General features: G+C 68.1%; 55 protein-coding genes (1 of these 55 only partly in view). 33 read left to right on the top strand and 22 right to left on the bottom strand.

Going from position 1 to position 56,133, the window contains the following annotated elements; genetic code table 11:
* Positions 1–63: 63 nt before the first annotated feature.
* The 4 genes from TMO_RS04510 to TMO_RS04495 form a co-directional block, all read right to left on the bottom strand.
* Positions 64–627, bottom strand: coding sequence for a 5-formyltetrahydrofolate cyclo-ligase (locus tag TMO_RS04510; RefSeq protein WP_041604829.1), 564 nt, complete (start codon positions 625–627; stop codon positions 64–66).
* Positions 628–1,040: 413 nt separating this feature from the next.
* Positions 1,041–1,391, bottom strand: coding sequence for a cell division protein ZapA (locus tag TMO_RS29050; protein WP_014744411.1), 351 nt, complete (start codon positions 1,389–1,391; stop codon positions 1,041–1,043).
* A gap of 28 nt (positions 1,392–1,419) precedes the next feature.
* Positions 1,420–1,719: a hypothetical protein gene (locus TMO_RS04500; protein ID WP_145978061.1), complete on the bottom strand. Its 300-nt coding sequence runs from the start codon at positions 1,717–1,719 to the stop codon at positions 1,420–1,422.
* Between the two features lie 351 nt (positions 1,720–2,070).
* Complete coding sequence (locus TMO_RS04495) at positions 2,071–2,877, bottom strand: helix-turn-helix domain-containing protein (RefSeq protein WP_014744409.1); 807 nt, start codon at positions 2,875–2,877, stop codon at positions 2,071–2,073.
* Between the two features lie 169 nt (positions 2,878–3,046).
* Here TMO_RS04495 and TMO_RS04490 point away from each other — a divergent pair, with 169 nt between their 5' ends.
* Positions 3,047–3,793 carry an aspartate/glutamate racemase family protein gene (locus tag TMO_RS04490; protein WP_014744408.1) on the top strand — a complete coding sequence of 249 codons (747 nt, stop codon included), beginning with the start codon at positions 3,047–3,049 and terminating at the stop codon, positions 3,791–3,793.
* The gene (locus TMO_RS04485) at positions 3,793–4,638 is read left to right on the top strand and encodes an asparaginase (RefSeq protein ID WP_014744407.1); all 846 of its coding nucleotides are present in this window, start codon (positions 3,793–3,795) and stop codon (positions 4,636–4,638) included. Before TMO_RS04490 ends, TMO_RS04485 begins: the two co-directional genes overlap by 1 nt.
* Positions 4,639–4,714: 76 nt before the next feature.
* Here the strand turns inward: TMO_RS04485 and TMO_RS04480 are convergent, their stop codons facing one another.
* Both TMO_RS04480 and TMO_RS04475 read right to left on the bottom strand, forming a co-directional pair.
* On the bottom strand, positions 4,715–6,088 hold the full coding sequence (locus tag TMO_RS04480; protein ID WP_014744406.1) for an aspartate ammonia-lyase: 1,374 nt from the start codon (positions 6,086–6,088) through the stop codon (positions 4,715–4,717).
* 77 nt (positions 6,089–6,165) lie between these two features.
* Complete coding sequence (locus TMO_RS04475) at positions 6,166–7,596, bottom strand: alanine/glycine:cation symporter family protein (RefSeq protein WP_014744405.1); 1,431 nt, start codon at positions 7,594–7,596, stop codon at positions 6,166–6,168.
* Positions 7,597–8,003: 407 nt separating this feature from the next.
* Between TMO_RS04475 and tkt the strand changes: the two genes are divergently transcribed.
* The 12 genes from tkt (at position 8,004) to rpmE (ending at position 20,045) form a co-directional block, all read left to right on the top strand.
* Positions 8,004–10,007 carry a transketolase gene (gene tkt / locus TMO_RS04470; protein WP_014744404.1) on the top strand — a complete coding sequence of 668 codons (2,004 nt, stop codon included), beginning with the start codon at positions 8,004–8,006 and terminating at the stop codon, positions 10,005–10,007.
* 130 nt (positions 10,008–10,137) lie between these two features.
* On the top strand, positions 10,138–11,142 hold the full coding sequence (gene gap, locus TMO_RS04465; protein WP_014744402.1) for a type I glyceraldehyde-3-phosphate dehydrogenase: 1,005 nt from the start codon (positions 10,138–10,140) through the stop codon (positions 11,140–11,142).
* 109 nt (positions 11,143–11,251) lie between these two features.
* Positions 11,252–12,448, top strand: coding sequence for a phosphoglycerate kinase (locus TMO_RS04460; RefSeq protein ID WP_014744401.1), 1,197 nt, complete (start codon positions 11,252–11,254; stop codon positions 12,446–12,448).
* A 3-nt stretch (positions 12,449–12,451) separates the two neighbouring features.
* A complete protein-coding gene (locus tag TMO_RS04455; RefSeq protein WP_041604828.1) occupies positions 12,452–12,820 on the top strand; it encodes a hypothetical protein in 369 nt (122 codons plus the stop codon).
* Between the two features lie 205 nt (positions 12,821–13,025).
* Entirely contained in the window at positions 13,026–13,946 is a 921-nt protein-coding gene (locus tag TMO_RS04450) for a class I fructose-bisphosphate aldolase (protein WP_014744399.1), read from the top strand.
* Positions 13,943–14,611, top strand: a complete 669-nt coding sequence (gene thiE, locus TMO_RS04445; RefSeq protein ID WP_014744398.1) for a thiamine phosphate synthase — start codon at positions 13,943–13,945, stop codon at positions 14,609–14,611. Before TMO_RS04450 ends, thiE begins: the two co-directional genes overlap by 4 nt.
* Positions 14,612–14,825: 214 nt before the next feature.
* Positions 14,826–15,392 (top strand): elongation factor P, encoded by a 567-nt coding sequence (gene efp, locus TMO_RS04440; RefSeq protein ID WP_014744397.1) that lies wholly within the window; start codon positions 14,826–14,828, stop codon positions 15,390–15,392.
* 167 nt (positions 15,393–15,559) lie between these two features.
* Positions 15,560–16,402 carry an inositol monophosphatase family protein gene (locus TMO_RS04435; RefSeq protein WP_014744396.1) on the top strand — a complete coding sequence of 281 codons (843 nt, stop codon included), beginning with the start codon at positions 15,560–15,562 and terminating at the stop codon, positions 16,400–16,402.
* Positions 16,403–16,562: 160 nt separating this feature from the next.
* Positions 16,563–17,087, top strand: a complete 525-nt coding sequence (locus tag TMO_RS04430; RefSeq protein WP_041604827.1) for an OmpA family protein — start codon at positions 16,563–16,565, stop codon at positions 17,085–17,087.
* Between the two features lie 118 nt (positions 17,088–17,205).
* Positions 17,206–18,381, top strand: a complete 1,176-nt coding sequence (locus tag TMO_RS04425) for a hypothetical protein (protein WP_014744394.1) — start codon at positions 17,206–17,208, stop codon at positions 18,379–18,381.
* Positions 18,382–18,455: 74 nt separating this feature from the next.
* Positions 18,456–19,730 (top strand): peptidoglycan -binding protein, encoded by a 1,275-nt coding sequence (locus tag TMO_RS04420; RefSeq protein WP_014744393.1) that lies wholly within the window; start codon positions 18,456–18,458, stop codon positions 19,728–19,730.
* Between the two features lie 93 nt (positions 19,731–19,823).
* Complete coding sequence (gene rpmE, locus TMO_RS04415; RefSeq protein ID WP_014744392.1) at positions 19,824–20,045, top strand: 50S ribosomal protein L31; 222 nt, start codon at positions 19,824–19,826, stop codon at positions 20,043–20,045.
* Positions 20,046–20,227: 182 nt separating this feature from the next.
* On the opposite strand, the gene TMO_RS04410 is transcribed toward rpmE, so the two are convergent.
* Positions 20,228–21,361 carry an ISAs1 family transposase gene (locus TMO_RS04410; RefSeq protein ID WP_051045304.1) on the bottom strand — a complete coding sequence of 378 codons (1,134 nt, stop codon included), beginning with the start codon at positions 21,359–21,361 and terminating at the stop codon, positions 20,228–20,230.
* Positions 21,362–21,628: 267 nt separating this feature from the next.
* Between TMO_RS04410 and TMO_RS04405 the strand changes: the two genes are divergently transcribed.
* The gene (locus TMO_RS04405; RefSeq protein WP_014744390.1) at positions 21,629–22,069 is read left to right on the top strand and encodes an Hsp20 family protein; all 441 of its coding nucleotides are present in this window, start codon (positions 21,629–21,631) and stop codon (positions 22,067–22,069) included.
* A gap of 181 nt (positions 22,070–22,250) precedes the next feature.
* On the opposite strand, the gene TMO_RS04400 is transcribed toward TMO_RS04405, so the two are convergent.
* A complete protein-coding gene (locus tag TMO_RS04400) occupies positions 22,251–22,481 on the bottom strand; it encodes a type II toxin-antitoxin system ParD family antitoxin (protein ID WP_014744389.1) in 231 nt (76 codons plus the stop codon).
* Between the two features lie 480 nt (positions 22,482–22,961).
* Here TMO_RS04400 and proV point away from each other — a divergent pair, with 480 nt between their 5' ends.
* The 6 genes from proV to TMO_RS04370 all read left to right on the top strand — a co-directional run bounded on the left by proV (position 22,962) and on the right by TMO_RS04370 (position 28,581).
* Positions 22,962–24,248: a glycine betaine/L-proline ABC transporter ATP-binding protein ProV gene (proV, locus tag TMO_RS04395; RefSeq protein WP_014744388.1), complete on the top strand. Its 1,287-nt coding sequence runs from the start codon at positions 22,962–22,964 to the stop codon at positions 24,246–24,248.
* Positions 24,248–25,093, top strand: a complete 846-nt coding sequence (locus TMO_RS04390; RefSeq protein ID WP_014744387.1) for an ABC transporter permease — start codon at positions 24,248–24,250, stop codon at positions 25,091–25,093. The genes proV and TMO_RS04390 overlap by 1 nt, the downstream gene beginning before the upstream one ends.
* A 97-nt stretch (positions 25,094–25,190) precedes the next feature.
* A complete protein-coding gene (locus tag TMO_RS04385) occupies positions 25,191–26,075 on the top strand; it encodes a glycine betaine ABC transporter substrate-binding protein (protein ID WP_014744386.1) in 885 nt (294 codons plus the stop codon).
* Positions 26,076–26,186: 111 nt separating this feature from the next.
* Positions 26,187–26,678 (top strand): cache domain-containing protein, encoded by a 492-nt coding sequence (locus tag TMO_RS29045; protein WP_014744385.1) that lies wholly within the window; start codon positions 26,187–26,189, stop codon positions 26,676–26,678.
* Between the two features lie 58 nt (positions 26,679–26,736).
* Complete coding sequence (locus TMO_RS04375; RefSeq protein WP_014744384.1) at positions 26,737–27,138, top strand: hypothetical protein; 402 nt, start codon at positions 26,737–26,739, stop codon at positions 27,136–27,138.
* Between the two features lie 36 nt (positions 27,139–27,174).
* Positions 27,175–28,581 (top strand): PepSY-associated TM helix domain-containing protein, encoded by a 1,407-nt coding sequence (locus tag TMO_RS04370; RefSeq protein WP_014744383.1) that lies wholly within the window; start codon positions 27,175–27,177, stop codon positions 28,579–28,581.
* A gap of 51 nt (positions 28,582–28,632) precedes the next feature.
* Here TMO_RS04370 and TMO_RS04365 read toward each other — a convergent pair whose 3' ends face one another.
* Positions 28,633–29,688: an isopenicillin N synthase family dioxygenase gene (locus TMO_RS04365; protein WP_014744382.1), complete on the bottom strand. Its 1,056-nt coding sequence runs from the start codon at positions 29,686–29,688 to the stop codon at positions 28,633–28,635.
* A 284-nt stretch (positions 29,689–29,972) separates the two neighbouring features.
* On the opposite strand from TMO_RS04365, the gene TMO_RS04360 reads away from it, so the two are divergent.
* From TMO_RS04360 to rutR, 5 genes are read left to right on the top strand one after another with little or no spacing between them, the layout of a single operon-like run.
* Positions 29,973–30,953 (top strand): BMP family protein, encoded by a 981-nt coding sequence (locus TMO_RS04360; RefSeq protein WP_014744381.1) that lies wholly within the window; start codon positions 29,973–29,975, stop codon positions 30,951–30,953.
* Between the two features lie 59 nt (positions 30,954–31,012).
* A complete protein-coding gene (locus TMO_RS04355; RefSeq protein WP_014744380.1) occupies positions 31,013–32,569 on the top strand; it encodes an ABC transporter ATP-binding protein in 1,557 nt (518 codons plus the stop codon).
* A complete protein-coding gene (locus TMO_RS04350) occupies positions 32,566–33,654 on the top strand; it encodes an ABC transporter permease (protein WP_014744379.1) in 1,089 nt (362 codons plus the stop codon). The genes TMO_RS04355 and TMO_RS04350 overlap by 4 nt, the downstream gene beginning before the upstream one ends.
* On the top strand, positions 33,651–34,595 hold the full coding sequence (locus tag TMO_RS04345; protein WP_014744378.1) for an ABC transporter permease: 945 nt from the start codon (positions 33,651–33,653) through the stop codon (positions 34,593–34,595). The genes TMO_RS04350 and TMO_RS04345 overlap by 4 nt, the downstream gene beginning before the upstream one ends.
* 4 nt (positions 34,596–34,599) lie before the next feature.
* Positions 34,600–35,274 (top strand): HTH-type transcriptional regulator RutR, encoded by a 675-nt coding sequence (gene rutR / locus TMO_RS04340; protein ID WP_014744377.1) that lies wholly within the window; start codon positions 34,600–34,602, stop codon positions 35,272–35,274.
* On the opposite strand, the gene TMO_RS04335 is transcribed toward rutR, so the two are convergent.
* The 3 genes from TMO_RS04335 to TMO_RS04325 form a co-directional block, all read right to left on the bottom strand.
* A complete protein-coding gene (locus TMO_RS04335; RefSeq protein ID WP_014744376.1) occupies positions 35,269–35,712 on the bottom strand; it encodes a helix-turn-helix domain-containing protein in 444 nt (147 codons plus the stop codon). The two genes, rutR and TMO_RS04335, sit on opposite strands and share 6 nt — an antisense overlap.
* An 86-nt stretch (positions 35,713–35,798) precedes the next feature.
* A complete protein-coding gene (locus tag TMO_RS04330) occupies positions 35,799–36,620 on the bottom strand; it encodes an alpha/beta fold hydrolase (RefSeq protein ID WP_014744375.1) in 822 nt (273 codons plus the stop codon).
* 49 nt (positions 36,621–36,669) lie between these two features.
* Positions 36,670–37,449 (bottom strand): 3-hydroxybutyrate dehydrogenase, encoded by a 780-nt coding sequence (locus TMO_RS04325; protein ID WP_014744374.1) that lies wholly within the window; start codon positions 37,447–37,449, stop codon positions 36,670–36,672.
* Between the two features lie 559 nt (positions 37,450–38,008).
* On the opposite strand from TMO_RS04325, the gene TMO_RS04320 reads away from it, so the two are divergent.
* Positions 38,009–38,917, top strand: a complete 909-nt coding sequence (locus TMO_RS04320; protein WP_041605468.1) for a cyclase family protein — start codon at positions 38,009–38,011, stop codon at positions 38,915–38,917.
* A 238-nt stretch (positions 38,918–39,155) separates the two neighbouring features.
* Here the strand turns inward: TMO_RS04320 and TMO_RS04315 are convergent, their stop codons facing one another.
* Complete coding sequence (locus TMO_RS04315) at positions 39,156–40,007, bottom strand: MBL fold metallo-hydrolase (protein WP_041605467.1); 852 nt, start codon at positions 40,005–40,007, stop codon at positions 39,156–39,158.
* A 321-nt stretch (positions 40,008–40,328) separates the two neighbouring features.
* Between TMO_RS04315 and TMO_RS04310 the strand changes: the two genes are divergently transcribed.
* The 3 genes from TMO_RS04310 to TMO_RS04300 all read left to right on the top strand — a co-directional run bounded on the left by TMO_RS04310 (position 40,329) and on the right by TMO_RS04300 (position 43,091).
* A complete protein-coding gene (locus tag TMO_RS04310; protein ID WP_014744371.1) occupies positions 40,329–41,138 on the top strand; it encodes an MBL fold metallo-hydrolase in 810 nt (269 codons plus the stop codon).
* A 155-nt stretch (positions 41,139–41,293) separates the two neighbouring features.
* Positions 41,294–42,319, top strand: coding sequence for an NAD(P)H-quinone oxidoreductase (locus TMO_RS04305; protein WP_014744370.1), 1,026 nt, complete (start codon positions 41,294–41,296; stop codon positions 42,317–42,319).
* 178 nt (positions 42,320–42,497) lie between these two features.
* Positions 42,498–43,091: a DUF1013 domain-containing protein gene (locus TMO_RS04300; protein WP_014744369.1), complete on the top strand. Its 594-nt coding sequence runs from the start codon at positions 42,498–42,500 to the stop codon at positions 43,089–43,091.
* Between the two features lie 75 nt (positions 43,092–43,166).
* Here TMO_RS04300 and TMO_RS04295 read toward each other — a convergent pair whose 3' ends face one another.
* The 3 genes from TMO_RS04295 to TMO_RS04285 form a co-directional block, all read right to left on the bottom strand.
* A complete protein-coding gene (locus tag TMO_RS04295; RefSeq protein ID WP_014744368.1) occupies positions 43,167–44,585 on the bottom strand; it encodes a DUF7017 domain-containing protein in 1,419 nt (472 codons plus the stop codon).
* Positions 44,582–46,693, bottom strand: a complete 2,112-nt coding sequence (locus TMO_RS04290) for an ATP-dependent DNA helicase (protein WP_187297810.1) — start codon at positions 46,691–46,693, stop codon at positions 44,582–44,584. The genes TMO_RS04295 and TMO_RS04290 overlap by 4 nt, the downstream gene beginning before the upstream one ends.
* Positions 46,694–46,790: 97 nt before the next feature.
* Positions 46,791–48,056 carry an MFS transporter gene (locus TMO_RS04285; protein ID WP_014744366.1) on the bottom strand — a complete coding sequence of 422 codons (1,266 nt, stop codon included), beginning with the start codon at positions 48,054–48,056 and terminating at the stop codon, positions 46,791–46,793.
* 544 nt (positions 48,057–48,600) lie between these two features.
* On the opposite strand from TMO_RS04285, the gene TMO_RS04280 reads away from it, so the two are divergent.
* Complete coding sequence (locus TMO_RS04280; protein ID WP_014744364.1) at positions 48,601–50,517, top strand: acetate--CoA ligase; 1,917 nt, start codon at positions 48,601–48,603, stop codon at positions 50,515–50,517.
* 91 nt (positions 50,518–50,608) lie between these two features.
* Positions 50,609–52,246 carry an acyl-CoA synthetase gene (locus TMO_RS04275; protein ID WP_014744363.1) on the top strand — a complete coding sequence of 546 codons (1,638 nt, stop codon included), beginning with the start codon at positions 50,609–50,611 and terminating at the stop codon, positions 52,244–52,246.
* 184 nt (positions 52,247–52,430) lie between these two features.
* Here TMO_RS04275 and TMO_RS30250 read toward each other — a convergent pair whose 3' ends face one another.
* On the bottom strand, positions 52,431–52,598 hold the full coding sequence (locus TMO_RS30250) for a YdcH family protein (RefSeq protein WP_014744362.1): 168 nt from the start codon (positions 52,596–52,598) through the stop codon (positions 52,431–52,433).
* A gap of 145 nt (positions 52,599–52,743) precedes the next feature.
* Between TMO_RS30250 and TMO_RS04270 the strand changes: the two genes are divergently transcribed.
* Positions 52,744–53,358 carry a UbiX family flavin prenyltransferase gene (locus TMO_RS04270; RefSeq protein WP_272481410.1) on the top strand — a complete coding sequence of 205 codons (615 nt, stop codon included), beginning with the start codon at positions 52,744–52,746 and terminating at the stop codon, positions 53,356–53,358.
* Here TMO_RS04270 and TMO_RS31045 read toward each other — a convergent pair.
* The 5 genes in view from TMO_RS31045 to TMO_RS04245 are tightly spaced (at most 55 nt apart) and all read right to left on the bottom strand, a layout consistent with a single transcriptional unit that may run on beyond the window.
* A complete protein-coding gene (locus TMO_RS31045) occupies positions 53,340–53,858 on the bottom strand; it encodes an RES family NAD+ phosphorylase (RefSeq protein ID WP_086015133.1) in 519 nt (172 codons plus the stop codon). The two genes, TMO_RS04270 and TMO_RS31045, sit on opposite strands and share 19 nt — an antisense overlap.
* The gene (locus tag TMO_RS32000; protein ID WP_228382261.1) at positions 53,855–54,322 is read right to left on the bottom strand and encodes an MbcA/ParS/Xre antitoxin family protein; all 468 of its coding nucleotides are present in this window, start codon (positions 54,320–54,322) and stop codon (positions 53,855–53,857) included. Before TMO_RS32000 ends, TMO_RS31045 begins: the two co-directional genes overlap by 4 nt.
* A gap of 49 nt (positions 54,323–54,371) precedes the next feature.
* Positions 54,372–54,863, bottom strand: a complete 492-nt coding sequence (locus TMO_RS04255) for a winged helix-turn-helix transcriptional regulator (protein ID WP_014744359.1) — start codon at positions 54,861–54,863, stop codon at positions 54,372–54,374.
* A gap of 38 nt (positions 54,864–54,901) precedes the next feature.
* On the bottom strand, positions 54,902–55,879 hold the full coding sequence (locus TMO_RS04250) for an NAD(P)H-dependent flavin oxidoreductase (RefSeq protein WP_014744358.1): 978 nt from the start codon (positions 55,877–55,879) through the stop codon (positions 54,902–54,904).
* Between the two features lie 55 nt (positions 55,880–55,934).
* Positions 55,935–56,133, bottom strand: partial view of a sulfatase gene (locus tag TMO_RS04245; RefSeq protein WP_014744357.1) — the 3' portion only. Its footprint extends 1,532 nt past the window's final position; only the last 199 of its 1,731 coding nucleotides appear in the window; its start codon lies beyond the right edge, outside the window; its stop codon occupies positions 55,935–55,937.

Genomic DNA, 56,133 nt, shown 5'->3' with positions numbered 1-56,133 from the left:
CTCGCCGTGTCGCCACTGTTGGATATGAGGCGCAGCCGTGGCCGCGCCCAGCGATTTTTCGGCTCACCTGACCGGGACCAGCAGACCCCGTTCGGTCAGGATCAGGTCCAGCGGCCGGTCGAGCGGCCCGGCCGGCACCTCGTCCGTCAGCTGGACTGCAAAGCACACGCCGATCGTGAGCGGCATCTGCCCGGCCGCATCGGCCGCCGCCAGCGTGCGGTCGTAGAAGCCGCCCCCCTGCCCCAGCCGGCGCCCGGCCCGATCGACCGCGACCAACGGCATCAGCAGCAGGTCGGGCAGGCAACGCCCCGCTGCCTCCTCGGGCATCAGGATGCCGAAGGCACCCGCGACCAGCGGCGCGTCAGGCTGCCAGACCCGGAAATCGAGGGCCGTATCGGGCGCCGTCACCACCGGCAGACAGAGCCCGGCGCCGGTTGCGGCGCCAAGGGCCACCAGCAGCGGCAGCACATCGATCTCGCCGCCCGCCGCCACATAACCCGCGATGTGCTGCGGCGGCCGGGGCAGCCGGGTCGCCAGAGCACCCGCCTCCGCGGCCAGAGCGGCTGCGGCATCGGCACCACCGGCCGCCGCAGCCGCACGGCGCAGGCGCCGGAAGTCGCGGCGCATGGCGGCCTTGCGGACATCAAGTGCCGGGTCTGGCAGCCCGGGATCCTGCAGCGGAATGGTCAGCGACGGCGCTCCGAAGGCGGGCCGGGATGGGGCCGGCCGTAAGGGTTTGGCGGCAAGCGGCCGGGCCGGCCGCAAACGGCGACGCCCCGGCCGCGAAGACGCGGCCGGGGTCGTGCGAAAACTGGCGGACGGGGACCGGCACGAAGGTTGGCGGTGAAAATCCACATGGACCCGCGTGTGCAGGTGGGCGCCGTGATCCCCGTGGCTTGGTCCGGGCGTACCGGTCCGGACGAACCGGCCGGTGCCCTATCCGCGCGCACGGGGAGGGACAGCTCCCTCATGTAGATGGTATCGGTCCCTGGGATTTAGGTTGCCTCACCGAAAGGCCAGAGCCCGTCCTGCCCCGAGATTTAGAGTTTCTCGAGCCGGGTTGCAATAGTCTCGATGCGCGCCGCGAAATCATCCAGCGCCCGGGCGAGCGTCGCATCGACATCAGCGGCGGAGCGGTCGGCGGTGCGGCGGATCTTTTCCACCTCCACACGCGCCCGGTAGAGCCCCTGCTCGGCCTCGTTAGCCTGTTCCGCCAGCAGGATCGCCGCCATCAGCATCACGCGGGCATCCACCGCCACGCTGCGGCCGCTGGCCGCCTGCTGCACCCGCTCCTCGACCTTCCGGGCCAGGGTGCGGACGCTTTCCTCCTGTCCCTCGCCGCAGGCGAGCGTGAACGCCCGGCCCAGGATGCGTACCTCGACTTCGGCCATGGCTTTCTCGTCTCCGATCCGGTTCGGCTCAGCGGTCATCAAGCGCACGCCCGATGGCATCCATGGCCCGGTCGATCTGCTCGCCGGCCCGGCGGCCGCGATCATCGGCGCGCAGGCGGGCCTCTTCGGCCGTGGTGAGCGCGGCCTTCAGCCGGTCCCGCTCGGCCGCCAGGCTCTCGATTTCGGACCTGAGCGCGTCGATCCGGACATCGGCCGCGCCAGAGGCCGCCGCCTCGCCCGCGGCCCGTGCCTGGGTCACCCGCTCGGCCGCCTTGCGGCTTGCGGCATCCAGCCGCGTCAGCGCGCTCGACAGCCTCTGCCACGCCATTTCCATATTCGCCATAGATCCGGCCACCATGAAGACAGGAGGTTGCGCTTGTTCGTCGGCACGGCCCAAGCCGGGAGAACCTCGTCAGAATAGCACGGCCCGGCACCGGGCCGGAACGCGATGACCGCCCGGTACGGGACACATTCGTTTCCCATCCGGCGTTTCCCATCCGGCAGGCCGGGACTGACGAGCTGAGCCGACATCCCCCGAAGACCGTCACCGGCCGCCCGGGGGCGCGCACCTTCGGATCGGGCGGGTTGTCCCCACCTCGACGGCGCCCCGCCAACATAGGGAGCCTGCGCCCCCTGCGTCAATGCGTGATGCCGGGGCGATGCCGCACTGCGGTGCGGCTCACCGCCGCGCATAGGCGTCGAAGGCATAGGGGCCGGAGGTGCTGTTGTCGATCATCTCGGGCACATGGGACGGGATTTCGGGATGGCCGGGGTCGAACAGGCCGCAGGCCCTGAGCGCGCCGGTCAGCGACAGCCGCGCCGGAATCCGCTCCAGATAGACCCGGACGGAACACGGCATATGCGCCTGATCGGCCGAGACGCCCAGCTTCACCCCATGCAGCCGGGTCCAGCGGAGCGCGTAATCCGGATAAAGCACCGTCTGGGTCAACTCGATCCCGGCACCGTATTCATAATCGGACATGAACACCCGGTCCCCAGCGACCAGCGCCGCCCCCTGATAGCGGTAATGCCGCCGGCCGGGCCGGTCGTGCGGCCCCATGCGTTCCAGACGCCGGTAGAAGGTTCGCCCGTCTTCGACCGAGAACACGATCAACCCGCGGATGACCTTCCCCTTCTGCGACATCGAATAGTAATATTCGAAGAACATGCCGGTCAGATTGCGCACCCGGGCATCGCCCAGCGCCATCACCCGGTCGAAATGCTGGCGCAGCCGACGGTTGGTGGTGCCCTCGTCCAGACCGCGCACCCGGACGATCTCGGCGAAATCGCGCGGCGGCAGCATCATCTCGTAGGGCTCGACACCGAAATAGTCACAGATCTTGCGCAGCAAGGCCGGCCGCGGCGTGGAACTGCCGGCCAGATAGCGGTTGAGCTGGCTGCGGTTGATGCCGAGATCCCGTCCGACCTGAGAGATCGACGGCCGGTACGAGCAGAGCAGGCGAAGATTCTCGGCAATCTCGGTCATTTGCGCTCTTCGGTGCCGTAACAGCATAAATCTGCATCAGATTGAGCACCGAGTGCCGCATTGTCAAGCCGTGCCCCCGCCGACACCATTCCATGGCAGCTTCTGCGTCTTCGGACCATGCCTTCGGACCAGGCCTTTGGGCCATCTTCGCGGGAAAGACCCCCACGCCATGACACCGCGCCCCCATCCCTCCCGGGCCTATACGCTCGGCATCATCACCGGCTCGGGTCCCGAAGCCGGGCTCGATCTCTGGGCCAAGATCCTGCGCCATACCCAGGCCCTGATGGGGCCCGGCTTCCGCGGAGATCTGGACGCGCCGCGGCTGGTGGCGGTGTCAGAACCCGCCCTCGGCCTGTCGATGGATCTGAAGGCGAACGAGGCGGCGGTCTGGGCGGCGATGGAGCGGACGGTGCGCGAGATCGCCACCCGGGTCGATGCCTTCGCCATCGCCTGCAACACGCTGAACTGGTATGCCCCCCGCATCGACGCGCTGCTGGCCGGCATGCCGGGCGCCGGGCAGCTGGTCTCCTTCCAGGGCGTGCTGCACGACGAAATCCGACAGAGCGGTGCCGGCCGGGTCGGGCTGCTGGGTGCGGCCCCGGTCGTGGCGCTGGACGACCACTCCGCCTATGCTGGCCTGGCGGCTCAGGTTGCGATCGAAACCCCGGCCGATCCCGACCGGCTGCAGACGCTCATCCACGACGTGAAGCGGCTGGGCGGCGCCCATGCGTCGCTTGGCCCGCGGCTTGAGGAGATCATCATACAGATGGAGGCCGATACCATCCTGCTCGCCTGCACCGAACTGCCGCTGATCGCGCGGCCCGTCGCCGGGCGGCGGCTGATCGACGTGACCGATGCCGTCGCCGCCCGTCTGGCGGCGCTGGCGCTGGGTCATGCCGGCATGAAGGCGGCCTGATGCGCCTGCTGCTCATCCACACCGGCGGCACCATCGGCATGGGCGACACGCCCCATGGCCTCGGCCCCGTCGACGGGCTGGTCGAAGCCGCGGTCGAGGGGCGCCTGCCCAAGGGCATCCGGCTGACCACGAAGGTCTTCACACCGTTGCTCGACAGCGCCGATGTCGGCCCGGCGCACTGGAACCGGATGCTCGACCTGATCGACGACCAGCCGGGCACGCCGGTGATCGTCACCCACGGCACCGACACCATGGCCTTCACCGGTGCGGCGCTGTCGCAGGCGCTGGCAGGCCTTGGCCGCCATGTCGTGCTTTGCGGCGCCATGCAGCCGCTCAGCCGCGGCGGCGATGCGGAAGACAATCTCGATCTGGCGATCGATGCCGCCCTCCGCCCCGGCGAGGCGGTGATGCTGGCCTTCGCCGGCCGTCTGATGCCGGCGGAAGGGCTGGTCAAACACGATTCGCAGGGCGCCGACAGCTTCCGCGCCATCCCCCAGGCCCCCGCCTGCCCGCCCCGCCGCCGGCGGTTCGGCGACCGGCGGCTGGCGGTCCTCTCCCTCTCGCCCGGCATGCCGGCCGCCATGCTGCGGGCCTCTCTGGCGGAACTGGACGGCGCGGTGCTCAGGGTCTTCGGCTCGGGCACGGCGATGGCCGATCCCGAGGTTCTGTCCGCCCTGTCCGAGGCCGTGCGGGCCGGCAAGCGCATCCGCGCGGTCAGCCAGTGCGAACAGGGCGGACTGATCCCCGGCAGCTATGCCGCCGGCGCCGGTCTCTGGTCCTGCGGGGTAGAGAACGGCGGCACCGAGACCCCGGAAGCCGCCCTGATCCGTCTCTGGCTCGCCTGACCCCAGCCCCCGCACAACGAAATCGGGGGAGCCTCCCCCCGAATCTCCCCCGATCCGTCGCCGCGCCGGCTCCGCGTCAGCGAAGCCAGGCAGCGATCTCCTCATGACTGCCGAACCCCAGCCGCTGAGCGGTCTCGGCAACCCCTGCCCCGTCTGCCAGCGCCGTCTTCGCCACCCGGGCGGCCCGTGTGTAGCCGATATGGGGGACGAGCATCGTGGCCAGCACCAGCGAGTTCTCCAATGCCCCCTCGCATTGGGCGACATTCGCCTCGATGCCGACCACACAGCGCGTGGCCAGCGTATCCATGGCCCTGATCAGCATGCGCATGGACTGAAGCAGGTTGAGGATGATGACCGGCTCGAAGGCGTTGAGCTGCAACTGCCCCGCCTCTGCGGCCATGGTGACGGTCAGGTCGTTGCCGATCACCTGAAAGGCGACCTGGTTGACGACTTCGGGGATCACCGGATTGACCTTGCCCGGCATGATCGAACTGCCGGCCTGCATCGCCGGCAGCCGGATCTCGTTGAAGCCGGATCGCGGGCCCGAGGACAGCAGGCGCAGATCGTTGCAGATCTTGGACAGCTTGACCGCGATCCGTTTGAGCACGCCCGAGAAGGTGACATAGGCGCCGGTGTCCGACGACGCCTCGACCAGATCGCCGGCGAGCGTCACCTTCAGCCCCGAGACCAGGGCCAGTTCGGCGATCGCGCGCTCGGCATAACCGTCGGGTGTGTTGACCCGGGTGCCGATGGCGGTGCCGCCCAGATTGACCTCCAGCAGCAGCTCCGACAACCGGGCGATGATCGCGATGTCCTCGCGGATCGTGGCGGCGAAGCCGGCGAATTCCTGGCCCAGTGTCATCGGCACGGCATCCTGAAGCTGGGTGCGGCCGATCTTGCGGATATGGGCAAAGGCCGCCGCGCGATCGTCGAAGGCGGCACAGAGCCGCAGCTGGGCGTCGCGGAAGGCGGCGCACTGGTCGACGATCGCCAGCCTCAGCGCCGTCGGATAGACGTCGTTGGTCGACTGCGAGCGGTTGACGTCGTCATTCGGATGCAGATGGTCGTAATCGCCCGGCCGATGGCCCATGCGGATCAGGCCCAGATTGGCGATCACCTCGTTGACGTTCATGTTGGTCGAGGTGCCGGCACCGCCCTGGATCATGTCGACCCGGAAATGCTCCAGATGGCGGCCCTCGATGATTTCGGCCGCGACCGCCACGATCACGTCGTGCTTTTCGGGCGCAAGCACGCCCAGCGCCAGATTGGCGCGGGCCGCCGCCATCTTCACCCAGGCCAGCGCCCGGACGAATTCCGGAAACAGCGACAGCGGGATGCCGGTGATCGGGAAATTGGCGATGGCCCGGGCGGTGTGGATGCCCCAGAGGCAATCCTCGGGCAGAGGCATGCGGCCAAGGCCGTCCTCTTCGATGCGCATGGTGTGGTGCATCGGTCTGATCCAGGCTGTGATGTGCGGGGGTGGACCGGGGCCGCCCGGAAAGAACGGCCCCGGCAGTCGGGTCCGGGTTACTTCCAGACCGTCGGATCCCAGGCCTTGCGATCGATGTCGAGATCGGGGAAGCGCGCGGGATCGAGCACCGGGCGGGCGACGCCGGCCTTCAGCTGGGTGCGGTAGTCGTCGATCACCCGCATCGCCACGGGGAAGAGCATGATGATCGCGATCAGATTGACCAGGGCGAGCAGGCCCATCATCGGGTCCGAGAAGAAGAACACCGAGGTGGCCTGCGGGGCGGCGGCGCCCAGGAAGACCATCGCCAGGATGGCGAGGCGCAGCGCCAGAACGGCCGGCTTCGACCGGGTCATCACCGCCAGGCCGTTTTCGCCCAGATAGTAGTTGTAGATGATCGACGAGAAGGCGAAGAGCAGGATGGCGAGCGTCAGCAGATAGCGCGCGGCATCGCCCAGATGGCTGGCCAGCGACTGCTGGGTCAGCGCCACGCCGTCGATGCCCTGGGCACCCGGAACATAGACGTCGCCCAAAAGGATGATCAGCGCCGTGCAGGTGCAGATCAGCATGGTGTCGATGAAGACCGACAGCGACTGGGTGATGCCCTGGCTGACCGGATGGCGGACCAGCGCGGTGGCGGCCACATTCGGCGCCGAGCCCAGGCCCGCTTCATTGGAGAACAGACCCCGGCGCAGGCCCTGGGCGATGGCCGCGCCCATGCCGCCGGCCACCGCCTGATCGAAGCCGAAGGCCGAGCGGACGATCCGCACCAGCATGTCGGGCACATCGGCGATGTTGAGGCCGATGACCAGAATGGCGACCGCGATATAGCCGAGCGCCATGACCGGCACCACCACATCCGCCGCCCGGGCGATGCGCTTGATGCCGCCGAAGATGACCAGCGCGGTGACGGCGACGATGACGATGCCCGACCACAGGCGATCGATGCCGAAGCTGTCATGCAGGGCGCCGGCCATGGTGTTGCCCTGGAATGCATTGAAGCCGAAGCCGAACGAGGCCATCAGGCAGATGCCATAGACGATGGCCAGCCAGTTGTAGCGCCCGCCGAGACCGCGGCGGATGTAATAGGCCGGCCCGCCCCGGAACCCGCCCTCGCCGTCGCGGGTCTTATAGAGCTGGGCGAGCGTGCATTCGATCAGGCTGGTCGCCATGCCGCAGAGCGCGATCGCCCACATCCAGAACACCGCACCCGGGCCACCGAGCGTGATGGCCACCGCGACACCGGCGATGTTGCCGCCCCCGACACGCCCACCCACCGAGACCAGCAGCGCCTCCCGCGCCGAGATCGCGTTCGGATCGGCATTGTTGGCGCCGCGTCCCAGCACCCGGAACATCCGCCGGAAAAACACGAACTGCACGAAGCCCGACATGATCGTCAGGAACACGCCGAACACGACCAGGATCGGGATCAGCGCCCATCCCCAGGTCAGATTGTCGATCGCTCCGAAGAACGCCGTCAGAAACGCCATCGTCTCCCTCCTGCCCCACGGCCGTAATCCGGCCCGTTTTGGATGAGCGTCATGGTAGAGAGACCCCGCGCAGCGCAGGATTCCGCTGTTGGCTGCAACCTGATGCAGTTTGGTGCTGTTCACGCACCAGGGTGAACCAGTCATGCCGGGGCGCCCCGCAGGCGGCCCCTGCCGGGCCCGGATGCGGCGACCCTTGGCCCGCAACGGGAAGGCGCTGCGGAAATAGGCGGTTGACGGAGAGATGACACCCCGCCATCTTTGCGCCGCACGGCACTCGTTAAAGGTGGTTGACGCGGTCGCTGAGGCGTGCAATTGCCCGCGCGCACCGCAGGCCCGCTTTGCCCGTGGCGCTCCTTGTCGGCCCTGCGCCGGCCGCTGCCCCTCTTCGAACGCTTGCGTGAAGGCCCATGACCGCTCAGACGACCGATGCCACCTCGACCGCCACGCCGCGTGACATGGCCAATGCCGTGCGCGCCCTTGCCATGGACGCCGTCGAGCGTGCGAATTCCGGCCATCCGGGCATGCCGATGGGCATGGCCGACGCAGCCACCGTGCTGTTCACCCGTTTCCTGAAGTTCGATCCCAAGGCCCCGAAATGGGCCGATCGCGACCGTTTCGTGCTCTCGGCCGGCCACGGCTCGATGCTGCTCTATGCCCTGCTGCATCTGACCGGCTACGAGGACATGACGCTGGACGAGGTGAAGAACTTCCGCCAGCTGGGCGCCCGCACCGCCGGCCACCCCGAATACGGCCATGCCTCGGGGATCGAGACCACCACCGGCCCGCTCGGCCAGGGTATCGCCAATGCGGTCGGTATGGCACTGGCCGAGCGTCTGCTCGCCGCCCGCTTCGGCGGGTCGGTGGTCGACCACTACACCTATGTCATCGCCGGTGACGGCTGCCTGATGGAGGGCATCAGCCAGGAGGCGATCTCGCTCGCCGGCCATCTGAAGCTCTCGAAGCTGATCGTGCTCTGGGATGACAACGGCATCTCGATCGACGGCCCGGTCTCGCTGTCCAGCTCGGAAGACCAGCGGGCGCGCTTCGAGGCCGCCGGCTGGGCGACCGATGCGGTCGACGGCCATGATGCCGAGGCCGTCGCCGCTGCCCTCGACCGGGCACGCAGCTCCGACAAGCCGGTGATGATCGCCTGCCGCACGGTCATCGGCTATGGCGCGCCGAAGAAGGCCGGCACCTCGGGCGTGCATGGCGCGGCGCTGGGCGCCGAAGAGATCGCCGGCACCCGCGAGGCGCTGGCCTGGCCGCATGCGCCCTTCGAGATCCCGGCCGATATCCGCACCGCCTGGGCCCATGCCGGCGCCCGCGGCGCCGCCGAACGGGAAGCCTGGGAGAAGCGTCTGGGTGCGCTCGACGCAGAGGTGCAGGCCGACTTCACCCGCGCCATGGCGGGCGAACTGCCGGCGGGCTGGAAGCAGGCACTCGACGACTACATCGCCGGCCTGATCGCCTCGCCCAAGACCGTCGCCACCCGCAAGGCGTCGGAAATGGCGCTGGAAGTTCTGGTGCCGGCCATTCCTGAGCTGATCGGCGGCTCCGCCGACCTCACCGGATCGAACAACACCCGCACCAAGGGCATGAAGCCGGTGGCGCCGGGCGAGTTCGACGGCCGCTATGTCTTCTGGGGCATCCGCGAGCACGGCATGGCCGCCGCCATGAACGGCATGGCGCTGCATGGCGGCGTGATCCCCTATGGCGGAACCTTCCTGGTCTTCACCGATTATTGCCGGCCGGCTATCCGTCTGTCGGCACTGATGGAGCAGCGGGTCATCTATGTCATGACCCACGACTCGATCGGCCTGGGTGAGGACGGCCCGACCCATCAGCCGGTCGAGCATCTGATGAGCCTGCGCATGATGCCGAATGTGGCGGTGATGCGTCCGGCCGACGTGGTTGAGACGGCGGAATGCTGGGCGGCGGCGCTGGAGCGGACCAACGGCCCGTCGGTGCTGGCGCTCAGCCGCCAGAACCTGAAGCAGCTGCGCCTCGAGGCATCGGCCGAGAACCTTTCGGCCAAGGGTGCCTATATCCTGCGCGAAGCATCGGCCGCCCCTAAGGCCGTGCTGCTCGCCACCGGTTCGGAAGTCGAGATCGCGGTCGCCGCGGCCGAGGTACTGGAAGCCAAAGGCGTGCCGACCCGCGTGGTCTCGATGCCCTGCTGGGAGCTGTTCGCAGCCCAGCCGGCCGATTATCAGGCCCGGGTGCTGGGCGGCGACGTCGTCCGCATCGCGATCGAGGCCGGCATCGGCTTCGGCTGGGAACGCTGGACCGGCCCCAAGGGTGCCGTGATCGGCATGACCGGCTTCGGTGCCAGCGCGCCGGCGCCCGAACTCTACCGTCACTTCGGCATCACCGCCGAGGCTGTGGTCGACGCAGCACTCGCGCGCGTCTGATCATGGATCCGGGTCCGGCCCCCCGTTCAGGGGCTGGCCGGCCCGCGGTGCCGCAGCGACCGTAACAACCCCCCAGGGGAGCCGCCATGGCGGTCGGCTTCCCAACGTCGAAGACAGTTCGGAGGAAGGCATGACCATTCGGGTGGCGATCAACGGCTTCGGCCGCATCGGCCGTGGCGTTCTGCGTGCGATCGTCGAGTCGGGCCGGACCGACATCCAGGTCGTCGGGATCAACGATCTCGCGCCTGCCGAGACCAACGCCCATCTGTTCAAGTACGACTCGGTCCATGGCCGTTTCAACGGCGAGGTCAAGGTCGAGGGCGACACCATCGACGTCGGCACCGGCCCGATCAAGGTGACTTCGGAACGCGACCCGGCCAAGCTGCCCTGGGGCGAGCTGAAGGTCGACGTGGCGCTGGAGTGCACCGGCATCTTCACCAAGCGTGATGCCGCCGCCAAGCACCTGGAAGCCGGCGCCCGCAAGGTGCTGGTCTCGGCCCCGGCGGACAATGCCGATTACACCGTGGTGTTCGGCGTGAACGAGGCCGGGCTTACGCCTGAGCACACCGTGGTGTCGAACGCGTCCTGCACCACCAACTGCCTGGCCCCGGTCGCCAAGGTGCTGAACGACACCATCGGCATCGAGCATGGCTACATGACCACGGTCCACGCCTATACCGGCGACCAGCCGGTTCTGGACGTGGCCCACAAGGATCTGCGCCGCGCCCGTGCCGCCGCGCAGTCGATCATCCCGACTTCGACCGGTGCCGCCCGTGCGGTCGGCCTGGTGCTGCCTGAACTGAAGGGCAAGCTGGACGGCGTCGCCGTGCGCGTGCCGACCCCGAACGTGTCGATGATCGACCTGACCGTCGTCGCCAAGCGCGCGACCTCGGTCGACGAGGTCAATGCCGCGATGCGCGCCGCCGCCGAGGGCCCGATGAAGGGCGTTCTGGGCGTGGTCAGCGAACCGCTGGTGTCGATCGACTTCAACCACGACCCGCATTCGTCGAGCTTCGACACCACCCAGACCGCGGTGATCGACGGCACGCTGGTGCGTGTTCTGTCGTGGTATGACAACGAGTGGGGCTTCTCGAACCGCATGGCCGATACGGCCGTGGCGCTCGGCAAGCTCTGATCTTGTCCGATGCGGGCCCCGCGCAGCGATGCGCGGGGCCCGTTTCTTTAGATCGTCGTCAGATCGCCTCTCATACGGCCCTTCCCTCGCGAGAACGGAACGCTCCCCCATGCCCGCCAGCTTCAAGACCCTCGACCAGATCGACGTCGCCGGCAAGGTCGTCCTTGTCCGCCTGGACCTGAACGTGCCGATGAAGGACGGTGTCGTCACCGACGCGACCCGCATCGAGCGCCAGGCCCCGACGGTGCGCGCGCTGGCCGAACGCGGCGCCCGGGTGGTGGTTCTCTCGCATTTCGACCGGCCCAAGGGCAAGGTCGTGCCGTCGATGTCGCTGAAGCCGGTGGCGGCCCCGCTCGCCGCCGCGATCGGCCGTCCGGTGGCCTTCGCCGAGGATTGCATCGGCGACACCGCCGCGGCCGTGGTGGGCCGACTTGGCGATGGCGAGGTGGCGCTGCTCGAAAACCTGCGCTTCCATGCCGGGGAAGAGAAGAACGAGGCCGGTTTCGCCGATGCGCTGGCGAGCCTGGGCCAGGTGTTCATCTCCGACGCCTTCTCCTGCGCCCATCGCGCCCATGCCTCGACCGTGGGTCTGGCCGAGCGTCTGCCCACCGCCGCCGGCCTGTCGATGCAGGCGGAGCTTGAGGCGCTGGGCGCGGCCCTTGCCGAGCCGCAGCGCCCGGTGGCCGCGATCGTCGGCGGCGCCAAGGTCTCGACCAAGATCGATCTGCTCAACAATCTGGTCGCGCGGGTCGATGCGGTGATCATCGGCGGCGGCATGGCCAACACCTTCCTGCATGCCCAGGGCATCGCGGTCGGCAAGTCGCTCTGCGAGGCGGACCTGGCCGAGACCGCGCGTGGCATCCTGGCCAAGGCCGAGGCCGCCGGCTGCAAGGTCGTGCTGCCGGTGGATGCCGTGGTGGCGCGCGAGTTCAAGGCCGGGGCCGACAACCGCACCGTCGATGTGGCCGAGGTGGCGGCCGACGAGATGATCCTGGATGTGGGCCCCAAGACCGTCGCCGAGATCGAAGCCTGCCTCGCCGGCTCGAAGACCCTGCTCTGGAACGGCCCCTTCGGCGCCTTCGAGATCCAGCCCTTCGACGCCGCGACGGTGGCGGTCGCGAAGGCGGTCGAAAAGCTGACCAGCGGCGGCACGCTGGCCTCGATCGCAGGCGGCGGCGATACGGTCGCGGCGCTCGCCCATGCCGGGGTGGTCGACGCGCTCACCTATGTCTCCACCGCCGGCGGCGCCTTCCTCGAATATTGCGAGGGCAAGGAACTGCCCGGCGTGGCAGCGCTTTCCCGTTGACCGATGACGGTCGGTGCAGGCGGGGATGATCGCGTGGCGGCGGTGGCGGCCCTCGCCGACATCACTGCCCTCGCCGATGCGATCAGGGACGGGCGACGGGCGGTGCCCGCCGTGGTGACCACCCCGCCCGGCCTGATGGCCGCAGGCGGGATCGGCTGGATCCGGGAACTGGCCGCGGCGCTGGCCGCGCGCCCTGAAACCGCCGGTTGCCGGCTGGTGGTCGACTGCGGCAGCGATGCCGCACGCGCCCATATGCTGGCGGCCTCGGGGCTGGCCGATCCGGTGATCGAGACCTCACCGGCGGTGTTCACGACGCTCTGCGCCGCCGCCGCCCCCGAAACCAGGGTACGAACGCCCCGAGACCCTCTCTGAGACGCCCTGTCGAGGCCGCTGACACGAAGTTGTCGCGCCCCCCACCGTGGTCGGGTGATTGCAAATCACGCACGTCTCGGTTACAAGGCGCATCGGACGGGCATACCCCGCGGCCGGTACTGCTTTTCAGCGCCGGACCAGGAGTTTACAGCAAAGGTGGCCGTCCCGACGGCCACCGGCGCATCAGCCAGGGAACGACGACCGGATGAAGATCACTCAGCGCGTGAAGCGGATCCTCGCCAATTACGAAGGCGAGAACCCGGGTGTGAAGGCGAACCTCGCCCGCATCCTGATGGAAGGCCGTCTGGGCGGCACCGGCCGTCTGGTCATCCTGCCGGTCGACCAGGGCTTCGAGCACGGTCCCGCGCGCAGCTTCGCCCCGAATCCGCCGGCCTACGACCCCCACTACCACTACCAGCTGGCGATCGATGCCGGCCTGTCGGCCTATGCCGCGCCGCTCGGCATGCTGGAAGCCGGTGCCGACACCTTTGCCGGTGCGATCCCGACCATCCTGAAGGTCAACAGCTCCAACAGCCTGGCGACCGAGAAGGACCAGGCCGTGACCGCGACCGTCGACGACGCCCTGCGTCTCGGCTGCGCAGCCATCGGCTTCACCATCTATCCGGGCTCGGAATACCAGTTCGAGATGATCGAGGAGCTGCGCGAGCTGACCCTCGAGGCGAAGTCGAAGGGCGTCGCCGTGGTCGTCTGGTCGTATCCGCGCGGCGGCATGCTGTCGAAGAAGGGCGAGACCGCCCTCGACGTCTGCGCCTACGCCGCCCATCATGCGGCCCTGCTCGGCGCGAACATCATCAAGGTGAAGCCGCCGACCGCCGATCTGGAGCAGGACGAGGCCAAGAAGGTCTACGAGAAGTTCGACATCGCCCGCTCGACGCTGGCGGAGCGCATCTCGCACGTCATGCAGGCCTCGTTCGCCGGCCGCCGCATCGTGGTGTTCTCGGGCGGTAACGCCAAGGGCACCGACGAGCTGATGGACGAGATCCGGCAGCTGCGCGACGGTGGTGCCAACGGCTCGATCATCGGCCGCAACACCTTCCAGCGCCCGCGTGAGGAGGCCCTCGCCCTGCTCGACCAGATCATCAAGATCTATCAGGGCAAGGCGTGAGCGCGTCCCGCGATTGCCGCCTCTATCTGCTGACGCCGCCGGCCTTCGTGCCGGCGGCGTTCGCGGATACGCTTGCCCGCGCGCTCGACGGCGGTGACGTCGCCTGCCTGCAGATCCGTCTGAAGGATGCGGCCGACGACGACGTCCGGCGCGCGGTGGAGCGGCTGCTGCCGGTGGCCCAGCCGCGCGGTGTCGCCGTGCTGGTCAACGACCGGCCCGACATCGCCGCCGAAATGGGGGCCGACGGCGCCCATATCGGTCAGGACGACATGGATCAGGCCAAGGCCCGCAAGATCCTGGGGCCCAACGCCATCCTGGGTATTTCCGCCTATGCCTCGCGGCACCGCGCCATGGTCGCGGCCGAAGAGGGGGCGGATTACGTCGCCTTCGGCGCCTTCTTCCCCTCCACCACCAAGACGCCGCCGGCGACCGCCGGGCTGGATCTGCTGGACTGGTGGCAGGAGCTGATGGAAGTGCCCTGCGTCGCCATCGGCGGCATCACGGTTGCGAACTGCGCGCCCCTGGTCCGTGCCGGTGCCGATTTCCTGGCGGTCACCGCCGGGGTGTGGAATTACGAGGCCGGCCCCGCCCAGGCGGTCGCCGACTTCAACCGCGAGATTGCGCGGGCCCTCGAAGACGAAGGCCCCGTCCCCGACCGGGGCTGACGGCCCGAGGGTTCCTCTCCGCGGCAGCGGCCGCGCGGACCCGCGGCGTTCCGTCAGCCCCCGAGACCCGGGGCGGCGGCGATTTCACGGGATGGCGGCGCCCCTTATCATCGCCCCCGTTCGACCAGCGCCATCCCGAAGACCCGTCCCGAGCCCCCCGCCCCGGCAGCCTGTCCGGCGGCTGAGCGGGGCCGGAAACGAAGGACCGCAGGCCATGAAGATCAACGGCAACGCCATCCGCCCGGGCATGATCATCGAGCATCAGAACCGGCTCTGGGTCGCCCGTCGCACCATGCACACCCAGCCCGGCAAGGGTGGTGCGTATCTGCAGGTGGAGCTGAAGGACATCCGCACCGGCACCAAGCTGAACGAGCGCTTCCGCGCCTCGGAAGCGGTGGAGCGCGTGCGGCTGGACGAGAAGGAATACCAGTACCTCTACGCCGACGGCGACATGCTCACCCTGATGGATCAGGAGACCTACGAGCAGATCAACGTGCCCCGGGATCTGGCCGGCGACGCCGCGGTCTTCCTGCAGGACGGCATGACCGTCACCGTCTCGTCCTACGAGGAAGAGCCGCTGTCGGTGGAACTGCCTGAGTCGGTCATCCTCGAGGTCACCGAGACCGAGCCGACCGTGAAGGGCCAGACCGCCGCAGCGTCCTACAAGCCGGCCCTGCTGGAGAACGGCGTGCGCATCATGGTGCCGCCGCATATCGAGACCGGCACCCGCGTGGTGGTGATGACCGCCGACCAGACCTATCTGGAGCGCGCGAAGGACTGACCTGCGGCATCCGCAGTTCCGTCCCGCGCCCCGTTCGGGCATGATGCGCCCCCGCAGGCGGTTCCACGCCGGCGGGGGCGCTTCGTCCTTGGACGACGGCGCCCGCGCGGCCCCCTGCCCCGTTCTTTCTGTTCGTCCGACGACCTCGTGCCCGGGAGTTGCCACCGATGGCCATCCGTTCCCCCATCCTCAATGTCATGATCGGTGCCGCCCAGAAGGCCGCCCGCGGCCTGATCCGCGATTTCGGCGAGGTCGAGAACCTCCAGGTGTCCCGCAAGGGGCCGGCCGATTTCGTGTCCAGCGCCGACCTGAAGTCCGAGAAGGTGCTGCGCGCCGAACTCGCCAAGGCCCGCCCCGATTTCGGCTTCCTGATGGAGGAAGGCGGCGAGGTGAAGGGCTCGGGCGACGGCCCGTCGCATCGCTGGATCATCGATCCGCTGGACGGGACCCACAACTTCCTGCACGGCATCCCGCATTTCGCCGTAACCGTGGCGCTGGAACGCGAGGGCGAGATCATCGCCGGCGTGACCTATGATCCGCTGCGCGACGAGATGTTCTCGGCCGAAAAGGGCTATGGCACCTTCGTCAACGACCGCCGCATCCGCGTCGCTGCCCGGCGGCAGCTGATCGACTGCGTGGTCGCCACCGGCATTCCGCGCGCCGACAAGCCCAACCACACCGAATACCTGAAGATGCTGGCCGGCATGATGAAGAACACCGGCGGCATCCGCCGCTTCGGCTCGGCGGCGCTCGACCTCGCCTATGTCGCGGCCGGCCGCTTCGATGCCTTCTTCGAGCTGGACCTGCAGCCCTGGGACATGGCGGCCGGCGTGATCCTGGTCCGCGAGGCAGGCGGTTTCGTCAGCGACCTGACCGGCGGCGACGGCATGCTGACCAGCGGCCATATCATCGCCGGCAATACCACCGTCCACGGCCAGACCCACAAGGTGCTGAGCACGATGCTGGCCAAGCGGCCGCGCCGCCCGGGCGAGGCGCCGGCCAAGGCGTAAGACCGGCGATCCTGCGACGGCGGGGCGCAGTCATACCCGCCGGGCTTGCCGCTGCTTCGGCGGGTGGGCTATGGTTGGACGGGTCGGCGCACCCCGGTGCACCGGCCGGTCCTGCCGTGCGGCCGCATGACGGCCGCAGGCGATCAGCCATCAGGATGCCATGACGCCCGCGTCGACGCCGACATCCACCGCCCGGCAGCGCAGCACCCCCCGGCCCCATGGCCGGGGCGTTCGTGTCGCGCCCGCCCACCGCTGCCGCCGGATCCGCCGCACCGTGGCCCGCCGCACACTGGTCGCCGTCATGACCGGTCTGGCCGCCCTGCTGCCGCTGGCGGCCGGAACGGCCACCACCGCGGCGGCCCAGCAGGCCGTATCGCAGGCCCCCCTTTCCATTCCCTTCGAGACCGGCAGCGCCGACATCCCGACCTCCGGGCGGCGCGCGGTCGAAGATTTCGCCCGCGGCCTGCCCGACCGGACGCGCGTGCTGGTCGATGCCTATGCGACCGCCGCCGCCGATGCGCCGCCCCATGCCGCCCGGCGGCTGGCGCTCGACCGGGCGCTGGCGGTGCGCGAGATCCTGTCGGGCGCCGGGATCGGGCCGACACGTATCGAGTTGAAGGTTCACGGCGCCGCCACCGACGGCCCGGCCGACCGGGTCGATCTCGACATCCGGGGGGCGGGATGAGCGGTGTTGGCGTTCCGGGCCGGCCGCCGCCGTTCCCCCACCACATATTCCCCTGCCCGCAGGTCGGCATCGCCCGGCCGCATGCCAGACACCGATCGAAGAGCAAGGGTTGATCCGCATGGCCCGCCCGACGACCGACACCCTGACCCGCCCCCAGCGCTATCTGGTGCGGATGATCATCTTCCTCGTCCTGGCGCTGGCCGTGGCCGCCCTGCTCGGACCCACCCTGATCGACGCGTTCATGACCAACCCGGTCCTGAACGCGCTGATCATCGGCACCGCGGTGCTGGGCTGCGCCTACACGCTGCGCAATGTCTGGCGGCTGAACGGCGAGGTCGCCTGGCTGGAGGGCTTCCGCCAGAACCGGCCGGGCATGGCGGCAACGCCCACCCCCGACCTGCTGGCGCCGATCGCCGGCATGATGTCGCAGACCCGCGAGGACGCGAAGCTGTCGCCGCTCGCCAGCCGCTCGCTGCTCGACAGCCTGGGCTCGCGGCTGGATGAAAGCCGCGAAATCAGCCGCTACATCATCGGCCTGCTGATCTTCCTCGGTCTGCTCGGCACCTTCTGGGGGCTGATCCAGACCATTACCTCCGTCGCCGCGGTGATCGGCGACCTCTCGGTCGGCACGGGCGATGTCGGGCGGCTGTTCGACGACCTGAAGGCCGGGCTGGAGGCACCGCTCGCCGGCATGGGCACGGCCTTCTCGTCCTCGCTCTTCGGCCTTGCCAGCTCTCTGGTTCTGGGCTTCCTGGACCTTCAGGCCGGCCAGGCTCAGGGCCGGTTCTTCAACGAGGTCGAGGAATGGTTCTCGCGCCTCACCAAGCTCGGCGGCGGTGCCGGTGCGATCGAGATCGAGGGGGCGCCCGGTGCCGGGGCCTATCTGGCGGCGCTGGTCGAACAGACCGCCGAGAACCTGTCGGATCTGAAGCGCACCCTGCAGCGCTCTGAAGAGGCCCGCCGTCAGGGCGACGAGAACCTGAAGGCCCTGACCGAACGGCTCGCCACCCTCACCGATCAGATGCGCGTCGAACAGACCGTGCTGGTGAAGATGGCCGAACAGCAGAAGGATCTGAAACCCCTGCTTTCCGCCCTGGTGGATGCCCAGAACCGCGATGACGGCTTCGACGAGGCCAGCCGCGCGCATCTGCGCAATGTCGACATCCTGCTCTCGCGGATGGTCGAAGACATTCCCCAGGGCCGGCAGCAGGCGGTGGAGGACATCCGGTCCGAGGTCCGCCTGCTTGCCCGCACCATCGCGGCCCTTGCCGCCGAGGACGACGCCCGGCGCTGAGCCGGGCGCCCTCTTCGTCAGCCCCTGCCGGCATCCCACCCGATGCCCCGCCAGCCTTCCAAGGATCGACGCTCATGCGCCGTTATCGCCGCAAACAGGGCGGCAGCGACATCTGGCCCGGCTTCGTCGACGCTTTGTCGTCGCTGCTGCTGGTCATCATCTTCCTGCTCGTGGTCTTCATGCTGGCCCAGTTCTATCTGAGCCAGGCCCTGTCGGGCCGCGAGGAGAAGCTGGACCAGTTGACGCGGCAGCTCAACGAGATCACGGCGCTTCTGAACCTGGAAAAGGCCGGTGCGGATGAATTGCGCACCACGCTCGACCGGGTCTCCAGCGACCTCGAACGGTCCACCGCCGAGCGCGACAGCCTGGCGGCGCGGGTGTCCGAGGCCGACCAGCGGATCACCGCCCTTGAACAGGCGCTGAACGAGGCAGCCCAGACCCAGCAGGCCACCGAGGCCGAGCGGGCGCGGATCGCAACCGCGCTGGAAAGCGCCGAGAGCGACAAACGCAGCCTGAACGACCGGGTGGCGGAGCTGGAAGAACGGCTGCGCATCCTGGACGAGCGGCTGGTGGCAAGCGAGCAGACGGCGGATCAGCGCGCGCTGGCGCTGCAGAGCGCCGGCGACCAGCTGGCCGACGCGAAATCGGCGATCGAGGCCCAGGCCTCCAGCGTCGATGCGGCACTGGATCGCGCCGACCGGCAGAAACAGCGCGCGGATGCCGCCGAGGCCCGGGTCGCCGACATGGCCGCACAGCTGGAGCGGCTGAACCAGGAACTGGCCCGGCTTGCCGGGCTGCTGGACGAAAGCCGCAAGCGCAGCGAGGAACAGCAGGCGACCATCGCCGATCTGGGCCAGCAGCTGAACCAGGCGCTCGCCGCCAAGGTCGAGGAACTGGCCCGCTACCGCTCGGAATTCTTCGGCCGGCTGCGCGAAGTGCTGGGCGGGCGCGACGACATCCAGATCGTCGGCGACCGCTTCGTCTTCCAGTCGGAAGTTCTGTTCGACAGCGGCTCTGCCGATGTCACCGGCCCGGGCCGCGCCCAGCTCGCCCGGCTGGCGGACGCGCTCAACCAGATCGCCGGCGAAATTCCGGAAGACATCAACTGGGTGCTGCAGGTCGACGGCCATACCGACATCCGGCCGATCTCCACCCCCGCCTTCGCCTCCAACTGGGAACTGTCGGCGGCGCGGGCGATTTCGGTGGTCAAGTTCCTGATCTCGCAGGGTGTGCCGCCCTGGCGGCTGTCGGCGGCCGGCTATGGCGAGTTTCATCCGATCGATACCGCCGAGACCCAGGAGGCCTATCGCCGCAACCGCCGGATCGAGCTGAAGCTGACCAACAAGTGAGGCGATTCCGCCAGGCCCGGCGTTATTCGGCTGGACGGGTTGCCCTGTCCATGGTATGTCGCAGCCTCGAATTTTCCGCGAGGAGGCATCGCCATGAAGCAGGGCATCCATCCGGATTACCACGAGATCACCGTGGTGATGACCGACGGCACCACCTTCCAGACCCGTTCGACCTATGGCAAGCCCGGCGACACGCTGCAGCTTGACGTCGACATCAAGACCCACCCGGTGTGGACCGGCGGCACCGTCCGCCTGTCCGAGAAGGCCGGCCAGGTCGCGAAGTTCAAGAAGCGTTTCGCGAACTTCGGCATCTGAACGACCGCCGGGCGGCCAGCGCCGCCCTCCGGAGCGTCCTCGCTGAAACCCGGCATTCGTCCCCGTCCAGGGGCTCGGATGCCGGGTTTCAGCGTTGAGGGGGCAGGTTTTCGGATGGAGGGCGGGGCGGGGGTCAGGATTCGACCGGCCTGAGGTGGCTCAGGGGAATCGGGTGAAAGTTTTTAAACTGCGATGAGGCTTGCGAGGAAGTCGTCGTCCCAGGCGGCGACCTTGCGTCGGAGGCGTAGGGAGTCCTTTCCCGGTGCTTGTCGCAGCAGGTTATGTGCCATGTGCTTCAGGGTTGTGAAGTTGGCTGGGGCGTTTTGGGTACGCACCCGGCATTCGTCATCACGGAAGACCATATCCATGACCCAGTGGAGACTATTCTCGATGGCCCAATGACTTCTGATGATCGGCCCGACGAGAGCGGCGATGAGCGCCAATGATGTGATGTAGAGCCGGGTTTCGCTGTCGATTTTGTCGCCGATCCGTCGCGTGCTTTCCACGACGACGATGCTTTTGAGGCCGGGCCAGTCATGTCGCGCCCGGAGCCAGGCGACATCATGGATGACGGTGGTCTTGCGGGTTTCGATCCGGCCATGATCGCCGTCGACGGTCTCGTGCTGGCTGATGGTCGTATCCTGGAAGCCCTTGGCCTGCTGTTCGGCGACGAACAGGGCGACGTCCTCGCGCAGCGATCCTTGATTGCCTTTGAGGGCCAACACGTAATCGGCCTTCTTGTCGGTGATCCTGGCCGCAATGTCGCGCTGGCATCCCATGGCGTCGATGGTCACGATGGCCCCTTCGATCGCCAGCAGGTCCAATAGCTTGGGAATGGCCACGATCTCGTTCGACTTCTCGTCCACCTTGACCTGACCCAGCACCAGACGCTGCCGGGCGGCGAAGGCCGAGACCATGTGGATGGGCGCCTTCGCGTCCTTCTTCCCGCCCGAACGCCGCACGGTCTTGCCATCAATGGCGATCACGCCCTCAGGCGTCCCGGTAACCGACGCCACCCACGACACGAAGCACCGCTGAAAGCTCTCCGCGTCCAGCGACGCGAAGATGTCACCCAGCGTGTCGTGCGGCGGCGTGCCATCCGCGAATGGCCGGAAGCGCCGCAGCAGATCGAGCTTCTTTTGGCCAAAGCGCGCGATGTCCGTGAAGGTCTCCGCTCCCGCCAGCACCGCCAGAAGGCTCAGGAGCAGCACCTCATCAAGCGGATACACAATCTTGCCAGCTTGCCGCCCGTCCGGAAGCTCCTCAAAATGCTCAAGAAACCCAATCGCTTCGCCCAAGGCCCCACACGGTTCCATCCATCCCTCCCAAGCCAGCAACGTCGACAACGAGAGATTCAGACTTTTTCCGTCCTGTCACGCACTGTTTCACCCGATTGCCCTGTGAGGTGGCTGCCCCCCTCTTGAACGGGCTTCGGGCCTTCCTACATCATGGTCGTGCCGGGGCCGAAGCGTCGGACCGGCACCGACCGACCACCACCCTGTGCGGCCCCGAAGCGGGCGCATGAACGGATGCAGCGGCGTCGGTCGATCCACACATTGCTCGTCTATCGGAGGATGTGACCCATGGCTGGTCTCCTGCAGTTTGCCCCCGCGTTCCGTGCCACCCGCGGCTTCGATCCCTTCCGCGCGCCGCTGTTCGATCTGGTCGACCGTCTGGCCGACGGCCGCACCGACGGCGTGAACATCGCCCGTACCGGCGAAGACACCTTCCGCATCGAACTCGCCGTCCCGGGCTTTGCCGAGAACGAGATCGAGATCACCGTCGACAACCGCGTGCTCACCGTGAAGGGCACCAAGCCGGCCGAGGCGGCTGAAGAGGGCGTCACCTATCTGAGCCGTGGCTTCGCCCCCGCCTCGTTCGAGCGCCGCTTCACCCTGGCCGAGCATGTCGAGGTGGCCGCGGCCGATCTCGCCGCCGGCGTGCTGACCGTGTCGCTGATCCGCAAGCTCCCCGAGGAGCGTCAGCCGAAGCGCATCGCCATCGGTGCCGCCGGCAACGCGTGATCATCGGTAGGGCCTGAATATCGGCAAGGCGCCGGGGCATAACGCCCCGCCCCCCTGACACCGACACATCAAAAGGCGGGAGCCGCGCCCAACGGCCCCCGCCCTCGCCTGCCAGAAAGCCCCCGCCACCGGCGGGGGCTTTTTGCGTTCGGGCTCCGGCGTCTGTCGATCGGGCGGCAGCTCAAGATCCACGGATCTCGTGAAGGATGTCGCCAAGTGATTGATCGGACGTTCCGCTCTCCTCGCCCTCGATCAGGGCCGCCACAAGGGCATCCCGGCTGCGCTCGGTGTCGCGATCGCGTGCGATCAGATCAGCGATGTAGCTGTCGACATCACCAAACCGCCCGCGGCCAAGTTGCTCGCGAACCCAGTCTTCTGCCGCATCGGGCAGGCGCACCTTCAGGACAGCCATGTGTCGGATCCCCGGACGTGAAGCAGGAGCGATACACACCTTGATAATGGCCCCGTCGCCGGGCAGCGGCAAGGCTGGGACGCCCCCACGCCCGACGGCATATTTCAGACCACCACGCTCGTTTTACGTGAGCATCGTGATCACCCACAGACTTTGTGGAACCCCATGGGTTTTCAAACCGGCCCCAATGTGATACACACAGATCACGCATAGATTTCCGGGCATGACATGAAGTCAGTCCGGACATAACCGGCGGCCCATCCGTCCAAACGGCATACGCGTCGTCTGGATACTCGTGGTCGGCGCCCATAGGCCCGTTACGAACGGCTATGCGCATCTCTGATGCGATTGTCACCCGATGGTCAGGCGGTTCCGCTCGACTGTCCGGGGCCTTTTTTGTCTGGTGTCTTCCGTGATGCCCGGCATCGGCGCCGCCCCCACCTCAAGCCCGGTGGGCCCGCCCGATCAGATCGACGGAGCATGAGCGACAACAGCGAAAAGATCGTCGTCCAGGGGCTGACCAAGGTTTTCGGGCCCCACCCCTCTCAGGCGCTGAAACGCATCGCCAAGGGAGAAAGTTCCGCCGCCATTCACGAAGCCACCGGGAATACCGTGGCGGTCCGCGAGGTGGACTTCACGGTCCGCGCGGGCGAGATCTTCGTGATCATGGGGCTGTCCGGTTCGGGCAAGAGCACATTGGTGCGGATGCTGAACCGGCTGATCGACCCGACCGACGGCAAGGTCCTGATCGACGGGGTCGACGTGACCGCCATGGATACCAGGACGCTGCGCGACCTGCGCCGCCGGGATATCGCCATGGTGTTCCAGAGTTTCGCACTGATGCCGCATCTGACCGCGCTCGACAACGCCGCCTTCGGGCTGGATGTCGCCGGGATGAAGGTGTCGGAGCGCCGCGACCGCGCCCGTGCCGCGCTCGAGAAAGTCGGCCTCGGCCATCTGGCCGACCGCTATCCGAACGAGCTGTCCGGCGGCCAGCAGCAGCGTGTCGGCCTTGCCCGGGCCCTGGCCCAGAACCCGACCGTCCTGCTGATGGACGAGGCGTTCTCGGCCCTCGACCCGCTGATCCGCAGCGAGATGCAGGACGAGCTGATCCGCCTCCAGGAAGAGGAAAGCCGGACCATCGTCTTCATCAGCCATGATCTGGACGAGGCGATGCGCATCGGCGACCGGATCGCGATCATGGAAGGCGGCCGGATGATCCAGGTCGGCACGCCCGACGAGATCCTGCGCGACCCGGCCGACGACTATGTCCGCGCCTTCTTCCGCGGCGTCGACGTGGCCCAGGTCTATACCGCCGCCGATGTGGCCCGCCGCGAAGGCCTGACGGTCGTCAATCTTCAGGAAAGTCATCTGCGCGCGGCGCTTGAACGTATCCGCCGTGCCGAGCGCGACTTCGCCGTGGTCCACGACCGTCGCCGACATTTCCGCGGCGTCATCTCGGTCGAGAGCCTGGAAGCCGCGATCGCGGAGCGCGACCGCAAGCATGGCGACAAGCCCGTCGACCACGAGGCCGTGATCCGGGCCGCCTATCTGCGCGATCCGGTGACGGTGCCCGCCGATGCCGCATTGTCGGACATCCTGGGCCCCGTGGCCGCCGCCCCCTATCCGGTACCGGTGATCGACGCCGAAGGCGTCTATCGCGGTGTCGTCAGCCGCCGGGCGCTGCTGAATGCGCTCGATCGCGGCAGCGACGACCAGACGGCGGTCGATGCCGCCTCGGCAACCGGCAGCGGGGAGGCCGCGTGATGAACGATCTTGGATTTACCCTTCCGATCGGCGATGGCGTCGAGGCGGTGGTCGACTTCCTGCTCGACAATTTTTCCCCCGCCTTCGACGCGATCGCCGACGTGGTCGAGACCGTGGTTTCGGCCTTCGCCAGCGTGCTCGCCTTCATTCCCTGGTGGCTGATGGTGATCGCGCTGACCGGCATCGCCCTGTGGCGGGTCAGCCGCGGCTTCGCGGTCTTCGTCCTGGTCGCCCTGCTGGCCCTGGTCGGCATGGACCTGTGGGACGCCACCATGCGCAGCCTGTCGCTGGTGATCGCCTCCACATTGCTCAGCCTGGCGATCGGTCTGCCGCTCGGCATCGCCGCCGCCCGCTCCGACAAGGTGGAAACCGCGATCCGGCCGGTGCTCGACCTGATGCAGACCATGCCGCCCTTCGTCTACCTGATCCCGGCGGTGATGTTCTTCGGCCTGGGCCAGGTGCCGGGCGCCATCGCCACGGTGATCTTCTCGATGCCGCCGGCGGTGCGTCTCACCAATCTCGGCATCCGTCAGGTGCCGGCCGAAATGGTCGAGGCCGGACGTGCCTTCGGCTGCAGCGGCGGCCAGCTGCTGGTCAAGGTCCAGCTGCCCAGCGCCCTGCCCTCGATCATGGCCGGCGTGAACCAGACCATCATGCTGGCGCTGTCGATGGTGGTCATCGCCTCGATGATCGGCGCCGGCGGCCTGGGCAACGAAGTGCTGCGCGGCATCCAGCGGCTGGATATCGGCCTGGGCTTTGAGGCCGGGCTGGGCGTGGTGGTGCTGGCCATCGTGCTCGACCGCCTGACCCAGAGCTTCGGCCGGAGCCGCGGACGCAGGCGCTGACGCCGCCGGCCAGTCCCCGTCACGGCCAGTCCCCGCCACCCACCAACGCCTTTCTGAAGTCACCTGCACCCGAAACCATTCCCTTGAGGAGATCGACATGAGCTTCATCCCGAAGCGTGCCCTCACGGCCCTCGCCGCCACCGCCCTGGTCGGCACGATGGCCACCTCCGCCATGGCCGCCGAGGAGAAGAAGATCAACATCGGCTGGACCGCCTGGTCGGATGCCGAGACGGTCACCAAGATGGCGGCCAAGGTCATGGAAGACCGCCTCGGCTATGACGTCGAGCTGACGCTCGCCGATATCGCGCCCCAGTATCAGGGCGTCGAGAAGGGCGATCTGGACCTGATGATGATGGCCTGGCTGCCCGACACCCATGCCGATTACTACGAGAAGGTCGCCGGCAAGGTGATCGACCTCGGCCCGATGTATACCGGTGCCAAGCTCGGCTGGGTCGTGCCCAACTACATCCCCGAGGATCAGGTCAAGACCATCGCCGACCTGAAGAAGCCCGAGGTGGCCGAGAAGCTGGACAACAAGATCCAGGGCATCGACCCCGGCGCCGGGCTGATGCGCCTGTCGGACGAGGCGATCAAGACCTATGGCCTTGATTACGAACTGGTCTCGGCCTCGGGTGCGGCGATGACCGCAGCGCTCGACCGCGCGATCAAGCGCAACGAGTGGATCGTGGTCACCGGCTGGAGCCCGCACTGGATGTTCGGCGCCTATGACCTGCGCTATCTGGAGGATCCCGAGGGCGCCCTGGGCGGTTCGGAGCGTGTCCACGCCATCGCGCGCATGGGCCTGGATCGTGAGCATCCGGAACTCTTCGCCTTCCTGACCCGCTTCTCGCTGCCGCTGGAAGAGCTGCAGGCGGTGATGGCCGAGGCCGAGAAGACCTCCTACGAGGATGCGGTCGCCAAGTACATCGAAGACCATCCCGCCCGCGTGAACTATTGGGTCACCGGCGAGATCAAGGGCTGATCCCGCAGGATCACCCCCATGACAGGGCCGCCGCCGGGCAACCGGCGGCGGCCTTTTCGTTTGAAGGCGCCTCCGATATTCTACCTGAACGTTTATGATCGGGAGGCAGACATGCGACGTGGATGGAAAGCGGGCATTCTGGCGGCCGGGCTGGCCGTGCCAGGCATTGCGGCAGCCGGCCCGGCATTGCTGCCGGGAGAGGCCGGGCAGACCGCGGAAGAGGCCCGCGCCATGGCCGACCGGGCGGTCGCCTATTTCGAGGCCCATGGCCGGGCGGTGGGACTGGCCGAGGTAAATCGCGGGCCGCTCGAATTCGATGACCGCGACCTCTATGTCTTCGTCTACGACCTGAACGGCACCTGCCGGGCGCATGCCCGCCGGCCCGGACAGACCGGCATCAATCTCCGCCGGATCAGCGACGGCGACGGTAACCGCTTCATCGAGGAATGGATCCGCATTGCCCGCTCCCCCGAAGGCCAGGGCTGGTCCCGGTACAGCTATGCCCACGAGGCGAGCGGCCGGGTGCTGCCCAAGATGGCCTGGATCCGCCGCTATGACGATCTGCTGATCGGCGTATCGGCCTTCATCTACCCTGAGCACTGACGCCCCGCGACATTCCGTCGCAGGTGCAGAACCGGCGCCCGCCGGGCATGCTGGCCGGATGACCAGAAACCGCCGCCCTCTGCATCACCGCCACCCGCTCGCCGCCTGGGCTCTTGCCCTGGCGCTGCTGCTGCGTGCGCTGTTGCCGGCAGGCGTGATGCCCGATCTTTCGGCCGCAGCCGAAGGCCGCTTCGATCTGGTCACCTGTCTGGGGCTGCGTTTCGATCCACCCGCCGACGGCCCGACCGACGGCAGCGCCGACGACCGGCGCGGATCTGTCTGCGATTTCGCCATGGTGGTCGTGCCGGATCTGCCACCGGCGCCGGCAGGCCTCGCCCTGCCCATGGCCCTGCCGGCGATCGACCATCCGCCGGCCCTGGCTGCCGTGGCACCGGTGCCGGCCCGGGCCGGCCCGCCGCTCGGCGCCCATGCGCCACCTCTCGGTCCGCTCTCCGCCTGATCACAGGATCCCACGGACCGGACCGGATACCGACTCATGACCGTCACGACCCCCGCCGCCACGGCGGCGCGGCCGGCAAGCCTTGCCGGCACGCTCTATCGCGCGCTCTGGCGCTGGCATTTCTTCGCCGGGCTGCTGACCCTGCCCTTCCTGCTGCTGCTGGCCTCGACCGGGGCGATCTATCTCTACAAGGACACCTTCGACCGGCTGATCGACGGCCATATGCTGGTGCTGGACCGGCCGGTGGCACCGGGCGAGACGACCCTGCCGCCCTCGGATCTGATCGCAGCTGCCCGGGCCGCCATGCCGGAGGCCCGTCCGGTCTCGTATCTGGCCCCCGCCGCCGCCGACCGCAGCGCCGGTGTTGGCATGAAGACGGCCGACGGCACTGCGCTCACCGTGTTCCTGGACCCGCGCAGCGCCGAGGTCCTGGGCAACCGTGCCGATCTCGCCGCCCCGATGATGGTGGTGCGCCGGCTGCACAGCCTGATCATCGCAGGGCCGGTGCCCAATCTGCTGATCGAGATTGCCGGCGGCTGGACGGTGTCGCTGATCCTGACCGGGATCTGGCTGTGGTGGCCGCGGGGACGCAGGCCCGAGGGGAAGCAGCCGGGCGGCATCCTGCGCATCCGCACGGCCTCCCGCGGGCGTCCCGGGCCGGCGGGGAGGGTCTTCTGGCGCGACCTGCATGCCGTTACCGGCATCCTGGTGGCACCGGTGATCCTGTTCCTGGCGGTCTCGGGCATGACCTGGAGTCAGGTCTGGGGGCCGGCCATGCGATCGGCCGCGACCGATGCCGGGCTCGGCTATCCACTCGGGGTCTGGCAAGCGGTGCCGACCAGCCCCGTGCCGACCTCGGTGCTGGGGGAGACGGCCTGGACCCTGGAGGATGCCCCCCTGCCCCGCTCCCCCGCCACGGGCAGTGCCGTGCCCGATATCGGCATCGACCGTGCCCGCATGATCGTCGAGACCCTGGGCATCGCCCCCGGCTACAAGCTCGCCCTGCCCCAGGCGCCCGACGGGGTCTATACCGCCATGGTCTTCCCGCATGACCTTGCGCACCAGCGGATCATCCATCTGAACCGCTGGACCGGCGAAACGCTGATCGATGCCTCTTACGCCGATTACGGCCCGGTCGCCCGCGCCACCGAATGGGGCGTCAACGTCCATATGGGCCAGGAATGGGGAGCGCTGAACCGGCTGGGACTGCTGCTCGCCTGCCTCGCTCTGATCGTCATGTGTCTGGCCGCCCCGGTGATGTGGTGGAAGCGCCGCCCCAAAGGCCGGTTCGGGGCGCCACGACAGACTGAGGGACGCAGCCAGGCCCAGGCGGCGGCGCTGATGGCGGTGCCGGCGGTCATCTTCCCGGTGATGGGGGCCACGATGCTCGCGGCCCTGCTGGTCGAAACGATCCTGTTCCTCATGCGGCGAAGAGGTTTGTAGTTCGGCCTTCGCCGGGGGAATGTGGGACACCCTCGCAGGCGTCCCAGATCCTCATCCGGCAGGTTCAGGCTCGCCCGCCTTGCGATAGGCGAAGGTTTCGTCAAAACGCGACAGGATGTAGTCGCCCGAGGTGACGGTGGGATAGCGCGCCGGGCGCTCCGGGGTGGTGCAGGTGTCCAGCACCTCGATCGGCGTGTCGTAATCGGGGCCGAAAAAGAACGGAATCGAATAGCGCTCGCGACCGGAGCGGTTGATGGCGCGGTGGATGGTCGAGGCGAAGACGTCATTGGTCCAACGCGCCATCTGGTCACCGACATTGATGATGAAGGTGCCCGGAATCGGCGGCGCCTCGATCCACTCGCCCGCACCGTTCAGCACCTGCAGGGCCGATACCCCCTCCATCTGGTTCAGGATGGTGAAGCACTCGTAATCCGAATGGGCGCCGATGCCGATCTGGCGCTCGTCGATCGGCCCCTGCTGCGGCGGGTAGTGAACCACGCGCAGCTGCGCCATCGGCTTGCGGATCAGCGGCTCGAAATGATCCTCGGGCAGGCCCAACGCCAGGGCGAAGCCGCGGAAGATCCGCCGGCCGAGCTGATAGACCGCCTCGTAATACCCCTCCATCGCCGGGCGGAACCCGTCCAGCTCCGGCCACACATTGGGGCCGTACATGGTCTTGCCGGCCAGCACGTCGGCATCATCGGCCGGCACTTCCAGCGCCATGTCGAAGGCCTCGTGCAGGTCGCCTTTCGCGGTCGGGTCGGTGTTCTCTTCCAGCAGCGGCACATAGCCGCGATGGTTGGTGGATTTGCGGATATGGATGCGCATCTTCTCGTCCATCGGCAGGGCGAAGAAGTCGCGCGCGGCCCCGTAGGTACCGGAGATGACCGCCGGATCGACACCATGATTGCGGACATAGAAGAAGCCGACCCGCGTGCAGGCATCGCGCACCGCATCGCCCACCGCCATACGCTCGGCCTGGGTGGAAGCAGGGTCGACCAGCGCCCCGAAATCGATCACCGGAATTTCGGTGAAGGCGAGGCTGCGGGCATCGAGCCCGCTGTCGACAAGTTCGCGCGGCCCGTTGCCGGTCTGAACCACGGCCATGATCTGTCGTCTCCGTTCGGCATGTCGGTGGGGGAGATGGTCCGCTGACGGCTCAGCAAGAAGCGGACCAGCCAGCGGGGCCACGCCACCGCACGCCCTCTTGCCGGCAAATCCCGACCGGATGGTCAAAATTTAGACAGCACCCGAGTGCCTGTGCGGAAATTGTGCACACCATGTGATGTGGCCGACCGGAGCGCCCCGCATTCCGGGGCCGGCAGCATGCGGCACGGGGATTGCTAAGACGGAGCGGACACCCCTGACCCTGTTCCGAGGACCGCACCCGGATGTCTCTTTCGCGCTTCGCCCGCCGGCTCGGCATCGCCGGCTTCGCCGCCCTGATCGCCGCCACCTCGCTCACCATGGCCCCCCGCGCCCATGCCGCCGACGAGGCGCTGCGCGTCGCGGCCGTGCTGCCCGGCAGCATCCGCGACCAGGCCTGGAATCAGAGCGCCTATGACGGGCTGATGAAGGCCAAAGAGACCATGGGCATCGACGTCGCCTATGCCGAAGGCGTCGCCGAACCCGACCAGATGTCGGCGATGCGCGATTTCGCCCGCCGCGGCTATGGCATCGTCATCGGCCATGGCGGCGAGTTCCAGGACCCGGCCGACCGGCTGGCCAAGCAGTTCAAGGACACGCTGTTCGTGGTCTCGTCGGGTGCGACCGCCGGCGGCAATGTCGCGACGATCAATTTCGACTACCGCCAGCTCGGCTATGTGCTGGGCTATATGGCCGCCAAAGTGTCGAAGACCGGCACCATCGGCTGGCTGGGCGCCACCGAGATCAAGTTCTCGACCGAACTGGTCGAGGGCTACACCAAGGGTGCGGAGGCCGGCAAGCCGGGTACCAAGGTCCTGGTCACCTATATGGGCGACTGGAACGACGTGGCGAAGGGCAAGGAGGCGGCTTCCGCACAGATCTCGCAGGGCGCGGACGTCCTGTTCCCGACCATGGATCTGGCATCGAACGGGGCGCTGACCGCGGCGAAGGAAGCCGGCGTGAAGGCCTTCGGCATCTATTACGACGCCATCGTCGACTGGCCCGACACCGTGATCCAGTCGGTGATCATGGATGTGAATGCAGCGCTGGTGCATTTCCTCGAAGACGCCAGGGCCGGCAAGGCCGGTGGCAAGGAATATGTCTACGGTCTCGCCACCTCCGATGCCGCCCGTTTCGGCAGCTTCCACGAGGCCGTGCCCGCCGAGGTGAAGGCCGAGGTCGAGGCGCTCATCGCCGATCTGGCTGCGGGCCGCAAGCAGATCTGACCACCAGCCTCTCCCACCTCGTCTCCCCTCCCCCGCCAACCACCCCGGATACCTGACCCATGCCGCGCCTCACGCTCGACGGCATCGCCAAGAGCTTCGGCGGTGTGTCCGCCCTCGACGGCATCACCCTCGACATCGCCCCCGGCACCGTGCATGCGGTGCTGGGGGAAAACGGCGCCGGCAAGTCGACGCTGATGAACATTCTCTCGGGCCTCTACCGTCCGGATGCAGGTCAGGTGGCTCTCGACGGTCGGCCGGTGCCGCCGGGCGATCCGAAACGGGCGCTGGATCTGGGCTTCGGCATGATCCACCAGCATCTGACCCTGGTCGACCGCTTCACCGGTGCCGAGAATGTCGCGTTGGCGACCGGCGGCCGGCTGGATCGCGGGCTGGTCCGCGCCCGGGCGGAAGCCGAAGCCCTTGCCGCGGAACTCGGCTTCACGGTCGATCTGGATGCGAAGGTGGAGGACATGCCGCCCGGCATGCGCCAGCGGGTCGAGATCCTGAAGGTTCTGGTCCGCGGCGCCCGGATCGTGGTGCTGGACGAGCCGACCAGCGTGCTGACGCCGGCCGAAGCATCGGGGTTGATGGCGGCGCTCCGCCGGCTGGCCGCCGCCGGCCGCACCGTGCTGCTGGTCACCCACAAACTGGCCGAAGTCTTCGCGGCAGCCGACGAGGTCACCGTGCTCCGCCGCGGCCGGCTGGTGGCCACCCTGCCGATCGGCAAGGTCGATGCCGATGGGCTGGCGGCGCTGATGGTCGGGGCCGACGAAGCCGATATGATCACCGCCGTGCCTGCTGCAACTGCCGTGATCGACAGCCATGCGACACCCGTCCTGGAGGTCGCCGGCCTGGACATCGACGATGATGCCGGCCGGTCGGCGGTGCGCGGGGTTTCGTTCCGGATCGCCCCGGGCGAAGTGCTGGGCATTGCCGGCGTCGACGGCAACGGCCAGGCCGAACTGGCCGAGGCGCTGGCGGGGCTGCGCCGGCCGGTTGCAGGCGATGTGCTGGTCGACGGCGTGACGGTCGCCCCCGGCCGCGCGCGCGAACGGCTGACCCGCCATCGGGTGGCCTATGTCCCGCGCGATCGTCACCATACCGGGCTGGTGCTGGACATGGACGGCGCCCGCAACCTGATCCTGCGCGATGTCGACCGCCCGCCGGTCCGCCGCCGGTTCGGCCTCATCGATCGCGCACTTGCCGCCCGCCGGCTGACCCAGGCGATCACCGAATTCGATGTCCGCGGCGCCGCCCACGGCCCCGCCCGCGCGCTGTCCGGCGGCAATCAGCAGAAGCTGGTTCTGGCCCGCGAACTCGGCCATGCGCCCCGGCTGCTGATCGCCGAGCAGCCGACCAAGGGGCTCGACGTCGCCGCCACCGCCTTCGTCCAGCGCAAGGTGCTGGAGCTGACCCGCAGCGGTGCCGCCGTGCTCTACATCTCGACCGAACTCGACGAGCTGCGCACGGTCGCCGACCGGATCGCGGTGATGAGCGGCGGCCGGATCACCGGCATCGTCTCGCGCGCCGAGGCAGACCCGCAGACCCTGGGCCGGCTGATGGGTGGCGGTACCGCGCGCCCTGCCTCCGACACCCGAACCGGAGACGCAGCATGACGCCCTCCCGCCTCCTCAGCGGTGCCGCAGTGCCGGTCGGTGCGGTGGTGCTCGCCCTTGCCGTGGGCGCCGTTCTGGTCGCAACCACCGGTGGCGATCCGGTTCACCTGGGCCACGAGATCGTCGACCGGGTGCTGCTCGACTATTGGGGCCTCTCCGACCTGCTGTCGCGGATGTCGCCGCTGCTGCTGGCCGGCATTGCGGTGGCCATCCCGCTCAGGGCCGGGCTCTACAATGTCGGCGCCGAGGGCCAGATCTATATGGGCGGCCTGTTCGCAACCGTGGTGGCGCTGAATCTGCCCGAGGGTGTGCCGATGTCGGTGGCGGTGCTGGCCGCCAGCCTGGCGGGTGCCGCAGGCGGGGCGCTCTGGGCCGGGATCGCCGGCGTGCTCAAGGCCCGGCGCGGCATCGACGAGGTGGTGACCACGCTGCTCATGAACTATGTGGCGCTCAACCTGGTCAGCTATGCCGCAAGCGGGCCGCTGAAGGCGCCGGGTGCCCCCTATCCCTATTCGCCGGAAATTCCCGAAGCGAGCTTCCTGCCGCTGCTGATGGCGGATACCGAGGCCCATCTGGGGGTGATCGTGGGTCTGCTGGTCGCCGTGCTCGCCCGGTTCGCCCTGGGTCGCACCGCCTGGGGCTATGGGGTAGAGGTGGCGGGCAAATCGCCCGGGGCCGCCACCTATGCCGGCATCGCCGTCGGCCGCACCACCGTCATCGCCTTCGCGCTGGGCGGCGCCGCGGCCGGGCTGGCGGGTGCCTTCGAGGTGATCGGCCTCAAGCACCGGCTCTATGCCAATTTCGCCGCCGGCTATGGCTATGACGGGCTGGTGGTCGCCTTCCTGGCCGCCGGCGATCCGGTCTGGTCGATCATCTCGGCCGCCTTCATGGCGCTGCTGCGCACGGCCGTCACCACGCTGAAAAGCGCCGGTCTGGACGCCACCGCCGTCACCATCGTTCAGGGGCTGATCGTGCTCTTCGCAGCCTCGGGCCTCGCCCTTCAGCGCTATGGCGCCTTCGACCGGCTGCTTGCCCGCAGACGCCGACCTGCAGGCACCACAGCGGGCAGCGGAGCCGCATCATGATCGACATGCTGACCGATCCCACCGCTCTGGGCGACCTCTTCGCCACGATGCTGCGCCTGTCGGTGCCACTGGTCTTCGCGGCGCTGGGGGGCGTGTTTTCCGAACGCGCCGGCGTCGTGAACATCAGCCTGGAAGGTTCGATGATCCTGGGTGCCTTCGGGGCCGCCTGGGGCGCCATCGCCGGCGGCTCCGCCGGCTGGGGCGTGGTGACCGGGGCATTTGCGGGCGGCATGCTGGGGGCCGCCTTCGGGATCGCCACCATCTATGCCGGCGCCAACCAGATCGTCGCCGGCATCGGTGCCAATCTGGCCGGGCTCGGCCTCGCCGCCTTCCTGCACCGGCTGAGCGCCTCCGGCCGCGCGGCCGAAAACCGCGTGCCGGGCTTCGGCGACGTCAGCATTCCCGGGCTTGCCGACATCCCCATTGTCGGCAAGGCCCTGTTCTCGACCGATCCGATGACCTGGGCCGCCATCCTGGCCGTGCCGCTCGCCGCCCTGATCCTCGCCCGCACCGGTATCGGCCTCAGGCTGAAGGCGATGGGCGAGAACCCGCGCGCCGCCGATGTCGCCGGGCTGCCGGTCCGCCTCTACCGGCTGGGCGCGGTCGTCGTCTGCGGCATGCTGGCGGGGCTGGGCGGCGCGGTGCTGGTGCTCTCCCAGGTTTTCCTGTTCACCGAGGGCATGACCGCGGGCAAGGGCTTCATCGCCGTCGCCGCGGTGATCCTGGGGCGCTGGTCGCCGGTGGGCGCCGCCCTCGCCTGCCTGCTCTTCGGCCTGTCGGATGCCATTCAGCTCCGGCTGCAATTCGCCAATGGCGACGTGCCCTATCAGCTCTTCGTGGTGCTGCCCTATCTGGCGGCCATCCTCACCCTGGTCGGGCTGGTCGGCCGCAGCCGTCCGCCCCAGGCCTCGGGCAGCTTCTATCGACGGGAGAGCCGCTGACCCCATGGATGGCCTGATCCCGCCGGGCAACCCCGACCACCGCCCCCGCCGCCACCGTGCCTCGGACGAGCGGATCGACCGCATCCTGACCGCGGCAGTGGCGGTGTTCTCGCGCGTCGGGCTCGACGGGGCACGGATCGAGGCCATCGCCCGCGAGGCGGGCATGTCGAAAACCAACCTGCTCTACTATTTTCCGACCAAGGAACGGCTTTATACGGCAGCACTCGACCGGGTGCTCGACCGCTGGCTGGTGCCGCTGCGCGACATGGATGTCGAGGACGACCCGGTGGCCGCGATCCGCGGCTATATCGCCGAAAAGCTCGACTGGTCGCGCCGCGACCCCGCGGCGTCCAGGCTCTTCGCCATGGAGATGCTGCGCGGCGCGCCGCTGCTCAAACCCCTGCTCGAGGGCGCGCTGCGCGATCTGGTCGACGAGAAGAGCCACATCATCCGGGGCTGGATCGCCGCCGGCCGCCTGGCCCCGGTCGACCCGCACCATCTGATCTTCGCGATCTGGGCGACCACCCAGCACTATGCCGATTTCGCGGTCCAGGTCGAAGCGGTCTCGGGCCACACCCTCGACGACCCCGCCTTCGCCACCACCACCGCCGACGCCCTCACCCGGCTTCTGCTCGACGGGCTGCGGCCGCGGGCGAACAGCGGTACGGGCGGCCTATAGCTCATGATGGCAGATCAGGTCTTCGGTGTCCGCCGCCAGCGCATCAAGGGCCTTCTGGCGTGCCTCGCCTGCTGCCTGGAGCTTGAGGACATCGGCCAGACGCACGCGTCGGTGACTGCCGACCATGCGGAAGGGCAAATCGCCCCGGTCCATCCGCAGAACGACCATCGGTCGTGACATGCCGAGGATCTCTGCCGCTTCGGCAGGCATGAGTTCCTGATCCTCCGCCAGAACGGCGACCCGATCGCCTTCGATAAGCGAGGTCAGCAAGGTGCTTACGGCACGCACGGCCCCCTCGGGCAATATCAGCACGTGCTCGCGCCCATCCTGCCGGACGCGAAGTTCGACCTGATCCGCACCGACAAGGGACGGCAATGTATCCGCGCCCTCGCGCTCCCGGGCCGGGAGACCGGCATAGTGCAGAACACGTGTCGTCATGAGGCGGGTCCCTCCCTTCGTTGAGAAGGTGGGAGGGACAGGCCTCGCGTCAATAACTGAAATAACTGAAAGTTCCGGCTGCCGCTTCAGACCACCGGGCTGATCACCCCCACCGCACGGCGGAGCACGGCCAGCACCGGTTCGGGCTTTTCGTGCAGCATCATGTGGCCGACGCCGTCGAGACCGGTGACCTCGGCATGGCGGAAGGCGGCGGCGAGGGCGCGGCCCTGCTTTGCCCGCGTCATCTTGTCGGCCTCGCCCACCACAACATCGACCGGCACCGCGATTGCGGCGGCAAGGTCGAGCGCGCTGCCGAAGGCGTTGCAGGCGGTGAGGTCGGCATGGAGCACGCCCGCCGGCGCATCGGCGGCATTGGCGCGAGCCTCGGCGCAATGCGGGCCGTCGGGGATGCCGTAGGACCATTTATCCATCATCGCCTGGGCGGCAGCCGGGTCGTTCAGGGTCTGCTGCAGCAGCGCATCGTTCACCGCCATCACGTCGGCCGGCGCCAGAAGAACCAGGCGGTCAACCGTCACCGCGTCATCGCCGCGGAGCAGCAGCGCCGTCTCCATCGCGATCACGGTGCCCATGCTGTGGCCGACCAGCACGGCGCGGCGCACGCCCGCCGCCTTCAGTGCCGCCGCGATCCAGGCGGCACTGTCGGAGATGCGGGTGAAGGCCGTCCCCTCGCTGCCCTGGCGGCCCGGCAGGTCGAAGGCGATCACCGGGGTGGTGATCGCGGCATCGTCGAAAACCGGGCGCCAGAAGCGGCGGTCGAGACCGGCGCCATGCAGCAGCACCAGCACCGGTGCAGCACCGGCGGCCGGATCGCCCTTCACCCGGGCGGTGGCCGGCTGGCCGTGCACCATGTAGACGCGCGGATCGGTGGCGGAAGGGCTCTCGGTCATCGGGGGGCGTTTCCTCGGCTGGTTCTTGTTGGTGATGATGAAGACGGGATCAGCGGGCGGTCCAGGCACCATCGACCGGCAGCGAGATGCCGGTGATGTTGTCGGCAGCGGCACTGCACAGGAAGACCGCCACGCCACCCAGCTGTTCCGGGGTGGTGAAGCGCAGGGTCGGCTGCTTCTCGGCCAGCAGGTCGCGGCTGGCTTCCTCGATCGAAATGCCGTGCTCCTTGGACTTGGCCTCGATCTGGCGCTCGACCAGCGGCGTACGCACCCAGCCCGGGCAGATCGCATTGCAGGTGACGCCGGTCTCGGCGGTCTCAAGCGCGGTGACCTTGGTCAGGCCGACGATGCCGTGCTTGGCCGCCACATAGGCCGACTTCTCGGCCGAGGCGACCAGACCATGAGCGGACGCGATGTTCAGGATCCGGCCCCAGCCCTTGGCCTTCATGCCCGGCAGTGCCAGCCGGCTGGTGTGGAAGGCGGAGGACAGGTTGATGGCGATGATCCGGTCCCACTGCTCGACCGGGAAATCCTCGATCTTCGCCACATGCTGGATGCCGGCATTGTTGACCAGAATGTCGATCCCGTTCGGGGCCGCATTGGCGAACAGGGCCTCGATCTCGGCGGGCTTGCTCATATCGGCGCCGTCATAGACGACCTTCACCCCGGCCTCGGCCTGGATCTCGGCCACCAGCGCCTCGATCTGCGCTGCGTCGCCGAAACCGTTCAGGACCAGATCGGCGCCGGCCGCGGCCAGCGCGCGGGCGATGGCCAGCCCGATACCGCTGGTCGACCCGGTGACGAGCGCGGTCTTACCCTTGAGATTCATGACGAAACGGCTCCTCTGAACTTGACGGCGCCGCCCGCCCCCGGAAGCCCTTCCGGAGGATCCCGCAGCGCCGTGGCAGTCTAGCCCCGCCCGCCCCGCCGCCGCCAGCATCAAGGCCCGCTCCGCCTGCTGCATCGCAACATGGTCACACGCATACTGTCGCAGTCCGACCTTTCTCAAACCATGTTTAAAGTGACCGAAATATCAAGAAAGTATGCGTAAGATTTCTTACAACGCATCCAATTTATAATCAGCTTGCGTGACGATAACATTCAGTTAACCATCTAAGCAAAGGGACGGCATCCGGAGCTATCTCCGGGACTGAACGACACGTCCCGACGGCATGCACCCCGCCACGATGACGATGGCGGGGGCTGCAGGTGGACCGGCTGCCACTTCTGCCCAACGGAGCGGCCGGCCACGTCAGGCAGCGGCCCGGCCCGACCTGCCGGACCGCGAAGGGAGGAGAAGACCAGGTATGACCACGAACCGTCAGGGGACGGGTGCGTCCGTCCGCCGGCACGGCCGGCGCCTTGCGCGCACCGCCGCAGCCACGGCCATGGGCTGTCTGATCGCCGGCGCCGCACTGGCCGCCGACGACTGGACCAAGTCCAAATGGGGCCCGGATGACGAGATCGGCGCCGCCAACAATCTCAGCCCCGAGAAGGTTCTCGAGGCGGCCCAGCTGATCAAGACCGGCAAGACCTATCCGCTGGGTATCGAGACCAATTCCAAGACGCCGGCCTATGCGCCGCGCGGCTTCAAGATCTATGTCGTCCAGCCGGGCCAGACCCAGGGCGGCAGCCTGGGGCCGACCAAGACCACCTACAACGACGACATCATCGAAGGCTGGCTGGGCATCGGCAGCCAGATCGACGGGCTTGGCCATATCGGCATCGACGGCACCTATTACAACGGCCATCAGGCCAAGGACTTCGCCGCGATGACCGGGCTCACCAAGCTCGGCATCGAAAAGGTGCCGCCGATCACCACCCGCGGCGTGCTGCTGGACATGGCCGCCCATTACGGGACCGACATCGTCAAGGAAGGCACCGCCTTCAACAAGGCCGAGATCGACGAGGTCGCGAAGAAACAGGGCGTCGAAATCCGCAAGGGCGATGTGGTGCTGTTCAACACCGGCTGGATCAGCCTGATCGGCAAGGACGACAAGCGCTATTCCAGCGGCGAGCCCGGGCTCGGCCGCGAGGGCGCGCGCTACCTGGCCGAAAAGGGCGTGGTCGCGATCGGCGCCGACAGCTGGGCGCTGGAAGCCATTCCCTTCGAGGAAGGTGCCGGCGTGTTCGAGGTGCACCAGATCCTGCTGCCCCAGAACGGCGTCTATATCCTCGAAAACATGAACACGGCCGAACTCGCGAAGGACAAGGCCTACGAGTTCATGTTCGTGCTGGGCCAGCCCCGCTACACCGGCGCGGTGCAGGCGATCATCAACCCGGTCGCCATTCGCTGAGCGAAGGCGGCCGAGGCTTTCGTGGCCGTCATGCGACGAGGCAGCAGGCATGACGGCGACGCGGCATGGGCGGGTGCTCCCTCCTGTCTCCCCGCCTGCCCGTGCCACTCGGGGCGGTGCCGGTGCGGCCCGGCGCAGGGCGCCGCCCCATCTTCTTAACTTCGCAGGGTGCCGCCCCATCTTCACTTCGCAGTGACGACGACGCCCCGTCCGGCTTGGGCCGGGCGGGGCGTGATCGTCAGCGCGGCAGATCGTGGAAACTGTCGGTCAGCAGATCGACCACCAGGCCCTCGCGGGCGACGAACGCGCCGGGCCACATCACCGCGGCCGCCGCCCCCACCCGGTCCATGAAATCATCCTCGTGATCCGGGTCGTGATGGAAAATGGCGAGCCGGCGCGCCCCGGCCATCCGGGCGAGGCGCACCCCTTCCTGCCAGGTGGAATGCCCCCAGCCGGCCTTGGCCGGGTATTCGTCGTCGGTATAGGTGCTGTCATAGATGGCGAGGTCCACCCCGTCCATCAGCGCCAGCACGTTCTGGTCCGGCCCGTCGGGGCGATGTTCGGTATCGGTGATGTAGGCTACAGACCGGCCGGCATGGTCGATGCGATAACCGGTAGCACCGTCGGGGTGGTTGAGCGGCAGGGTCCGGACCCGGATGTCGGGGCCCAGCATCAGCGTATCGCCGGCGGCGAAATCGTCGAAGGTCATTTCGGCGTTCATCGCCTCCAGCGGCACCGGAAAGGTCGGGGCCTGCATCTGGCGGTCGATGACCCGCCGGATGCCGCCCGACGCGATCAGATGGCCGGCCAGCACTTCGAACCGGTTGCCGCGGCGGAAGGCGGGCGAGAAGAAGGGGAAGCCCACGATGTGGTCCCAATGGGTGTGCGACAGCAGCAGCGTAGCCGTGCGCACGCCCGCAAGATTCATGTGGTGCCCCAGCTCGCGGATGCCGGTGCCGGCATCGAAGATCAGCTGGCGGTCCCCACAGGTCACCGCCACGCATGACGTGTTGCCGCCATAGCGCATATGACGGGGTGTGGGGCAGGCGATGCTGCCGCGTACCCCCCAGAAGGCGACTGAAAAGGTCATCATGCGCCTGTTCGTGGTGATCGGCCTGTCGTCTTCAGAACCGTAGTGTGCGGCGGCGTTCCGGGCAAGATGTGCGCGGTTTGCATCACGCCACCGAAGCAGGCAAACTGCCGTTCGGGAGACGCACGGATCACCGCCGGGAGAGCGGTGGCCGAACGGACAGGGACCGCCGGAGAGGCACCGATGCGGGCCGGCCATGCCGGAACCGCAGGGGGCGTCGTCGCATCCCTGTCACCATATACCTGTAGAGCACGCGGGGTCGGACAGGAGAGGCCGCTCGAAACGGCGGGTAAGGGATTGGCAAAGACACAGGAATTCTGGGTGAAGTTCTGGGGCGTGCGCGGCAGCATCGCCTGCCCCGGCCCGTCGACGGTACGCTATGGCGGCAACACGTCGTGTCTGGAGATGCGATGCGGAGACAGACGCCTGATCTTCGATGCCGGCACGGGACTGCGCGTCCTGGACGACGAATTGAGAACCCGGGTTCCCGTGGATGCGGACCTGTTCCTGACCCACACCCATTTCGACCATATCTGCGGGTTTCCGTTCTTCTCCACTGCCTTCGATCCGCGCAATACCTATCGGATGTGGGCCGGGCACCTGCATCCGGAGCGCAATCTGCGCGACCTGCTGTGCGCGCTGATGAGCGACCCGGTCTTTCCGGTCCCGGTCGAGATCATGAAGGCGGATATGAGCTTCCGTGATTTCGTTCCCGGCGACGTGCTGGAGCCGCATCCGGGGATCCGGATCCGCACCGCCCTGCTGAACCATCCGCAGCGGGCGGTGGGCTATCGGGTCGAATTCGACGGCCGCTCCATCTGCTACATCACCGATACCGAGCATCCGGCCGAGGGCGTCGATCCGCGCATCGCCGAGCTGGTGGCCGGCGCCGACATCATGGTCTACGACGCCATGTTCACCGACGAGGAATATCCGAGCCGGGTCGGCTGGGGCCATTCCACCTGGTCGGCCGGCATGCGTCTGGCCGAGGCGGCGGGCGTGAAGACCTATGTCGTCTTTCACCACGACCCGGCCCATGACGACGACCAGATGGACCGCATCGCCGCCGAGGTGGCCGAACGGCGGCCGGGCACGGTGGTCGCGCGTGAGGGCATGGTGCTGGAGCCCTGAGCCTCCGCCCTGCCCATCCTCCCCCCTTCCATCCGGCCGGCTTTGGGTCCATGCTCGGCCGCGAACCGGAATGATCATTCCCGACAGCCGTTCCCCGCCCGACCGGGGCCGCGGTGGTGCCCCGCCACCGCAGGACAAGACCGGAGACGCCCTGCATGACCGCCCTGCCCCAGACCGCGCTACCCGACACGATGACCGCGATCGAGATCACCGCCCCCGGTGGTCCCGAGGTGCTGAAGCCCTGCACGCGCCCCGTCCCGCAGCCGGGCCATGGCGAGGTGCTGATCCGGGTTGCCGCCGCCGGCGTCAACAAACCGGATTCGCTGCAGCGCCAGGGCAACTACCCCCCGCCGCCCGGCGCCTCGGACATTCCGGGCCTGGAGGTGGCGGGCGTGGTGGTGGCGGCCGGCGACGGCGTCACCCGGGTGAAACCGGGTGACCGGGTCTGCGCGCTGGTCACCGGCGGCGGCTATGCGGAATATGTGGCGGCCCCCCAGGAACAGTGCCTGCCGGTGCCGGCGGGGCTGGATCTTGTGAAGGCGGCTGCCCTGCCCGAGACCTATTTCACCGTCTGGACCAATGTGTTCGAACGCGGCGCGCTGAAAGCGGGCGAACGTCTGCTGGTCCATGGCGGATCCAGCGGCATCGGCACCACCGCCATTCAGCTGGCGGCGGCACTCGGCGCCGAGGTCTATGCCACGGCGGGGTCCGACGACAAGTGCCGGGCCTGCGAAGAGCTGGGGGCGACGCTTGCGATCAATTATCGCACGGCCGATTTCAAGGAAGCGGTCGAGGCTGCGACCGTCGGCGATCCCGGCGTCGACGTGGTCCTGGACATGGTCGGCGGCCCCTATCTCGGCCGCAACCTGCAACTGCTGCGCCGCGACGGCCGGCTGGTCTATATCGCCTTCCTGCAGGGGCCGAAGACCGAGGTCGACCTGCGGCCGATCATGATGAAGCGGCTGACGGTCACCGGATCGACCCTCAGGGCCCGGCCGGTGGCCGAGAAGGCGGCGATCGCCGATGCGCTGGCGGAAAAGGTCTGGCCGCTGATCGAAGCCGGCCGGGTCGGCCCGGTGATCGACAGCGTGGTGCCCTTCGACCGGGCGGCCGAGGCGCATGCCCGGCTGGACGGCAGCACCCATGTCGGCAAGATCGTGCTGAAGGTGGCCGATCTCTGACCCCCGGGCCACGGGTCACACAAAATGGCCGCGCGACGGTGCTTGCCTGTCGCGCGGCTTTCGTTTAAAGCCGGGGCTTCGCTATAGTCATCGGCACGACCGCCGCCGGGGGCCCATCCCCGAGCCCCCAGCGGGTGCCTGCCAGGCGGTAGCCTGAACAGTTCGAACGAGGAGCGACATGGCTGGTCCCCTGATGCCGAAGGCCACCGCCGTCTGGCTGGTCGAGAACACCGCCCTCACCTTCGACCAGATCGCCGAGTTCTGCAGCCTTCACCCGCTGGAGGTTCAGGGCATCGCCGATGGTGACGTCGCGACCGGCATCGTCGGTCAGGATCCGATCAAGAACGGTCAGCTCACCCCGGAAGAGGTGACGCGCTGCGAGCGCAACCCGGCGGCGCGGCTGAAGCTGCGCGAGCCGACCGTGCCGCTGATGCGCCGGACCAAGGGCCCGCGCTACACCCCCGTGGCCAAGCGCCAGGAGCGGCCCGACGCGATCGCCTTCCTGCTCAAGAACCATCCCGAGCTCGACGATGCCCAGGTCTGCAAGCTGCTGGGCACGACCAAGCAGACGGTGAACGCGGTCCGCAACCGGACCCACTGGAACAGCCCCAACATCAAGCCGCGCGATCCCGTGCTGCTGGGCCTGTGCACCCAGACCGACCTGAACCGCGAGTTGGCCATCCGCCGGCTGAACCGCGACCCCAACGAGCAGATCCCCGAACCGATGCAGTTCGACGAGGATGACGATCACGGCTACAACGACGACTATTGAGCCGTCGACGGCCGGGCTTTTCAGACGGGCGGCACCTTCACGGGTGCCGCCCGTCTCGTTTGTGGCCGATCCGGTTTATGCGTCGGGCTCCGACAGCCGCACGGCCCGCCAGCCGGTGCGGCCCTTTTTGTCGGTGCGCCGGATCGCAAGGCAGTTCCGGCCCGGCCAGCTGCCGACCGCGATCCCGGCAGCAAGATCGGGCGGTACGAAGACATCGCCCCCGGGGCCGCGCAGAAAGGCGAAGGCCTGATCCTCCTGGCGGTCCAGCACACCGGTGAAGCGCTCGCACAAGCCCGGCAGCGTGTCGGCCGCAGAGGGGCGCCAGTCGATCGCCGGCCCGTCGGCCGCGGCATGGCCCACCTCCACCACCGTGCCCGGCGGCAGCGTCCTGATCGCCGGAAACCGGCCATGGGGCAGAACGAAACCGCTGGTCGCACCGGTCGCCACATAGCTCAACGCCTTGGCCGTGTTGACATGGTCGATCACGCCCGGGCTGTAGCCGAGATTTGCCCGTTCCAGCCCGCGCAGCAGCGCCTCGGCTTCGGCATCGACCGGGGCCGGCGCACGCGGCACCGCGGCGGCGAACCAGTTGGCCGCGCAGAGGGCCGCCAGGTCCGGCGGGATGCGATAACCGTGCTGCTCGCGATACCGCATCGCCTGGCGCAGCTGTTCCGCCGCCTCGTCGAAGCGACTGTCGAGGGCCAGAAGCCGGGCCAGGCGGATGCGCAGCTGGCCCAGCTCCTGTTCCTCGCGGGCGAGGCGGGTGGCATGGATCAGGCAGATCAGGGCATCGCCCCGCGCACCTGCCTCTTCCAGGATCTCGCCCAGCAGACCCCAGACCCAGGCCGCCCGCCCCTGACGGCGCAGCACCGGGATCAGGCGGCGGCTCGCCGGTGCGGTCTCGCCATCGGCGAGGTGCAACCTGCTGCGGTAATAATTCAACCATTGATCGTCGGGTGCGCCCTCCAGCGCCCGGTCCAGCACCTCCCGCCCCCAGGCCACGGATGCCGCCTCCGGGCCTTCGGCGCCGGCCTTCGCCACCGTGGCACGACAGACCGCCCGGACGAAGCGGGTGCGCAGATCATCGAGCTTGCGGCCGGTCTCGTCGACGAAGGGCTTGTGGTCGTCCCAGGTGAAATCGTCGATGCCGGCCCAGTGGGCGAAGGCCAGGAAGTCGGGCCAGACGCCCGAAACCTTGCCGGCCAGACGCAGGACCTGCGAAAAGGCGCTGTCGCGCCGGAGCGGATCGGCCATGCGTGAGAATTCGCGCAAGGCCGGCGAAATCTCCGCATGAAGCGCCGTGGGGGAGAGACGCCCGGCTTCGTGCGCATCCACCGCCTGTCGGATCCGGTCGTAGAGCACCCAGGCATAGGCCCGCAGCAGCCAGATGTCGGGGGCGCCCTCGCCCGCCCCGGCATGGGCGCGGCGCGCCAGATCCAGCGCCTCGGCATGTCGGCCCTGCCGGCGCAGGGCAAAAATCTCCCGCGCGCTCATCCGCCGCGTCCGATCCGGTCGGTCATCAAGCGGCGCAGTTCATCGCAAAGCCCGCCGGTCGCACCCGGGCCGCCCACTTCCTGAACCGCCGTCCAGTTCTGGCGGGCATCGTGGATGACATCGACCTCGCCCGTGCGGGTCCGGTCGGCGAGACCGATGCGCAAGCGATAGGGCATCGGCGTCTGGCCGGTACGCTGGATGGAGGTCCCCGCCAGCGCCGCATCCAGCTCGACGAGGAAATCCCGGATGAAGGCCGGCTGTTCCGCTTCAGCCGCGCCGTCGGCAGAGCCTTGGAAGGCCGCAAGCGCCTCCTCTGCCAGGGCCGCATCCCCGCCACCCGGCGCCATGCCGGCCCGGCCGGGCCGGAACTTTCCGTTGTAATGATACTGCACCATGACCCGCCGGCCCTCGCGGGCCAGGGTGTAGCGCTCGCAATATTGAAGATGCCGCAGGTCTTCGATCGTGATGCCCCGGGCCGCCCAGAGGGCGCGCAGCCGGCGGTGGACCTGCATCAGCGGGGCGGCGGCCGCGGGAAAGGACAGTCGATGCCAGTCGGGATCCGCCCGCGGATCCTCCGCCGGGTTGTCCACCGTGGCCGCCGGTACCGGATCGGGCGCCCAGATATCCGCCGGGCTGAAATCGGGCGGGTTGACCAGGATCAACCGGCCCACCGCCCGGGTGACGGCGGTATAGGCCCAGCGGAAGAAGGCCGGGTTGCGCTGGCCACGGCCGGGGGCGAAATGGACCAGCACCGTCTGCCACTCCCCGCCCTGCGCCTTGTGGCAGGTCATGGCATAGCCGTATTTGACCAGGAGCGCGTTGACATAGGGGTCTTCGACGATCGCCTGCCGGAAGGCCGCAGATTTCGGAGACAGCTCCGGATGGCGGATGCGGAAATGGACCAGCAGGGCCCGCTGTTCCAGCGGGGTCAGATCGCGCCCCGGCTGGTCGAGCAGGTTTTCGAGCAGCAGGCAGCGGGTGCGGACGACGGTGCCGTCGCCCTCGCGATGCGCCACCACCGCATGCCGGAAGCGCAGGGTGACGAGATGGCCGCCGGCCAGCGGCACCGGCACGGTCTCGGCCGGCTGGTCGACCGAGAGCACCTTCACCACATCGCCATTGCTGAGGCCATAGCGGCGCGAATTGCGGTTGACCAGCAGCGTGTCGCCCGGCTGCACCGGCAGGGCGGCATCCCCCCACAGCCGTTCGCGAACACTGCGATTATAGTCGAGCGCGGTGGCGTTGGAGGCAACCACGGCCACCACCTGGTCGCGCGCGCGGATGCCGTCGACGATCAGCCCGACGGCACCGGCGGCATCCACCTCCACGATATCTGTGGCATCGGGCCTGAGCGAGAGGGTGTCGAACCGCCCGGCCGCCAGCGCCTCGCGGATCCGGGTCGCGCGGTCCAGGATGGCGCTGCCCTCGGCCTGGCGCAGCACCGTCGCGAGGTCGAAGCCGGCGACCTTCAGCCCGAAGGTCACGGCCAGATAACCGGCATCGAGCGCCGGCGAGGTTTCCTCCCCCACCGGCGGCAGCTGGGCGGGGTCGCCGACGAAGAGCAGTTTCGCCAGCCGGTCCCCCGCGCGCCCCGGGCGCCGCATGCGGCAGAAGGCAATCAGATCCGCCAGCAACCGGCCTGAACCGAAGCGCAGCAGATCGCCCTGCATCTCGCGATCGCCGACCATCGAGGCCTCGTCGACCACGATCAGCGGGGCGACCGCCTCCTCGCCCCGCAGCGGAAAGATCATCCTGAGGCCGGGATCGGTCTCGGAGACGGCCTCCTCGTTCACCTCGATCCGGTCGAGGGCATAGATCGCGCGGTGGATGGTCACCACCGTGGCCGCCTCACCACCGGCCATCCGGCCGACCTTATGGGTAAGGATCCGTGCCGCCCGCCCCGTGGGGGCGACGAGGGCCGGAGACAGGTTCCGCGCCGACAGACGGCCGACCAGGGCCGCGATCAGCGCCGTCTTGCCGGTGCCGGCCCCGCCCCGCAGGATGAAGGCATCCAGCCCGTCATCCCGCAGGAAGCCCTCGATCGCGTCGAGCGCCGCCGCCTGATCCGGCGTCGGCCTGATGGGCGTCACATCGTTCGGTCTGGTCATCTCGCCTGTCATCGCGTTCCCGTCGGCCCCAGCATAGTCGCCGGACAGGGCGGCGGGGAAGCTGCGTGACACGAAATCGAGGGCAGGTGACCACGCGTCAGGCCGGCAGCGCCGCGCGCCCCGGGCGCAGATCCCGGCCGCGTGGCCGCGCAAGGGTGAGCACGATCAGCACAGCCACACCCGACAGGGCGGCAGCCCCATACCAGAGCCCGGCATAGTCGCCGGTTGCGGCGAAGATGCGCCCGCCCGCCCAGGCACCGAGCGCGGCGCCGAGCGAATGGCCGGCCGAAAGCAGCCCCATGGCCAGCCCCATCCGGTGCAGCCCCAGGCGGTCGGCGACCAGCCCGGCCGTGGGGGCCACGGTCGAATAGTCGAACAGACCGAACAGCACCGCGAAGATCAGCAGCAGGCCGTAATCGTCGCCGATGAATACCAGCAGCACCAGCGCCGCCGCCCGGCCGGCATAGATCACCGCCAGCAGCCGGCCGCGATCGATCCGGTCCCCCAGATGGCCCGCCAGGATCATGCCGCCCAGATTGACCGCGCAAAGCACGCCATAGGCCGTGGCCGAGGGCAGCGGCGGAAAGCCGCAAAGCGCGGCATAGGGCATCAGATGCACCTCGATCACGCCCGAGGTGGTGATGCCGCAGATGAAAAAGCTCCAGAACAGCGCGTGAAAGACCGGGTTGGTGGCCAGGAAGCCGATCCGTCGGCCCATGGGCTCGGCAGCCGGTGCCGCCCCCCCCGGGACCGCCGCCGCGGCACGGGCGCGGGGCAGCAGCACGAGGGCGGCCACGGCCGCCACGCCGGCCGCAAGGGCGAGGCCGATGAAGCCGGTGCGCCAGTCATCCGCCGTCATCCAGACCGACAGGATCGGCACCAGGGCAAGCTGCCCGGCCGTGGCGCCGGCGGTCGCAATGCCGGTGGCGAAGCCGCGACGGGCGGCCGGCACCATCAGCGCCACGGCGGTCGCCACCACATGGGTCGCCACCGCGCCAAAGCCGATGCCGCCCACCACCGAAAAGGCCAGGATCAGCATCACCGGCCCGTCGGCCAGCGAGATCAGCCCGGCCGCGGCGGCCACCATCACCAGCCCGGCACCCAGCAGGCGGCGGGGGCCATGGCTGTCGGTCAGAAGGCCGGCGGTCGGCGCCAGCAGGGCCATGACCACCAGGGCGAGCGCGCCGGCATTGGACACCTCGGTCCGGCTCCAGCCTTCCGCCTGTTCCCAGACCGGCATGGCGAGGCCCAGCGCCGCGCGGGTCGAGAAGGCGAGGCCGAGAGACAGGAAGCCGATGATCACGACGGTCCAGGCAGCCAGGCCGAAACCGGGCTGACGCGGCAATGGAGAGGCGGCGGACATGGGGCGGGAGGCTCCGCGAGAGATGAAACTGCGCGGCATTTAGCCGCGGCAGGCAAGCTTCGTCATCATCTCAATGTCGGCCGCGATCCCATACCCCCGTCCATCTTCGGGCAAGGCAAAGCCGAACTTGCCCTCGGGGCCCGCCGCATCACACAAAAAAGGCCGGCCGATCAACCGCTGATCGGCCGGCTAACTCCCGGAAACGAGCCGCGGCGGGGACGAAGGAGATGGCCGCGACAGAATGATCATGTCGTTCTATGGGCGAACACGCAAGTAGATTTTTTCTTTGGCTTATTCGTTATAATTTAATTTCAAGATATGTGATGTATGAATGCTGTGATCCGGCCCCTCCTGCGGACGCATGTCTGCAGGGGCGGCCGGCCCCCCGACCATCGGAGGGGGTCCACACCCTTGACTTGAACCATGTTTTACCCGATCAACTCTTTCAACGGGACCCGGTGGGAAATTACGCGGACGATGGCCCGGGCATCCCGATAATTATTGCATCCAGGCGCAAGCCGTCCGCAGCCAGGGGGAAACGACCATGTCCGATCAGGCCGCCGCCAAGATCGCCGCGCTGCTGACCGTCACCGAACGCTTCGATCCGCCGGCGCGTGTCGTCGAGGCCGCGACGGTCAAGGATCCCAAGGCCTATGTCGCCGCCGCCAATGCCGACCCGCTGGCCTATTGGGCGGAGCGGGCAGAGAGCCTGACCTGGACGAAGCCCTGGGACGAGGTCTGCCGCTTCGAGATGCCGGACCATCAGTGGTTCACCGGTGGGCGCACCAACATCTCGATCAACTGCCTGGACCGCCATGTGCAGGCGGGGCGCGGCGATGCGAATGCCATGACCTTCGTCTCGGAAAACGGCGAGGAACGCAGCTTCACCTATGCCGAGGCGCTGGCCGAGGTCTGCCGCATCGCCAACGGGCTGAAAAGCCTGGGCGTCGCCCGCGGCGACCGGGTGGTCATCTACATGCCGCTGACCCCGGAAGGCGTGTTCTCGATGCATGCCTGCGCGCGCATCGGCGCGGTGCATTCCATGGTCTATGCCGGCATGGGCGAAGGTGCGCTGAAGAAGCGCATCCAGGACAGCGGCGCGAAAGTGGTGCTGGTTTCCGACGCCACCTGGCGGCGGGGCAAGATCGTCGACCTGAAGGGCATCGTCGACCGCGCGCTTGCGGGCGACGATGCGCCGAAGCTGGATCATGTGGTGGTGCTCTCGCGCACGGGTCGCGAGGCCTCGGCCGGCGAGGTCGATTTCGCGGCCCTGATCGCTCATCAGCCCGATTTCATCGAGGCCGAGGAGATGGAGGCGGAGGATCCCCTCTTCATCCTCTACACCTCGGGCACGACCGGTGCGCCCAAGGGCGTGGTCCATGTCCATGGCGGCTACATGGTCGGCTGCGACACGCTGATCCGCACCTTCTTCGGCGTGACGCAGGACTCGGTCTGGTGGTCGCTGTCGGATATCGGCTGGATCGTCGGCCATTCCTACATCGCCTATGGCCCGATGCTGGTCGGTTGCCATCAGATCATCCGCGAAGGCACGCCCGACTACCCGGATGCCGGCGTCACCTGGGACGTGGTCGACCGCTTCGGCGTGACCGAGATGTTCACGGCACCCACGGCGGTGCGGATGTGGATGCGGTTCGGCAGCGATTTCGTGAAAAAGTACTCCCGCCGCAGCCTGAAGGTCATGGCCTGTGCGGGTGAGCCGCTGAACCCCGAGGCCTGGTCCTGGGCGCAGCGCGAGATCCTGTCGGATGACGGCGAGCCCTTCGCGCATTGCGTCGACAACTTCTTCCAGACCGAGGTGGCGAGCCCGATGCTCGGCACCTACCCGGCCATGGCCAGCCGCCCGGGCCGCGCCGGCATCGCCATGCCCACGCTGCTCGCCCGCATCGTCGACCCCGAGACCGGGGCGGACGTTCCCAACGGCCAGGGCGGGCTGTTCGTGGTGGAGAAGCCCCTGCCCTACATGCTGCGCACGGTCTGGGGCGATCCCAAGCGCTATGCCAGCTATTGGTCGGAGCGTCTTGGCGGCTATGTCACCGGCGATCTGGCGGTGCGGGACGACGAAGGCTATATCGCCCTGCTCGGCCGGTCCGACGACGTGATCAATGTCGCCGGCCACCGCATCGGCACCGCCGATGTCGAAAGCTCTCTGGTCGGCCATCCGGCTGTCGCCGAGGCCGCCGTCGTCGGCCTGCCCGATGATCTGAAGGGCGAGAAGATCAAGGCCTTCGTAGTGGTGCGCGCCGGCGAGACCGGCGATCAGGCCCTGGTGGCGAAGCTGGTCGCCCATGTCCGCGAGGATCTGGGCCCGATCGCCCAGCCTTCGGAACTGGTGATCGTCGACAAGCTGCCCAAGACCCGGTCGGGCAAGATCATGCGGCGCCTGCTCAAGGCCCGCGAACTGGGCCTGCCCGAGGGCGACACCTCGACCCTCGACGAATGATCCGCTCTGCGGAATTATAGCGATCCGGGCGCGACTGCCTTTCGGGTGGTCGCGCCTTCAGGTTTTCAGGACCATCCGGAGAGACCGCCCCATGTCGGCCGAGAGCACCCCGTCGAAATACGACACCAACCTCGATCGCAACCCGGCGAACTATCAGCCGCTGACCCCGCTCTCGCTGCTGGAGCGCACGGCCGACGTCCATCCCGACCGGGTGGCGGTGATCCATGGCGATCAGCGCTGGACCTATCGCGAACTCTATGCCCGCTGCCGGCGCCTGGCCTCGGCGCTGGCGGCGCGCGGTATCGGCTATGGCGACACGGTCTCGATCATGGCGCCCAACACCCCCGCCATGCTGGAAGCCCATTACGGCGTGCCGATGACCGGGGCGGTGCTGAACGAGCTGAACATCCGGCTCGATCCGGAGGCACTCGCCTTCATCCTGAAGCATGCCGAAACCAAGGTCCTGTTCACCGACCGTGAATTCAGCGGCGTGATCAAAGCCACGCTGGAGCTTCTGGACGACAAGCCACTGGTGATCGACATCGACGACCCGGCGATCACCCATGGCGATTTCCTGGGTGAGATCGAATACGAGGCGCTGCTGGCTGAAGGCGACCCCGACTATGCCTGGGAGATGCCGGCCGACGAATGGCAGTCGATTTCGCTGGGCTACACCTCGGGCACCACGGGCGATCCCAAGGGCGTGGTCTACAGCCATCGCGGCGCCTGGATGAACGGGGTCAACAACATCCTGACCTGGGATCTGCCCAAGGGTTCGGTCTATCTCTGGACCCTGCCGATGTTCCACTGCTCGGGCTGGTGCTTCCCCTACACCATGGTCGCCGCCGCCGGCACCCAGGTCTGCCTGCGCCGGGTTGAAGCCAAGGCGATCTTCGATGCGATCGAGACCCATGGCGTCACCCATCTCTGCGGCGCGCCCACCGTGCTCGGGCTGCTGGTCAATGCGCCCGCCGAGGTGAAGCGGAATTTCGACCACAAGATCCAGATGATGACCGCGGCCTCCGCCCCGCCTTCGTCGGTGATCGCGGGCATGGAGGCGATGGGCTTCGAGATCACCCATGTCTATGGCCTGACCGAGGTCTACGGCCCGGTGGTGGTCTGCGAATGGAAGCCCGAATGGGATGCGAAGCCGCTGGAGGAACGCGCCCGGATCAAGGCCCGCCAGGGCGTGCGCTACGCCCTGCAGCAGGGGCTGACGGTCGCCGATCCGGAAACGCTGGAACCGGTACCGGCCGACGGGCAGACGATGGGCGAGGTGATGATGCGCGGCAACATCACCATGAAGGGCTACCTCAAGAACAAGTCGGCCACCGACAAGGCTTTCGCCGGCGGCTGGTTCCATTCCGGCGATCTGGGGGTGATGCACCCCGACGGCTATATCGAACTCAAGGACCGCTCGAAGGACATCATCATCTCTGGCGGCGAGAACATCTCCTCGATCGAGGTGGAAGAGGTGCTCTACAGCCATCCGGCGGTGATGGAAGCCGCGGTCGTGGCCCGGCCCGACGAGAAATGGGGCGAGACGCCCTGCGCCTTCATCACCCTGAAGCCGGGCTCCACGGTCACCGAGACCGAGATCCGCGAGCACTGTGCAAAGCACCTGGCCCGCTTCAAGCTGCCCAAGACCTTCGTCTTCACCGACCTGCCCAAGACCTCGACCGGCAAGGTGCAGAAATTCGTGCTGCGCGAACGCGCGCGAGGGCTGTAAGGCGCCGACAGCCGGCCCGGACATACGAAAACCCCTGCCGTCCTATCCGGGCGGCAGGGGTTTCGCGGGATCGCGGGGGTCTTCATCGGCCGTATCGGCGCTGGGCGGCCGCGGCCTGATTGCCGCAGTGCAGGCCGGCATCCCGCCGGCGGGCACTACGGCCTCGGACAGGCAGGTCTACCGGTCAGTTGATCTCCAGCCGCGAGATCTCTTCCTTGACTTTCAGCTTGCTGCGCTTCAGCTCGGCGATCGCGTGGTCGTCGGGCTTCGGGCGGATGTATTCACTGTGCAACGCCTCGTCGAGAGCGGCATGCTTCTGCTTCAAGGCTTCGACACGCGCCTGAACGCTCATGGACACCTCCGTTGCGCAATACCATCTTGGACCGGGACAGGCGGCCACGTCCCGTGGCACGGCCCGATCCCTTACACAGGGCGACCCCTCAGAAAGTTACGTGGATATGACGACGGACGGCTTCAACCCCCCCGATGACGGTTCGATGACGGCAATGAATGGCATGGGCCGCCCCGGGCCCCGCCGTCTGATCGTCGGCATCTCGGGCGCCTCGGGCGTCGTCTACGGTATCCGCCTGTTGCAGTTGCTGAAATCGGCCGGGATCGAGAGCCATCTGGTGATGAGCAAGGCGGCCGAGATGACGGTCGCCTATGAAACCGCTCTGCGCATCGCCGAGGTGAAGGCCCTGGCCCACACGGTCCATGATCCGCGCGATGTGGGTGCTGCGATCTCCAGCGGCTCGTTCCGCACGCTGGGCATGGTGGTCGCCCCCTGCTCGATCCGCAGCCTGTCGGAAATCGCCTATGGCAACACCACCGGCCTGCTGACCCGTGCCGCCGATGTGGTGCTGAAGGAACGCCGCCGGCTGGTGCTGATGGTCCGCGAAACCCCGCTGCATCTGGGCCATCTGCGCGCCATGACCCAGGCCGCGGAAGCCGGCGCCATCATCGCCCCGCCGGTCCCGGCCTTCTATGCAAAGCCCGACAGCCTGCAGGCGATGATCGACCACACCCTCGGCCGGGTGCTGGACCTCTTCGACATCGACACGCCGGGGCTGAAGCGGTGGGGGGAGACGCCGCCTCAGGGCCAGGAGGATTGATCCGAGGGCAGACGGCCTTCGGGGTCGTACACCACGACCCGATGCGGCAGATCGGCCCCCCACCGCCACAGAACAAGGTTCTGGTCGTCCGCAGCGGCACCCGTCGCGAAACTCGGGACCAGGACGCCTGCAGCTCCGGCCCCGATCAGCCGCCGCGCCAGTCTCCAGGTCGGAGGTTCTTTGCCGGCCAGAGCCAGCATGAGCCACGCGCACGCCATGTCCTGCGAATCAATCCCGGCGTTCTGCCAGTCTTTTGCAGTCCGCAGATCGACGACGGGTTCACAATCGACGTCGTAAACGCACAACGTGCACGGAGACATCCGCTCAGGCAGGCCTGCGGACACTTCAAGGAGAGTGGTTTCGATCCTGAGCGACAGGTAGAGCGCGGGCACGCCTGGCGGATTGAACCGGCCGCCCCGAACCGCCGCACCGTCACCCGAAAGTGGCCTGAACGCCCATTTCGGATCGTGAGCCCGATAGCAGACGCCGGCGAACCTCACGCATAACCGCCCAGAGCGACATGATCGAGATAGTCGCGGACGGCGCTCGCCCCGCCTGTCTTGACCAGAGACTCGGCGGTACGATTTCCCAGAGCCGGAATGGGATAGGCGCGATACCACGAAAGGGCGGCACGTGGGCCTCCGGCCCAGGCTTCGACACGCTGGAGGATCTCCAGCATTTCCTTGAGACGCCTGGCCGCTACGGTGTGGCGCGGTCCCCGTCGCTGCAACAGGCTGTCCTTATCCACGCCAAGCATGTCCACGACATCCGGCATCGGAACGCCCAAAACACGCGCAATCTTTTGGGTGGCGATCAAACGTCGCCTCAAATCTCTCTGGAAAGCCGAGTCGAACTTCCCTATGTCATGAAGAAGGCCGGCAATCGATGCCGGACGTTCAGACAGATGGGTGGGAACACGCCCGCGATTATCTCGCACATGCAACTCTGAGGCGTAATTCTTCATCGCGTGCCTCCATTACATGGTTGAAATGTAAGGGAGCGCTGAGAAACGGTCAAGGTCTCCGCCGCCACCCCACCAGCTGCCGGATCTTGTCATCCGCCCCCGGTCCCGCCACGGCGGTGATCTCCTGCGGGCGGAGGGGGCGGCCGTCTTCGGAGCGGACCGCCATCTGCGCCACCGGGCGGCCGGTGGCGGTTTCGGTCAGGAACATGCGCTCGCCACCGGGATCCGGGGTCCAGCGCTCGCCCCAATGGAGCAGCGCCACCATCACCGGATAGAGGCCGAGCCCCTGTTCGGTCAGCCGGTATTCATAGGACCGGCCGTCGGTGGGCGACGGGGTCTTGCGCAGGATGCCCGCCTCGGTCATCTGCTTCAGTCGGGTGGAGAGCACGCTCGACGACAGGCCCAGATGGTCCTGGAAGGCGTCGAAGGTGCGCATGCCGTTGAAGGCGTTGCGCAGGATCAGGAAACCGTCGATCGATCCCACCACGTCGAGCGCATGGGCGATGCTGCAATTCATCCGATCGAGCGGTTCCCGCGCCACCGTGCTCCCCTCCCGCGTACTCTCCTCCCGGCCGGATATCAGCCGGCGATCATGCCGGCGAGGCGCTGATTGATCAGGCCTTCCGCCTCGGACATGATCCGGTCGATCAGCTCCTGACAGCTCGGCACGTCGTGGATCAGGCCGGCGACCATGCCGCAGCTCCAGGCGCCGGCATCCATCTCGCCCTCGATCATCACCCGCGGATAGACGCCGGCCACCAGATCGTGGATGTCGTCGATCTTGAGGTCGGCCCCCTTTTCGCGCTCGATCTCGACCAGCCGGTCGACCGCGGCATTGGCCAGCACGCGCTCGGTATTGCGCAGCGGGCGCATGACCAGGCGGGTATCGAGTTCGGTCGCGGCCACGATCGCCTGCTTGACGTTCTCGTGGACCGGCGCCTCTTTGGTCGCGATGAAGCGGGTGCCCATGTTCATGCCGTCGGCACCCAGAGCCAGCGCCGCGACCAGACTGCGCGCATCGGCCATGCCGCCCGAGGCGACGAAGGGGATGGTCAGCTCTTCCGCCGCCCGTGGCAGCAGGATCATGTTGGGGATGTCGTCCTCCCCCGGATGACCGCCGCATTCGAAACCGTCGACGCTGACCGCATCGCAGCCGATCTTCTCGGCCTTCAGCGCATGGCGGACCGAGGTGCATTTATGGATCACCTTGATCCCCGCCGCCTTCAGCGCCGGCATATAGGCCTCGGGGCTGCGGCCGGCCGTCTCGACGATCTTCACACCGCCCTCGACGATCGCCTGGATGTATTCCGGATAGGGCGGCGCCTGGAAGGTCGGCAGGAAGGTCAGGTTCACGCCGAAGGGCTGGTCGGTCATCTCGCGGGCCCGCGCGATCTCGCGCGCCAGAAGCTCGGGCGTCTTCTGGGTCAGGCCGGTGATGATGCCGAGCGCACCGGCATTCGACACCGCGGCCGCAAGCTCGGCGAAGCCCACATAATGCATGCCGCCCTGGATGATCGGATGCCGGATGCCCAGCAGTTCCGTGATGCGCGTCTTCATGAGGCGTTCCTGCCTTCCCGTTCAGGACCGGGGCCTTCGATGGCCCCCGTGTCATTTAGCTTCGATTTTCGAAGCTATCTCCGGGCGCGACGGAAGGCAAGCCCGCGACGGGCGGCGCGGCATCGCGGGTGGCGCGGATCATCAGGTCGCGCCAGGCCGCCATCGGCCGGACCGGCGCATCGGCGGCAAGCGTCAGACCGGGGGTCAGCCCCTCGGCCTGGAAGGCGCGGATCAGGCCGGCATCGCGGGCGATC

Source organism: Tistrella mobilis KA081020-065 (assembly GCF_000264455.2).
Lineage (GTDB): Bacteria > Pseudomonadota > Alphaproteobacteria > Tistrellales > Tistrellaceae > Tistrella > Tistrella mobilis.
Note: the sequence above shows the minus strand (reverse complement) of the source record. Positions and strands in the feature narration are given on the sequence as shown.

Bases quoted from the DNA above. Each gene is read 5' to 3' on its own strand.
- TMO_RS04510 (WP_041604829.1), bottom strand. From the start codon at position 627: ATGCGCCGCGACTTCCGGCGCCTGCGCCGTGCGGCTGCGGCGGCCGGT.
- TMO_RS29050 (WP_014744411.1), bottom strand. From the start codon at position 1,391: ATGGCCGAAGTCGAGGTACGCATCCTGGGCCGGGCGTTCACGCTCGCC.
- TMO_RS04500 (WP_145978061.1), bottom strand. From the start codon at position 1,719: ATGGCGTGGCAGAGGCTGTCGAGCGCGCTGACGCGGCTGGATGCCGCA.
- TMO_RS04495 (WP_014744409.1), bottom strand. From the start codon at position 2,877: ATGACCGAGATTGCCGAGAATCTTCGCCTGCTCTGCTCGTACCGGCCG.
- TMO_RS04490 (WP_014744408.1), top strand. From the start codon at position 3,047: ATGACACCGCGCCCCCATCCCTCCCGGGCCTATACGCTCGGCATCATC.
- TMO_RS04485 (WP_014744407.1), top strand. From the start codon at position 3,793: ATGCGCCTGCTGCTCATCCACACCGGCGGCACCATCGGCATGGGCGAC.
- TMO_RS04480 (WP_014744406.1), bottom strand. From the start codon at position 6,088: ATGCACCACACCATGCGCATCGAAGAGGACGGCCTTGGCCGCATGCCT.
- TMO_RS04475 (WP_014744405.1), bottom strand. From the start codon at position 7,596: ATGGCGTTTCTGACGGCGTTCTTCGGAGCGATCGACAATCTGACCTGG.
- tkt (WP_014744404.1), top strand. From the start codon at position 8,004: ATGACCGCTCAGACGACCGATGCCACCTCGACCGCCACGCCGCGTGAC.
- gap (WP_014744402.1), top strand. From the start codon at position 10,138: ATGACCATTCGGGTGGCGATCAACGGCTTCGGCCGCATCGGCCGTGGC.
- TMO_RS04460 (WP_014744401.1), top strand. From the start codon at position 11,252: ATGCCCGCCAGCTTCAAGACCCTCGACCAGATCGACGTCGCCGGCAAG.
- TMO_RS04455 (WP_041604828.1), top strand. From the start codon at position 12,452: ATGACGGTCGGTGCAGGCGGGGATGATCGCGTGGCGGCGGTGGCGGCC.
- TMO_RS04450 (WP_014744399.1), top strand. From the start codon at position 13,026: ATGAAGATCACTCAGCGCGTGAAGCGGATCCTCGCCAATTACGAAGGC.
- efp (WP_014744397.1), top strand. From the start codon at position 14,826: ATGAAGATCAACGGCAACGCCATCCGCCCGGGCATGATCATCGAGCAT.
- TMO_RS04435 (WP_014744396.1), top strand. From the start codon at position 15,560: ATGGCCATCCGTTCCCCCATCCTCAATGTCATGATCGGTGCCGCCCAG.
- TMO_RS04430 (WP_041604827.1), top strand. From the start codon at position 16,563: ATGACGCCCGCGTCGACGCCGACATCCACCGCCCGGCAGCGCAGCACC.
- TMO_RS04425 (WP_014744394.1), top strand. From the start codon at position 17,206: ATGGCCCGCCCGACGACCGACACCCTGACCCGCCCCCAGCGCTATCTG.
- TMO_RS04420 (WP_014744393.1), top strand. From the start codon at position 18,456: ATGCGCCGTTATCGCCGCAAACAGGGCGGCAGCGACATCTGGCCCGGC.
- rpmE (WP_014744392.1), top strand. From the start codon at position 19,824: ATGAAGCAGGGCATCCATCCGGATTACCACGAGATCACCGTGGTGATG.
- TMO_RS04410 (WP_051045304.1), bottom strand. From the start codon at position 21,361: ATGGAACCGTGTGGGGCCTTGGGCGAAGCGATTGGGTTTCTTGAGCAT.
- TMO_RS04405 (WP_014744390.1), top strand. From the start codon at position 21,629: ATGGCTGGTCTCCTGCAGTTTGCCCCCGCGTTCCGTGCCACCCGCGGC.
- TMO_RS04400 (WP_014744389.1), bottom strand. From the start codon at position 22,481: ATGGCTGTCCTGAAGGTGCGCCTGCCCGATGCGGCAGAAGACTGGGTT.
- proV (WP_014744388.1), top strand. From the start codon at position 22,962: ATGAGCGACAACAGCGAAAAGATCGTCGTCCAGGGGCTGACCAAGGTT.
- TMO_RS04390 (WP_014744387.1), top strand. From the start codon at position 24,248: ATGAACGATCTTGGATTTACCCTTCCGATCGGCGATGGCGTCGAGGCG.
- TMO_RS04385 (WP_014744386.1), top strand. From the start codon at position 25,191: ATGAGCTTCATCCCGAAGCGTGCCCTCACGGCCCTCGCCGCCACCGCC.
- TMO_RS29045 (WP_014744385.1), top strand. From the start codon at position 26,187: ATGCGACGTGGATGGAAAGCGGGCATTCTGGCGGCCGGGCTGGCCGTG.
- TMO_RS04375 (WP_014744384.1), top strand. From the start codon at position 26,737: ATGACCAGAAACCGCCGCCCTCTGCATCACCGCCACCCGCTCGCCGCC.
- TMO_RS04370 (WP_014744383.1), top strand. From the start codon at position 27,175: ATGACCGTCACGACCCCCGCCGCCACGGCGGCGCGGCCGGCAAGCCTT.
- TMO_RS04365 (WP_014744382.1), bottom strand. From the start codon at position 29,688: ATGGCCGTGGTTCAGACCGGCAACGGGCCGCGCGAACTTGTCGACAGC.
- TMO_RS04360 (WP_014744381.1), top strand. From the start codon at position 29,973: ATGTCTCTTTCGCGCTTCGCCCGCCGGCTCGGCATCGCCGGCTTCGCC.
- TMO_RS04355 (WP_014744380.1), top strand. From the start codon at position 31,013: ATGCCGCGCCTCACGCTCGACGGCATCGCCAAGAGCTTCGGCGGTGTG.
- TMO_RS04350 (WP_014744379.1), top strand. From the start codon at position 32,566: ATGACGCCCTCCCGCCTCCTCAGCGGTGCCGCAGTGCCGGTCGGTGCG.
- TMO_RS04345 (WP_014744378.1), top strand. From the start codon at position 33,651: ATGATCGACATGCTGACCGATCCCACCGCTCTGGGCGACCTCTTCGCC.
- rutR (WP_014744377.1), top strand. From the start codon at position 34,600: ATGGATGGCCTGATCCCGCCGGGCAACCCCGACCACCGCCCCCGCCGC.
- TMO_RS04335 (WP_014744376.1), bottom strand. From the start codon at position 35,712: ATGACGACACGTGTTCTGCACTATGCCGGTCTCCCGGCCCGGGAGCGC.
- TMO_RS04330 (WP_014744375.1), bottom strand. From the start codon at position 36,620: ATGACCGAGAGCCCTTCCGCCACCGATCCGCGCGTCTACATGGTGCAC.
- TMO_RS04325 (WP_014744374.1), bottom strand. From the start codon at position 37,449: ATGAATCTCAAGGGTAAGACCGCGCTCGTCACCGGGTCGACCAGCGGT.
- TMO_RS04320 (WP_041605468.1), top strand. From the start codon at position 38,009: ATGGGCTGTCTGATCGCCGGCGCCGCACTGGCCGCCGACGACTGGACC.
- TMO_RS04315 (WP_041605467.1), bottom strand. From the start codon at position 40,007: ATGACCTTTTCAGTCGCCTTCTGGGGGGTACGCGGCAGCATCGCCTGC.
- TMO_RS04305 (WP_014744370.1), top strand. From the start codon at position 41,294: ATGACCGCCCTGCCCCAGACCGCGCTACCCGACACGATGACCGCGATC.
- TMO_RS04300 (WP_014744369.1), top strand. From the start codon at position 42,498: ATGGCTGGTCCCCTGATGCCGAAGGCCACCGCCGTCTGGCTGGTCGAG.
- TMO_RS04295 (WP_014744368.1), bottom strand. From the start codon at position 44,585: ATGAGCGCGCGGGAGATTTTTGCCCTGCGCCGGCAGGGCCGACATGCC.
- TMO_RS04290 (WP_187297810.1), bottom strand. From the start codon at position 46,693: ATGACCAGACCGAACGATGTGACGCCCATCAGGCCGACGCCGGATCAG.
- TMO_RS04285 (WP_014744366.1), bottom strand. From the start codon at position 48,056: ATGTCCGCCGCCTCTCCATTGCCGCGTCAGCCCGGTTTCGGCCTGGCT.
- TMO_RS04280 (WP_014744364.1), top strand. From the start codon at position 48,601: ATGTCCGATCAGGCCGCCGCCAAGATCGCCGCGCTGCTGACCGTCACC.
- TMO_RS04275 (WP_014744363.1), top strand. From the start codon at position 50,609: ATGTCGGCCGAGAGCACCCCGTCGAAATACGACACCAACCTCGATCGC.
- TMO_RS30250 (WP_014744362.1), bottom strand. From the start codon at position 52,598: ATGAGCGTTCAGGCGCGTGTCGAAGCCTTGAAGCAGAAGCATGCCGCT.
- TMO_RS04270 (WP_272481410.1), top strand. From the start codon at position 52,744: ATGACGGCAATGAATGGCATGGGCCGCCCCGGGCCCCGCCGTCTGATC.
- TMO_RS32000 (WP_228382261.1), bottom strand. From the start codon at position 54,322: ATGAAGAATTACGCCTCAGAGTTGCATGTGCGAGATAATCGCGGGCGT.
- TMO_RS04250 (WP_014744358.1), bottom strand. From the start codon at position 55,879: ATGAAGACGCGCATCACGGAACTGCTGGGCATCCGGCATCCGATCATC.